Source organism: Aurantiacibacter sp. KMU-128, from assembly GCF_056933515.1.
Window position 1 is genome coordinate 2,982,573 of record NZ_JBXORT010000001.1, and the last position, 44,602, is coordinate 3,027,174.

A 44,602-nucleotide genomic window follows, 5' to 3' on the forward strand; every position below is an offset into this window, starting at 1 on the left:
GCGCGCGGGCAAGGATAATCACAACGCCAATGGTGATAGCAGCATCGGCGACGTTGAAAATAAGGAAGGGGCGGAAGTCCCCGATATGGAAATCGGCATAGTCGACCACGTATCCGAAGCGATATCGGTCAACGATATTGCCGAGCGCGCCGCCGAGGATGAGGCTCAATGCGATGATGTCGCCCAGCAGCTTCTCGCGCATCATCCACACCGCCACGACCAGCGCGATCAGCGCGGTGACGCCGACGAGGATCCAGCGCATTTCCATGCTCGTCGCCTCGAACATACCGAGCGAGACGCCGTAATTGTTGGTGCGGGTGAAGTCGAAAAAGGGCAGCAGCGGGTAGTTCTCGCCCATCTGGTCGAGCCCCAGCGTGTTGACCACAAAGTGCTTCATCCACTGGTCAGCAACAAAGATCACCGCCGCAATGGCGAGGCCGATGGCGCGAAATTTGCCGATCTGGGTCATGATGCAGCATCCATTGCGGTTACGACCGTTTCGCAGCGATGACACAGATCGCCGTCTTCGCCAACTTCGGGCAGCAAGCGCCAACAGCGGCCGCATTTGGCATCGGAGGATTTGGTGACACTCACGCTCTCCCCATCGCCCAGCGTCACTGTGCCGGTGATGAACAGCTCGGCGAGATCACTCGTGGAGAAGCCTTCGGGCACGGCGCTGGCGGGCACAGTGACTTCGGCTTCGAGGCCGGAGCGGATGGTCTTTTCGCGCCGCAGCGGTTCGATGGCTTCGGTGACCCGCTCGCGCAGGGCGCGCAGTGCATCCCAGCGAGCGGTGTCCGCATTCCCAGCAGGCACTTCAGGCCACTCCAGCAAATGCACGCTTCCCGCATCGGGATAGCGCGTCCCCCACACTTCCTCGCTCGTGAACACCAGCACCGGCGCGGCGTAGCGGATCAGGGCGTGGAACAGCGTGTCGAGCACAGTGCGGTAGGCGCGGCGCTCCAGCCCCATGGGCGCGTCGCAATAGAGCCGGTCTTTGCGGATATCGAAGAAGAAGGCCGAGAGGTCTTCATTGGCGAAATCGGTCAGCGCGCGGGTGTAGGCGTTGAAATCGAACGCATCGACCGCGGCGCGCAGCTTGCCGTCCAGTTCGCCCAGCAGGCCGAGCATATACCGCTCCAGCTCGGGCATCTCCCCCACATCCACCCGCTCCGCATCGGTAAAGCCGTCGAGCGCGCCCAAGAGATAGCGGAAGGTATTGCGCAGCTTGCGGTATTGGTCGGCCACGCCTTTGAGGATTTCCGGCCCGATGCGGTGATCCTCGGTGTAATCGACGCTCAGCGCCCACAGGCGGATGATGTCGGCACCGTATTCCTCCATCACTTTCAGCGGATCGACCGTATTGCCCAAGGATTTGGACATTTTGCGCCCGTCTGCCGCCATCGTGAAGCCGTGGGTCAGCACCGCTTTATACGGCGCGCGGCCCCGTGTGGCGCAGCTTTCGAGCAGGCTCGACTGGAACCAGCCGCGATGCTGGTCACTGCCTTCCAAGTAGAGATCGGCCGGGCTTTGCAGATCGGGCCAAACCCCGCTTTCGAGCACGAAGGCGTGGGTGGAGCCGCTGTCGAACCACACGTCGAGAATGTCGGTGACCATCTCGTAATCGTCGGGATTGCGACCTTCCCCTAGAAAATGCGCGGCATTTTCTTCCGACCAGCCATCGACGCCGTCGGCTTTCACTGCGGCGACGATGCGCGCGTTGACTTCCGGGTCGACCAGATATTCGCCGCTCTTGCGATCGACAAACAAAGTAATCGGCACGCCCCATGCGCGCTGGCGGGAAAGCACCCAGTCGGGGCGGCCTTCGACCATCGAGCGGATGCGGTTCTGGCCCTTTTCGGGCACGAAGCGGGTTTCCGCGATGGCGGTGAGGGCGGTTTCGCGCAAGGTTGCGGTGTCCGCTGCCTGCACGCCCAGCGCAATCGCGCCGCCGATGCCGCCCAGTGGGGCCACATCGAAATCGAACGCACCGATGGGACTATCCATCGGCACAAACCATTGCGGGGTGCAGCGAAAGATGACCTTCGCCTTGCTCCGCCAGCTATGCGGATAGGAGTGCTGGTAATCCGCCGAAGCGCTCAGCAACGCGCCTGCCGCGCGCAGGTCTGTGCAGATCGACCCGTCCGGCGCGTTGAACTTGGGGTTGATGACCGAACCCTGCCCGCCGAGCCAGCCCCAATCCTCGCGGTAACGCCCGTCGGCATCGACCACGAATTTCGGATTGATGCCGTGCGCCTTGCACAGATCGAAATCGTCCTCGCCATGATCGGGCGCCATATGGACGAGGCCGGTGCCGCTGTCGGTGGTGACGAAATCGCCGGGAAGCATGGGTCGGGGCTCGGCAAAGAACCCGCCGAGATGGTGCATCGGGTGGCGGACTACTGAGCCTTCCAGATCCGACCCTTTGAACGCGACCAGCGGCTGACCATCGGGATCTTCGTTCTCAAGGCCTGTGCGCCGTTCGAACTCGGCAACGAGATCGGTGGCGAGGATGACCTGAATGGTCCGCTCTTCGCCCCGCATTATGTAGCGGCCGTATTCAATGTCGGGCCCAAAAGACAGGGCTTGGTTTACCGGGATTGTCCAGGGCGTCGTTGTCCAAATTACCGCGAAACTCCCGATCAAGTCGGGGGCATTTGGCGCTTCGGTGATGGCGAACGCCACATCGATCTGCGTCGAGGTGATGTCCTCATACTCGACCTCCGCCTCGGCCAGCGCGGTCTTCTCCACGGGCGACCACATCACCGGCTTCGCGCCGCGATAGAGTTGGCCGCTCTCGGCAAACTTCAGCAATTCGGCGACAATGCCCGCCTCGGCCTCGGGGGCCATCGTCAGGTACGGCTTGTCCCATTGGCCGGTGATACCGAGCCGCTTAAACTGCTCGCGCTGCACATCCACCCATTCGGCGGCATACTGGCGGCATTCGGCGCGGAATTCGCGCGGCGGAACCTCGTCCTTATTCTGTTTCTTCTTGCGGTAGGCTTCTTCCACCTTCCATTCGATCGGCAGGCCGTGGCAGTCCCAGCCGGGAACATAGGGCGCATCCTTGCCGAGCAGGCTCTGCGTGCGCACAACCGCATCCTTCAGCACCTTGTTGAGCGCGTGGCCGATATGGATATTGCCATTGGCGTAGGGCGGGCCATCGTGCAGCACGAATTTCTCGCGCCCCTCACGCGCGGCGCGCAGCCGGCCGTAAACATCCTCGGCTTCCCACCGCGCCAGAATGCCCGGCTCCTTCTGCGGGAGCCCGGCCTTCATGGGGAAATCGGTCTTCGGCAGGAAGACGGTGTCTCGGTAGTCGCGCTTTTCGCTCATAGGTTGCGCGCCTTAGCGGCGGCGTGGGCTTTGGGCAATTTCGTTTATTGTTATGCGGGGTGGGGGCGGGGGCGAGAGGGAAGTTTTCACACGAAGACAGGAAGCCACGAAGAGGGCAGCGCACAATCGCGCCGCAGGCGTCTCGTAATTTTCCCGCGCAGAGAACGCAGAGGGCGCAGAGAATGGAGCGCAACCTCTCCGTGTCCTCTGCGCTCTCTGCGCGCATTCAACCGGGATGCCCGGCTGCGCCGCGAAAGGGTTTCCCTTCACCCGTCCAGCAACGCAAGCGCTGCGTCGCAATCGCGTTCCATCTGCGCGGTGAGATCGTCGAGGCTGTCGAACTTCGCTTCGGGCCGCAGGAAGTGGTGGAAGGCCACGTCCAGCTCTTCGCCATATAGATCGCCAGCAAAGTCGAAAAAGAACGGCTCCAGCAATTCCTTGGGCGGATCGAATTGCGGGCGGATGCCGAGATTGGCCGCGCCTTTGAGCATTTGCCCGGTGGAAAGCACGCGCCCCGTCACCGCGTAAATGCCGAAGCGCGGGCGGATATAGGCGCCCATGTCGATATTCGCCGTCGGATAGCCCAGCTCGCGCCCGCGCTTGTCGCCATGGATAACGGTGCCGCGCACGGTGAAGGGGCGGGAGAGCAGCGCGGCGGCGGTCTGCGGCTCGCCCGCCTTCAGCGCATCGCGGATGCGGCTAGAGGAGATCACCTGCCCCGCATCGCCCACCGGACTGATAGCGCGCGCGGCAATCCCGCAGGTCAAGCCGACCTCGCGCAGCACTTCGACATTGCCGCCGCGCGCTTTGCCAAAAGTGAAATCCTCGCCCGTCACGACGCCGCCCGCGCCGATATGGTGGCCGAGCAGATCGCGCACGAAGCTCTCCGCCTCCATCGCCGCCAGTTCGTCGCCAAAGTCGAAGACGAGCATCGCATCGGCCCCTGCGGCGGTGAACAGCTCCTCGCGCTGGTCGAGGCTGGTGAGGCGGAAGGGCGGGACGTGCGGCGCGAAATGGCGGACGGGGTGCGGATCGAAAGTGGCGACGATGGCGGGGCGGCCCTGCGCCCTGGCCCAGTTCACCGCCTCGGCCACAACGTGCTGGTGGCCGCGATGGAAGCCGTCAAAATTGCCGAGCGCGACAATCGCGCCGCGCAGCGCCTCTGGCACGGACTCGCGGTGGCTAAGCCTCACGCGCCTTGCTCCATAGGCGCAATCCCTTGGCGCAGCACGCGCAGCGCATTCAGCCCCATGATCGCGCGGATCTCGTCCTCGGAGAAACCGTCATCCAGCAGCGCCTGCGTAATCTGCACCAGATGCGCAGTATCAAACCCGACTTCGACCGAGCCGTCATAATCGCTGCCCAGCGCAACGTGCTCCACCCCCACCAGATCGGCGATATGCCGCATCGCCGCGACAATCTGCGCGGGCGACGTGCCGCACACCGCGCCGTCAAAATAGCCGACGCCAATCACTCCGCCGGTCGCCGCGACGCCGCGAATCTCGTCGTCGGAAAGGTTACGGTTGGTGGCGCAGGTCGCCTGCACCCCGCCATGGCTGGAGACGACCGGACGGCGCGCCAGCGCCAGCACTTCGGCGACGCATTGATGGCTGCAATGGGCGATATCGACCACGATACCCAGCCGCTCCATCTCCCCCACGATTTCGCGCCCGAACGGGGTGAGGCCGCCCTTGGCCTCGCCATGCATCGATCCGGCAAGCTCGTTATCGAAGAAATGCACCAGCCCCGCCATGCGCAGCCCGGCATCATACAGGCGCTGGAGATTGTCGCCGTCGCCCTCCAGATTGTGCAACCCCTCGACCGAAAACAGCCCGCCGATGGGCCGCCCGGTCGCGTCACGCTCTGCCAGCATGGCGTCAATATCCGCAGGCGTGCGGATCAGGCGCAGCGCATCGGGCGCGCGGGCGGCGGCATCGTCCAGCCGCGCGGCGTGATACATCGATCGCTGGAACGGCGAGAACCACGTCTCGTATGGCTGCAACTGGCCGATGGCGAGCAGCGTGATATTGTCGCGCGCATCGGCGGAATTGCGATCAAAATTGAGCCCGGCAGGCGATTTGGTGACGCTGGAGAAGACTTGCAGCGCCACATTGCCGTCGATCAGCCGCGGCAGATCCATATGCCCGCGTCCGGCGCGTGCGATCGGGTCGCGCTTCCACATCAGCGTGTCCGAATGCAGATCGACAATGGTGAGCGTAGCGTGCAGCGCGCGCGCTTCCTCCGAGATTTCGGGCAGCGGCGCGTCGGCGATCTCGTTCATGCTGCGCTCGGCAATGCCGGGAGCAAAGGCGAAGAAACCCGCCAACGCGACGACGAGGAACATCGCGGTGAATTTGAGGATTTTGCCGATCACGCGCGCCTCCGGTAGCTGACGAAGTGGAAGGCGGGATGGGTGTCGCTGCCCTCATGCGGGACGCGGGCGATCTCTTCCCACGCGGGATCATCGGCGGGGGAGCGCATGAAGGTGTCACCCTCGATATCGCCAAGCACTTCGGTCAGCTCGAAATGCGTGCCATGCTGCCAGAACAGGTCGAACACCTCCGCACCGCCAATCACCGCGACATCCTCCTCGCCCGCCAGCGCCAGCGCATCCGCGACCGAATGCACCACTTCCGCGCCCTCGGCCTGCCAATCCTTCTGCCGTGTCAGCACGATATGGCGGCGTCCGGGCAGCAGGCCGGGCAGACTCTCGAAAGTCTTGCGGCCCATCACCATCGGCTTGCCCATGGTGAGCTTCTTGAAGCGTTTCAGATCTTCGGAAATCGCCCAGGGCAGCGTGCCGTCGCGGCCAATCACGCCATTGCGCGCCCGCGCGACGATCAGGAGCATTTCGCGCATCGCTCAGCCAACCCGCGTGATATGGCCCATCTTGCGCCCGTCGCGCGCCTCGGCCTTGCCGTAGAGATGCAGATGCGCGCGCGGATCGGCGAGGTGGCGGTCGGTGCGCAAGGCGACATCGCCGATGAGGTTCTCCATCACAATCCGCTCCGCCGTGCTGGACGTATCGCCCAGCGGCAGGCCCGCCACCGCGCGGATATGGTTTTCGAACTGGCTGGTGACCGCGCCCTCGATGGTCCAATGGCCCGAATTGTGCACGCGCGGGGCCATTTCGTTGAAGACGGGGCCGTTGGCGGTGGCGAAGAATTCGCAGGTCAGCACGCCGACATAGCCGAGCTTTTCCGCGATCCGGCTGGCAAGGCTGCGCGCCGCCTCCACCTGCGCGCCGACAATCGCCGGAGCGGGCAGCACGCTGGTCGCCAGAATGCCGCCTGTATGCGTGTTGTGGGTCGAATCCCAGAACCGCACCGCGCCATCCCGCCCGCGCACCAGAATGACCGAAAACTCGGCCTCGAAACGCACCATGCCTTCATAGACGCAGCCGCTCGCCGGGATGCGGATGCCCAGCGCATCATGCGCGCTGTCGATGCGCCACTGGCCCTTGCCGTCATAGCCGTCACGGCGGGTTTTGAGGATGCCGGGCGTGCCGACCTGCTCCACCGCATCGGCCAGATCAGCGTCATAATCGACCTGCGCGAAAGGCGCGGGGCGCCCGCCGAGGCTTTCGACAAAGCGTTTCTCGCTTATGCGGTCCTGCGCCACTTCGAGCGCACTGGTGCCCGGCGCAAGCAAGCCTGCGGGCAGCGCGGCGAGCGGTTCGACCGGCACATTCTCGAATTCATAGGTGATCGCATCGCAGCCTTGCGCGAAAGTGGCGAGCGCATCGCGATCATGCCACGCGGCGTTGGTGAACTGCGCGGAAACCTCGGCGGCAACGCTGTCGGCTTCGGGCGCGAAGATATGGCAGCGAAAGCCTAGCTGCGCGGCAGACATGGCGAGCATCCGGCCCAGCTGGCCGCCACCGAGAATGCCGATTGTCGATCCGGGAGCTAGCAAAGAAACCCCGCTCATCCTGAGCCTGTCGAAGGATCGCCCTTCCACTTCTGCGTCCGCTATAAGAAAAAGCGATGCTTCGACAAGCTCAGCATGAGCGGTAAGTGGGGAAGCTCAGGACGAACGGGGGTGGCGATTAGTCTGTAGGCTGCTCTGCCACCTTGTCGGTTTGTGCCTTACGCCATGCCACGAGCCGCTTACCCAGTTCCGCATCCCCCAGCGCCAGAATACTCGCCGCCAGCAGCCCCGCATTGGTCGCGCCCGCTTCGCCAATCGCCAGCGTTCCGGTGGGAATACCGGCGGGCATTTGCACGATGGAGAGCAGGCTATCCATGCCGTTCAGCGCCTTCGACTTCACCGGCACGCCGAGCACCGGCAGATGCGTCAGCGCGGCGATCATGCCGGGCAGATGCGCCGCGCCGCCCGCGCCCGCGATCACGACTTTGAAGCCTTCCTCCGCCGCGCCCTTGCCGAAGGCGTGCAGCCGGTCGGGCGTGCGGTGGGCGGAGACGATGCGCGCTTCGTAGGATACGCCCAGCGCATCGAGCACATCGGCGGCGCATTGCATCGTCGGCCAGTCGGACTGGCTGCCCATTACGATTGCAACATCGGCCATTAGCTGTCCTTCAGATAGTAGCGTTCACCCGGCACCATATTGGCATCGAAATCGTAAACAATCGGCTGGCCGGTTGGGATTTCGAGGCCAGTGATTTCGTCATCCGAAATGCCCGAGAGGTGCTTCACCAGCGCGCGCAAGGAATTGCCATGCGCGGAAATGATCACCGTCTCGCCCTTGGCGAGCTCGGGCAGGATGGTGCTTTCCCAATAGGGCAGAACGCGCTCGATCGTGAGCTTGAGGCTCTCGGTCTGCGGTACGTCGATCCCGGCGTAACGCGGATCGCCGGAGAGATCGAACTCGTTGCCCTTTTCCAGCGGCGGCGGGGGCACGTCAAAGCTGCGGCGCCAGATCTGCACCTGTTCTTCCCCATGCAGCTCGCGCATTTCGTCCTTGTTGAGGCCGGTCAGCCCGCCATAATGCCGCTCGTTCAGCCGCCAGTCCTTGGTTTCGGGAATCCACAGCCGCCCGCATTCCTCCAGCGCCAGATGCAGCGTCATGATGGCCCGCTTCTGCACGCTGGTGAAAGCGAGTGTGGGCAGCACGCCTTTTTCTTTCAGCAGCCGACCGGCAGCGCGTGCTTCCTCCACGCCCTTTTCGGTCACATCGACATCCCACCAGCCGGTGAAGCGGTTGGCGAGATTCCACTCGGACTGGCCATGGCGGACGAGTATCAGCTTGGGCACGTGTCGGTTTCCCCGTTATTGAACCAATTATGCGGCGGGTTAGCCGCCTCAATCGGGCTTGGCCAGAGACGATTTGGGTGGCGATTCCGGCGGTGATTCGTCGCGCATCGCCTTCGCCTGCGCTTTGCGGCGCTTCAGGTTTTCGCGCAATTTGGCTGCCAGACGCTCTTCCCGCGACAGATTTTTGCGTGTGTCTTCACTCATGCGCAAGGCAATGGCGCTATCGCAGGAAAGGTTCAAGCATCGCTTGACAATCGCCGCCTTCGCAACGATAGGCGCGCGTCTTGATCGGCGCCGCGGTAGCTCAGTGGTAGAGCGCACCCTTGGTAAGGGTGAGGTCGAGAGTTCAATCCTCTCTCGTGGCACCATTCTTGTTTTTCGAAAGCGCCTCCGCGCTTTCGTCCTCGGCGCTATTCCCTCCATTCCGGCTACGCCTCCATTGCGGGGCACCTGCGGGTCGCGCCGTGCGCTCGGTCGCTCGTTTCACTCGCGACTGACCCACGCTGCCTTGTGCAAGTATCGGCTGCGACCAGCAGCCGACCTAGGGCGACTGCCCGCCCGCAGCGGGCGCGTAGCGTAGCGGAGCGCGTCTAGCGAGGACGCGCCCGCGGATGCGGGTGCGCAAACAAAATTCCTTTAATCGCGCTGTATTGTCCTTATAACGCACCTATGGACGATACGCTTCCCGATGCAGAGCCGCTTACCCAGCTTGATCCCAGCTACACCACCGTCATGCGGATCGAGGGGCTGATCTTTACAATCCCCTTCGTCATCGGCGCGACTGTGCTGTCAGTGGCTGAAATTGTCCCGCCATGGGTTCCCGCCATTCCGGTGCTGATTCTTGCGGCGATCTTCATCTTGGTGCTGCCGATGAAGCGGTATCGCTCGCGCGGCTATCATATGGCGATTGACCGGCTGCGGGTTGTGAAGGGCGTGATGTTCCATTCGGACACTGTCGTCCCGTTCAGCCGCGTCCAGCATCTCGATGTCGAGCAGGGGCCGCTCGAACGGCTGTTCGGCATTTCGCGGCTGATCCTGCACACGGCGGGCACGCACAATGCCTCGGTGACCTTGCCGGGGCTCGCCTATGATGATGCCAGCGCCATGCGCGAGGAAATCCGCCAGCACGTGAAGCGGGAATCGATGTGACCGGCGACGCGGACGGAATCGCCGAAGCGGGCGAGGCCATCGAAATCGGTGAATGGCGGCGCCTCAGCGGGCTGTCGGTCGCGGTGCAGGCGGTTCGCACGCTTGGCCAGGCGGTGATCCCGGCCGCCTTCCTGCTGTTCGGCGCGAGCCGCAGCGATGACGGGATCGGCTTGGTCGCGCCCTATGCGGTGCCGATCATTGCGCTGATCATCGCGATTAACCTCGTCCCGGCATGGCTCGGCTGGTATCGCCTGAAATACCGCATCGGCGCGAGCGATGTGCGGCTGGAGCAGGGCATTGTCAGCCGCGCGGCGCGCTCTGTCCCGTATGACCGCATCCAGGATGTCAGCCTCGAACAAAAGCTGATCCCGCGCTTGCTCGGCCTGGTCGAAGTAAAGTTCGAAACCGGCGCGGGTGGCAAGGACGAGCTGAAGCTGGCCTATGTCAGCGAAGCGGAGGGCGAGCGGCTGCGCGAAACGGTGCGCGCGCTGGTGGAAGGTGTGGACGAAGCCGAAAGCGCGCCAGACATCGTACAAGGGCAGGGCGAGGATGATGCGATAGCCGCCCAAGGCTTTGCCGCCCCTGCGCAAATGCTGTTCGCCATGCCGCCCGGACGGCTGTTCACCTACGGCCTGTTCAGCTTCTCGCTGGTGATTTTCGCGGTGATTATCGGCGCGATCCAGCAGTTCGAATTCCTGCTGCCTTTCGACGTGTGGGACTATGCCGAACAATATGTGCGCGACGAAGGCTATTTCGAAGCGGGCAAATATATCGACGGGATGGACATGACCGCGCGCATTCTCGGCGTGCTGTATATCCTTATCACGGTGATCGGCGTCGGGGTGCTGTCGGGCATCGCCAAGACCTTTGTGCGCGATTGGGATTTCCGGTTGGAGCGCACGCCCAAGGGCTTCCGTCGCCGCCGCGGACTGCTCACCAAAACCGATGTGGTAATGCCCGTCCACCGCGTACAGGCGCTGGTGGTATCAACCGGCATCATCCGCCGCCGTTTCGGCTGGCACGGCCTGTCCTTCATCAGTCTGGCGCAGGATTCGGGCAGCGCGAACCACGAGGTCGCACCCTTTGCCACCATGGCCGAAATCGCGCCGATTGCCGCCGAAGCGGGGTTCGTCTTGCCCGACGAGGCGGAGGATTGGCGGCGGCCAAGCCCGAATTACCGCTTCGACAAGGCTATTATCAGCGCGGGTGCCTGCATAATCGGCGCGTTCGGCTTTCTGGCTGCCGACATCGCTTTCGGCCCCGATGCGGTGGGACTGACCTTCGGCTTCTATCTGATGCTCGCCCTCGCAATATTCTTTACCGCGCAGCAGATCTTCCTGTGGCGTTACGACCGCCACGCGCTCGATCCGGCGCAGGTGATTTCGCGGCGCGGCTGGCTCGCTCCGCGCACGCAGATTGCCAACCGGGTGAAGCTGCATTCGGTCGAGATTGCGCAAGGGCCGATTGCCCGCTGGCGCGGCTATTGTGATCTGGTGTTCGGCATGGCGGGCGGCAATTTCGCCTTTGAAGGCCTCGCACTGGAAGATGCGAAAAAGCTGCGCGCTGCGGTGCTCGAAAGCATCGCCTCGGTCGATTTCGCAAGGCTGCCCAAATAGGCGCGCCTAACGCGCGCGCACATCTGCCCATTCAGGGTGCTTCTTGAATTGCACCGCCACATAGGGGCAGGTCGGCAGAACGCTAAAACCCTGCTCGCGGGCATCGGCCACCAGCGCCTCGACCAGTTTTAGCGCGATACCCTTGCCGCGCGCTTCGGGCGGGGTGAAAGTGTGATCGGCCACGCGCACATCGCCTTTGGCACGCCAGGTGAGCTCTGCCTTGACGTCCGTCCCCTCGACATCGGCGTAATAGGCGCCCTTGCCGCCATCATCGTTGCGGGTGATTTCGGGCTCGGCCATGCACATTCTCCTTCTTGCGAACCGGCCTGCGAACGGGCAGTGCGGTGCGCGATGCAGTTCCTTTCAGATAATGCGGCACCCGTCCATCCCAAGCTGTGGGAAGCCATGCGCGCTGCCGACGCGGTGGACACGCCCTACGACACCGACGCGCTGAGCCGCGAGCTGGACGCGCGGTTTACGGCGCTGTTCGGGCGCGAATGTGCGGGCTTGTGGGTGGCGACGGGGACAGCGGCGAACTGCCTTGCGCTCGCCACCATGGTGCAGCCGCATGGCGGAGTGATCTGTCACGAAGAAGCGCATATCGAAATGGACGAATGCGGCGCGCCCGGCTTTTATCTGCACGGTGCCAAGCTGCTGCTGGCCGAGGGCGAGGGCGCGAAGCTTACCCCGCAGAGCATTACAGCGGTACTCGACGGCATTACGCGCGGCGTGCATCAGGTGCCCGCGCACGCGATATCGATCACGCAGGCGAGCGAATACGGGCTCGTCTATACGCCGCAAGAACTCGCCGCGATTGGCGCTTTGGCGGGCGAGCGGAAACTCGGCCTGCATATGGACGGGGCGCGCTTTGCCAATGCGGTGGCGCATCTCGGCTGCGCGCCTGCCGAGGCGGTGGGGCCGTGCGAAGCGCTCAGCTTCGGCTTCGTCAAGAATGGCGGCATGGGGGCAGAGGCGATTGTCTTCTTCGACACCGAACAGGCCGATCTGGTACGGTGGCGGCGCAAGCGGGCGGGGCATCTGCAAAGCAAGGGACGTTTCCTCGCCGCGCAGATTCTGGCGATGCTGGAAGATGACCTCTGGCTCGCCAATGCCCGCGCTTCGAATGCGGCAGCGGCGATTGTCGCCGAGATGATCCCCGACCGGCTGGTGCATCCGGCGCAGATCAACGAGCTGTTCGTCCGCGCCAATGCCGCCGAACGCGCCGCTTTGCGCACAGTCGGTTTCGCTTTCTACGATTGGGACGAGACGTGCATCCGCCTCGTCACCCATTGGGCCAGCGATCCCGACCATTCGCACGCGCTGGGCAAGGCCATCGCAGCGCTATGAGCACCGATCAGGCGACTATGCTGAGCTGGCGGGTGCTGGTGCCGTTTCTGCTGACCGGCACCATCTGGGGCAGCACCTGGTATGTCATCACCGGCCAGATCGACGGCGTGCCCGCCGCGTGGTCGGTGTTCTACCGCTTTGCGCTGGCGACCCCCGCGCTGTTCCTTGTCGCATGGCTGATGAAGCGGCGGCTGCGGCTCACCCGCAAGGAACAGATGCTCGCCGCTTTGGTGGGCCTGTTCCAGTTTTCAGGCAATTTCCTCTTCGTCTATCACGCCGAGCTTTACGTCACTTCCGGCATCGTCGCGATGATGTTCGCGCTGCTGATGGTGCCCAATGCGCTGTTTGCGCGGGTGTTTCTGGGCGAGAAAGTGCAGGGCGGCTTTATCCTCGGCAGCGCGGTGGCGATTGTCGGGGTGAGTTTCCTGTTGTGGCACGAATGGCAGGCTAACCCCGATGCGGGCGTGATTGGCGGCAATGTCGGGCTGGGGATCGGCCTCGCGCTGCTGGGCATTCTCGCCGCGTCTTTCGCCAATGTCGTGCAGGCCAACCCCACCGGGCGCGGCGTGCCGATGGTGAGCCTGCTCGCATGGGCGATGCTTTACGGAACGCTGTTCGACGGGGCCTTCGCTCTTTCGACGACGGGCGCGCCGCCGGTGCCGACATCGGCCAATTATTGGGGCGGGATCGTCTATCTCGCGCTGATCGGATCGGTGGTGACCTTCCCGCTGCACTATAATCTCGTGCGCGAAATCGGCGCGGGGCGCACCGCGTATAATTCCATCGTGACGATTTCGGTGGCGATGCTGATTTCGACGCTGCTGGAGGGATATGCGTGGACGCCGCTCACCCTGCTGGGAATGGCGCTGGCGGTGGTCGGGATGCTGCTGGCATTGAAGGCACGGCGGCAGAAAGTGGTGCAGGTGCAGCAATCAGGCGGATTGCGGCATTAGAGCAGGCTGCGCAGCCCCTCGCGATAGGTCGGATAGCCCGGCACCCATCCCAGCACCCGTTTCGGCTTGCCATTCGCGACGCGGCGGTTCTCGGCGTAGAAGCCGCGCGCCATGGGGGAGAGGCCTGCTTCGTCGATCGTCTGCAAGGGCGGCGGCTCCACGCCGAGCAGGCGGCAGGCTTCCTCGATCACGAGGTTCTGGCTGCACGGCAGATCATCGCCGAGATTGTAGGCCCCCGCCGGAGCATCGCTCGAAATCGCCGCCCACACGCCGCTCGCAATGTCCTCGACATGGATACGGCTGAAGACTTGTCCCGGCAGATCGATGCGGTGCGCCTTGCCCTCTCGCACGCGGTCGAGCGGGGAGCGGCCGGGGCCGTAGATGCCGGGAAGGCGGAAGACGTGCGCGCCCTTGGCGAGCCACGCTGCATCTGCATCCGCGCGTGCAGTGCGGCGGCCTGTGCCGGTGGGCGAACCTTCGTCGACCCATGCGCCGCCCGCATCGCCATAGACGCCGGTCGAAGACAAATATCCGAGCCGCAGTCCGCCGAGCTGTTCGCCATAGGTCTCCAGCACCGGATCGCCACCGCTTTCGCGGCTGGGTGGCACGGAAGACATAACGTAGTCGGCTTTGGCCAGACCAGCTCGCACCGCGTCGCGGTCGGCAAAATCGACATCGCCATCCGATCCGGTCGCCACAACGCTCCACCCTGCCGCTTCGGCGCGGGCCTTGATGTGTTTCGCGGTGTAGCCGAGGCCGAAAATGAACAGATTGGACATGGCAGGGCACATAGCCTCTCGACACGCCGCCAATAAACACCCAATTTCGCCGCATGGATATTCCCCGCAGCCCCGCCGCTCCTGAAAACAACGCCGAAATGGCCGACGCCGCGCCCGAACCCAAAGCGCCGGTGACGATCCGCCGCGAGGATTATACGCCGTTTCCGTGGCTGGTGCCCGAAGTGCATCTCGATTTCGATCTCGGCCTCGATGCGACGCGCGTGGTGGCGAAGCTCACCGTATTGCGCAACGCCAAGGCCGATCCCTCGCCCGCGATCCGCCTCAATGGTGACGATATCCAGCCGCTCAGCGTCGCGGTCGATGGCGAACCGGTGGCAAACTGGTCGATGGATGGCTCGGACTTGCTGATTCCGCTGTCCGCCGAAGCGCATGAAATCAGCATCGCCACGCAAATCGACCCCGGCGCGAACACGCAGCTGATGGGGCTCTATGCCTCGGAAGGAATGCTCTGCACGCAGTGCGAGGCGGAGGGCTTCCGCCGCATTACTTTCTTCCCCGACCGGCCCGATGTGCTGTCGGTCTACACCGTACGGATGCGCGGGGATTTTCCCGTGCTGCTGTCGAACGGCAATCTGGTGGCGGAAGGCAGAGACGAGGACGGCACGCCCTGGGCCGAGTGGCACGACCCGTGGCCCAAACCGTCCTACCTCTTCGCGCTGGTCGCGGGCGATCTGGTCGCCAATTCGGACAGCTTCACGACCATGTCGGGCCGCGAAGTCGCGCTCAATATCTATGTCCGCGATGGCGATTTGCCGCGCACCGGGCACGCGATGGAATCGCTCAAACAATCGATGCGCTGGGACGAGGAAGTGTTCGGCCGCGAATATGATCTCGACCTGTTCAACATCGTCGCGGTGAGCGATTTCAACATGGGGGCGATGGAGAACAAGGGTCTCAACGTCTTCAACACCAAATATGTGCTCGCCGACCCCGAAACCGCCACCGATGCCGATTATGACGGGATCGAAGGCGTGATCGCGCATGAATATTTCCACAACTGGTCGGGCAACCGCGTCACCTGCCGCGACTGGTTCCAGTTGTCGCTGAAAGAGGGCTTCACCGTGCTGCGCGACCAGCTGTTCAGCCAGGATATGGGCAGCGCGCCGGTGAAACGGATTGCCGATGTGCGCGTGCTGCGCGGGGCGCAATTCCCCGAGGATTCCGGCCCGCTCGCGCACCCGATCCGGCCCGACAGCTATCAGGAGATCAGCAACTTCTACACGGCCACCGTCTATAACAAGGGCGCCGAAGTCATCCGCATGATGCGCACGATGTGCGGCGAAGAGCGGTTCCGTGCGGGCACCGATCTCTATTTCGAGCGCCACGATGGCGAGGCGGCGACCTGCGAGGATTTCGTCAAGGCGATGGAGGACGGCGCGGGGCTCGACCTGTCGCAATTCCGCCTGTGGTACAGCCAAGCCGGCACGCCCAAAGTCTCTGTCCGGCTTGAGCATTCGGGCGACACCGCCACTTTGCGCCTGTCGCAGGACGTGCCCGCAACCCCCGGCCAGCCCGACAAGCAGCCCATGGTCATCCCGCTGGCGATTGCGCTGTATGATGCGGAGAGCGCGAACCATAGTGGTGAACAGCTGGTTACGCTCACCGAAGCTCAAGCAAGCTTCAGCTTTTCTGGATATTCCAAACGTCCGATACTATCGATCAATCGCGGTTTTTCCGCGCCGGTGATTGTCGAGCGTGACGTGTCGCAGGACGAGCTGGTCTTCCTCGCCGCGCATGATGACGATCCCTTCGCCCGTTACGAGGCCTTGCAAGACCTCGTTGTCGGGCATTTGAAAGACGCGGTGAACGGAGCGCTGGATGATACGGCGCGCGCTGCGGGTGAAGCGGCGATTGCAAAGGCGATTGGTGCGGTGCTGACCGACAATGCGCTCGACGATCTGATGCGCGGCGAGCTGCTCGTGCTGCCGAGCGAGAGCTATCTGGCGGAAACCATGCCGGTTGCCGATCCGGGCGCAATCCATGCCGAACGCGAGGCGCTGAAGGCCTATCTGGGCCGCACTTTGGCGAGCGAATTCCACGCGCTCTATGATCGCGCGGAGCAAGTGCCGTTCAGCCTCGATGCCGAAGCGCGGGGCGCGCGCAAGGTTAAGTCGCTGGTGCTCGCCTATGCCGCCGCAAGCGATTCCGAAAAGGCCGCCGAGCTGGCGGCTCACCAATATGCCAAAGCCGACAATATGACCGACCGGCAAGGCGCGCTGATGGTGCTGTGCGGGCTCGAAAGCGATGCGCGCGAGGCGGCGCTGAAGGATTTCTACGCTCGCTTCACCGGCAATGCGCTGGTGATCGACAAATGGTTCGCTTTGCAGGCGAGCTCGCTGCACCCGCGCGTGCTCGATCATGTCGAGGCGCTGGCAAAGCATCCCGATTTCACGATGAAAAACCCCAACCGCGTGCGCTCTTTGCACATGGCGATGGCATACAACCCGCACGCTTTCCACGATGCGAGCGGGCGCGGATACCGGATGATCGCCGATCTCATCATCGCGCTCGATCCGGTCAATCCGCAGACCGCGAGCCGCTTTGTCGGCCAGCTGGGCCGCTGGCGGCGGATCGAGCCGGTGCGCTCTGCCATGATGCGCGCCGAGCTGGAGCGGATCGCGGCGGTGGCCAATCTATCCCGCGACACGCGCGAGCAGGTGGACAAGAGCCTTGGCTGATACGCGCGATATGGAGCGGGCCGGTGTGCTGCAAGGCATTCCGCACGGCTTCCTGACCGGCGTCGGGCGTGAAGGAGAGCCCGATCCTGCCTGCATTCTCGCGGGCGCGCAACTCGTCCTCGTCAAGCAAGTCCATTCGCCGCTCGCGCTGGCGGTCGATGCGCCCTTCGCACCCGATGCCCGGCCCGAAGCCGATGCAATGGCAACCGCGACGCCCGGCCTCGTGCTCGGCATTGTCACCGCCGATTGCGCGCCGGTGCTGTTTGCCGACCGCGAGGCAGGCGTGATCGGCGCGGCCCATGCCGGATGGCGCGGCGCGCATTTCGGCGTGCTCGAAGCCACCGTGCGGCGGATGGAAGAGCTGGGCGCAAGCCGCGCCAATATCAGCGCCGCCATCGGCCCGACCATCGCGCAGGCCAATTACGAAGTCGGCTGGGACTTTGTCGAACAGTTCGAGGAACGCCACCAGACCTTCTTCACCCGTAGCCGCCCGGGCAAATGGCAATTCGATCTGCCCGCCTATATTGTTTGGCGGCTACGCTCGCTTAAAATCGGGGCGGTCGAAGACCTGGCAATTGATACCTATTCGCAAGAAGACCGTTTCCACTCCTACCGGCGCGCGACTCATCGTGCGGAAGCAACGGACAAACGCCAGTATTCGCTGATCGCTTTGCCCGCCTGATTCGTAGCAAAACGCATTTTCCTCAGACGCTTACAGGCGCATTGACCGCTCCAAAAGACCTATAGCCAAAAGGCGGGTTGGCAGGGCGCGATTGCTCGTCTATCAGCCGCGCCAAGCTGTCGGCCTGCGTCCCGTTTTTCGGGACAGTTTTTGCATCCGGCACAGAAAGTATTCGAGTGACGGCCGGACGCGTCCGATGCGGCGCATAGCGGCCAAACAGGCAAGGCAAGGGTATGTCAGAAGAAAACGGCACTGCTCCGGAAGTCAGCAAGGAAGAAGGCGTGCGTCGCCGCGACTTTATCACGGTCGCTGCAACGTCGGCTGCGGCTGTTGGTGGCGGCGTGATGGTCTATCCGCTGGTCAGCCAGATGGCTCCCTCGGCAGACGTGCTCGCCGAAAGCACGACCGAGCTGGATATCGGCGCGCTGGAAACCGGACAGGCGATCAAGGCGGTGTTCCGCAAGCAGCCGGTGTTCATCCGCCGCCTTACGCAGGCCGAGATCGATGAAGCCAACGCGGTCGATGTTGATTCGCTGCGCGATGCACAGACTCTGGCCGAGCGCACGCAAGAGGGCCATGAAGACGTATTGGTGGTGATGGGGGTCTGCACCCATCTCGGCTGCGTGCCGCTGGGCGCTGCCGAAGGCGAGAACAAGGGCGAATATAACGGCTATTTCTGCCCCTGCCACGGTTCGCACTACGACACCGCCGCACGCATCCGCAAGGGCCCCGCGCCAAGCAACCTGCTGGTGCCCGAATACACCATCGCCGGCACGACCCTCGTGATCGGCTAAGCCGAAGAAGAAGAGAGAGACCATGAGCTTTCCCTGGGCCAAGGAATATCAGCCGGCCAACGGCTTCACCAAGTTCCTCGACGAGAAGCTGCCGCTGCCGCGCCTCGTCTACAACGCTGTCGGCGCGGGCTATCCGGTACCGCGCAACCTTTCCTATTTCTGGAATTTCGGCGTGCTGGCGGGTTTCTGCCTCATGCTGCAGATCGTCACCGGCGTGGTGCTGGCGATGCACTACACCGCCAATGCCGATGGTGCGTTCTCCTCGGTCGAGCACATCATGCGCGACGTCAATTGGGGCTGGCTGATGCGCTATGCGCACGCCAATGGTGCCAGCTTCTTCTTCATGGTCATCTACATCCATATTTTCCGTGGCTTCTTCTACGCATCGTACAAGCCGCCGCGCGAAATGATTTGGTTGCTGGGTGTCACCATCTTCCTGCTGATGATGGCGACTGCCTTCATGGGCTATGTCTTGCCCTGGGGCCAGATGAGCTTCTGGGGTGCCAAGGTCATCACCGGCCTGTTCGGCGCGATCCCGCTGGTGGGCGAGCCGCTGCAGATCTGGTTGCTGGGCGGTTACGCACCTGACGCGGCGGCACTGAACCGCTTCTTCAGCCTGCACTATCTGCTGCCCTTCGTGATCGCGGGCTGTGTGATCCTGCACATCTGGGCGCTGCACATTCCCGGCTCGTCCAACCCGACCGGCGTGGAAGTGAAGCAGGAATCGGACACGGTGCCGTTCCACCCCTATTACACCGCGAAAGACGGGTTCGGCCTGGGCGTGTTCCTGCTGCTGTTCTTCGCCTTCGTGTTCTTCATGCCGAACGTGCTGGGCCACCCGGATAACTACATCCCGGCCAACCCGCTTTCGACGCCTGCGCACATCGTGCCCGAGTGGTATTTCTACCCGTTCTACGCGATCCTGCGCGCGTTCACCTTCGACTTCATTCTCCCGGCCAAGCTGTGGGGCGTGCTGGCGATGTTCGCGGCGATCCTCGTGTGGTTCTTCCTCCCCTGGCTGGACAAGGGCCCGGTGCGCAGCGGCCATTACCGTCCGCTCTTCCGCAAGTTCTTCTGGTTCGGCCTGATCCCCTGTATGGCGGGTCTGTTCTATCTCGGCGGCGCTCCGGCTGAAGAGCCCTATGTGATGCTGAGCCAGATCTTCACCGCCTATTACTTCCTGCACTTCCTGGTCATCCTGCCGATCATCAGCTCGATCGAGCGTCCCGACCCGCTGCCTTACTCGATCACCGAGGCAGTGCTGGGAAGCGACGACAAGGCTGCGCTGGGCGATAGCGCCAAGCCGGCAACTGCCTGACCCCGCGACGGTTTAGAGGAAAGACAGATATTATGATCCGCCTAGTTGGTATCCTCATCGGTCTCGGCTTCACTCTCGTGGTGCTCGTGTCCTTCGGCGTCGGCGCCTATACTGCGGCCACCGAGCCTGCGGAAAAGCCCGCCTACTATCCCTTCGTGCTGGAGCCCGAAGCACCGGAAGGCGGCTTCTCCTTCGAGGGCCCGCTGGGTCGCTGGGACCAGGCGCAGCTGCAGCGCGGCTATCAGGTGTACAAGGAAGTGTGTGCTGCTTGCCACTCATTGAACTACGTCGCATTCCGCAATCTCGAAGATATCGGTTTCTCCGAAGCGCAGGTGCGGGCAGAGGCGGCCACGTGGCAGGTGCCGGGCATCAATCCCGACACTGGTGAAAGCGTGATGCGTCCGGCGCTGCCGACCGATAATTTCCCCTCGCCCTATCCGAATGCGATTGCGGCCGCAGCGGCGAACAACAACGCGATCCCGCCGGACCTCTCGCTGATGACGAAGGCGCGCCATGACGGCACGAATTACGTCTATTCGCTGCTGTCGGGCTATGCCGATCCCAACACCTACACCAATGCCGACGGGCTTGTGTTCTCCGAAACCGCGCCTGATTACATGCCGGCAACGGGACTGAACTTTAACCCGTACTTCCCCAACATCAATCTGGCGATGGCGCCGCCGCTGGTGGTTGACGGGCAGGTTACCTACACCGCCGAAGGCTCGCCCGAACCGACGGTTGCGCAGATGTCGGCAGACGTTGCCGCCTTCCTGACCTGGACGGCCGAGCCCAAGCTGATCGAGCGCCAGAAGACCGGCTGGTGGGTGATTGCCTTCACGCTGTTCGCGACCATCCTTGCCTGGCTTGCCAAGAAGCAGGTCTGGGCCGATCTGAAGCGCAAGAAAGACTAACGGGAATTAGCGGCTCCGATGGCGATTGCCGACGAATTGGAGCCGCTGATCCGCACTGTGCCGGACTTTCCCAAGTCCGGCATCCAGTTCCGCGATATCACGACATTGCTGGCCAGCGGACCGGGCCTCGCCCGCACCGTTGATGCCTTGGCCGATCACGCGCGGCAAGCACCGGTCGATGCGGTCGCCGGAATGGAAGCGCGCGGATTTATCTTCGGCACTGCACTCGCCATTGCGCTCGGCGTGGGCTTCATCCCGTTGCGCAAGGCGGGCAAGCTGCCTGTCGAAACGATTGGCGAAGACTACGCGCTCGAATACGGCACTGCGCGGCTCGAACTTGATCCTACGCTGATTACACCCGGAATGCGGGTGCTGATGGCGGACGATCTGCTCGCCACTGGCGGCACCGCCGCTGCGGGGGCAAAGCTGCTGCGCCGTGCGGGTGCTGAAGTCGACCGCGCGCTGTTCGTTATCGATCTGCCCGATCTCGGCGGCAGCGATGTGCTGGCCGCAGCGGGCGTCTCATCGACGGCGCTGGTTTCCTATTCCGGTCATTGACGGGGCCGATAGGCGGCCCTTCCCGCTGCGCCGCGGACTTTCTCGGAAAAATCCCCCGTCTCGTGCGTTCTGTTGCCGGGGGACGTTAATCCCGAAGGAGGATCATGGACTCGCAGGCGCTGCAAATTGCCCTTGTCGGGGTGCTCGGCATAGGTGCACAATGGCTCGCCTGGCGCACCGGTTGGCCCGCGATCGTGTTGATGCTGGCGGCCGGCTTCATCGCGGGACCGCTGCTTGGCTATTTTGGCTACCGCGTTCTCGACCCCGCAGCGGCCTTTGGCGATCTGCTTTCCCCCATGGTCGCAATCGGCGTAGCGCTGATCCTGTTCGAGGGCGGGCTGAGCCTGAATTTCCGCGAGCTCAAGAAGTATGGCAGCGGCATCTGGCGGCTGGTGCTGCTGGGCGTGCCGCTGGGTTGGCTGTTCGGAACACTGGCAGCCTACGTCATCGGTGGGATCGTTCTCCCGGTGGCAATCCTGTTCGCAGGCATTTTGGTGGTGACCGGCCCCACAGTGGTGATGCCTTTGCTGCGCCAGTCATCGGTGCAGCAACGCCCCGCCGCGCTGCTCAAATGGGAAGCCATCGTCAATGACCCCATCGGCGCGCTGTGCGCGGTGGTGGCCTATGAATATTTTCGCGCGACGCGTGAAGGCTCCGCCGCCATCGAAGTTCTCCCCGAAATCGCTCTCGCGGCCGTCGCATCAGGCGTCATCGGCTTCGCCGCCGCATGGGTGATCGCATGGAGCTTCCCGCGCGGATATGTGCCCGAGTTCCTCAAAGTGCCTGTCCTGCTGGTGGCCGTCGTCGGGACCTTCGTCGCCTGCAACATGATCGAACACGAGGCCGGGCTGGTCGCCGTGACGGTGATGGGGATTGCGCTGGCCAATATGCACGTGGCCAGCCTGCGCAGCATCCACCCGTTCAAACAGAATGTGGCGGTGCTGCTGGTATCGGGCATTTTCATCCTGCTCTCGGCTTCGCTCGATCTGACCGAGCTGACCTATCTCAACCCGTTCGAGGCTGCGGGATTGCGTCTCTACCTGTTCCTTCTCGCGCTGCTGTTCCTTGTCCGCCCGGCCACGATCCTGCTGTCATTGCTCGGCAGTTCGGTGCCGTGGAACGAGCGCCTGTTCCTTGCATGGATCGCTCCGCGCGGCATCGTGCTGGTGGCAATCAGCGGCCTGTTCGCGCTGCGGATGGACGAGCTGGGCTATGGCGACGGCTCGATCCTGATCGGGCTCAGCTTTGCCGTGGTGGTGGCGACCGTTTTCGCGCACGGCTTCACGGTCGATATCGTCGCGCGCCTGCTGAAAATCAAAAGCGCCTCGCGGCCCGGCGTGCTGATTGCCGGTGCAACACCATGGTCGATAGCCCTTGCCGAAATCCTGCACAAAACGGATACGCCCGTGATGATCGTCGACGGATCGTGGCAGCGGCTCAAGCCGGCACGCACGCTCGGCCTGCCCACCTATCACGGCGAAATCCTCAACGAGGCAACCGAACACAATCTCGACCTGACGCCGTTCCAGTCGCTGGTCGCGGCGACCGATAACGAAGCCTATAATGCGCTGGTCTGCTCCGAATTCGCACCGGAGATCGGCACCGACAAGGTATACCAGCTTGGCGAAGATGCGGATGATGACGCGGATCACCGCGCATTGCCAGCGTCGCTGCGCGGGCGGGCCTTGTTCAAATCCGGACTTGGCGTCGACGACGTCCAGCAACGCCAACAGGAAGGCTGGGTGCTGCGCCGCACCACCCTGTCCGAACAGTTCAATTTCGAAGACGCACAGGAAAAGCTGCCCGATCAGGCGCATATGCTGCTGCTGATCAAGCCCGACGGCGAGCTGATGTTCTTCACCCACGCGGTTGCGCCGGAACCGCAGCCGGGCGACCAGATCATTTCCTTCTCCCCGCCCCGCGCGCCAAGCGAGGAGAAGGCCGCCCGCCGCGCCGGAAAGGCGGACAAGCAGGCGGCGCGCGAGAGCGCGAAAGCCGGCAACGGCAATACCGCCAGGCCCGGGTCCGCGTGATGACGAGGAAAGCCGCAATGCCAAACCCCCCGTACCGAAAAATCCGTATCGCACTGCTGCTTGTCGGCGGCGCCTTTGCTCTGGCTGCCTGCGAATTGCGCCGTGACGATGCCGCCGACACTCCGGCATCAGGCGCTGGCGAGGAGCAAGCAACAGCAACGCAGACGCCACCTGCGGCATCCGGAGAAACCGCTGCTGCCTCCATCATCCGCGACGAAAACGCGCCCCAAAACGACCTCGAACTGCCCGCAGAACCGGTCGAGCTGACCATCCCCTTCGCGGGTGGGGCGACCTTGAGTGCCGATGCCGAGCGGTTGCTGGCGGGCATTATGGAATCGCGGGCTATCGAAGAAGACTGGCCGGTCATTCTGGGCGGACACACCGATAGTGCGGGCAATGATGCCGCAAATCTGCGCACGTCGCGGGCGCAGGCCGAAGCCGTTGCCGCCTGGTTGATCGAGCGCGGCGTAGACGATGACCGGATACAGGTGATTGCCTTTGGCGAACAGAACCCCGCCATGCCCAATGCCTTGCCCGATGGCTCGCCCAATGCAGAAGGCCGCCGTGCCAACCGCCGGGTCGAATTGCGCATCGCTCCCCCGGCAAGCGCGGATGACACCCGTGACGGGGAGGCTGCGGAGCGGAACACGCCCAGCTCCCCGCCCAGCTCGCGTCCAAGTGCGATGCGGCGAAGCGGAGGCGAATGAACACTTGACGAAAGCGCCCTGCCGGTGGCAATCGCCGCTCCGCTCTCCGGAGCCGCTCTTGTGAGCCCAGGTGCGGGTATAGCATAGTGGTAATGCTCTAGCCTTCCAAGCTAGCTAGAGGGGTTCGATTCCCCTTACCCGCTCCACGCTTTTCTCCCATCCTCGTCGTAATTGCACCAGTAGGGCTTATGCCACACCCCGTGTGCCGGTGATTGAGCATATTAGGACTTTGCCGCTAGTATGGTCTCACCAACCCCAATCCGTGGCCGCTAATGCAAAACATACGCGAACAGCTTCGTGACCTACCACCCGAGCAGCAGGTGGAGATTTTGCTGCGCCGGCTCAAGCGGTCGGAAAACGCACGCGTCGACGCAGAAACCCTTCTGCAAAGCCGTGCGCGCGAATTGGATCGTGCAAACCGCGATTTGCGTGCGCGCGAGGAGGATCTGCGCGAAAAACTCGACATCAATATGCGCCAACTGCTCGCGGCGCAGCGCATGGCTGCGATTGCGACAGTCTATCGCGAACGCGGAGGAGAGGTTGCCTTCTCGCCAGAGTTCGCCAGACTGATCGGCCTGCCCCAAGGCGTGAAGCCGGACGCCGCGGGTCTTGCGCAAGTGGTGCACCCGCTCGACCAGAAACGCTTCGAAAAGGCGCAACAGCACTTTTTCGAATCCACCCGTGCTGGCGAAGAGCAAGTGCATGAGCACCGGATCATCCGGCAGAATGACGGCGAAACCCGCTGGCTGCGATGGACAGTGCAGCGCGATCTCGATGAAGCGGGACAGTTCGTCTCGCTTTCCGGCACGGTGCAAGACATTACCGAAACGCGGCAGACAACCCGTCGCGCGCGGGCGCTTGGCTTGCTGGCAGAGCGGCGGGTTTTCATGCTCAGCCGGCTCACCGCAGAGCTGGAAACCGCCACCTACGCGCAGCAGGAAGCGAACACTTTCCTGCAGGCAGTGCTCGATGCCGTTCCGCAAGGCATTGCCGTGTTTGACCGCGATCTCAAGCTGGCAGCGTGGAACGCGCCGCTTGTCAGCCTGACCGAGATCGAGCCCGAGGCGCTCAAGGTCGGTATGGCGTTCAAAAGTCCGCCGCCCTTGAAACCCGGCGCCATACCCGTGCCCAATTCCGGCAAGGTGAAACGCGATGCTGCAGGCAATGTTGTGAGCGAAACCTATGAACGCGAATTGTCCGATGGAAGGATCGTCAAAGTCGATGTGATCGGCCGCGATGATGGCAGCATGGTGCGCACCTATGCCGATGTGTCGCACTTCAAATCGGTCGAGGCTTCGCTGCGCAACCAGCGCGAAGAGCTTTCCGAGCGGGTTGACGAGCTGATCTCGCTCTCCTTCGAATTGCGGCAGGCCAAAGGCGAAGCGGAGCGCGCCAACCGTTCGAAATCACAATTCCTGGCGATGATGAGCCACGACATTCGCACACCGATGAACGGCGTGCTCGGCCTGCTGGACACGCTTGCCCTGAGTGAGCTTGACGCCGAACAGCGGCGCAAACTCGATCTCGCCCGCGAATCCGGGCGACAGCTCAATTTCCTGCTCAACGAAATTATCGAGATTGTCCGGGCCGAAAGCGGCAAAATCGACTTGCAGACCGAGGCGGTGGATATTGCGGCGACCTTACAAGGCGTCGTCGAGTTCTGGGCTCAGGCCAATGCCAATCCGCAGATCGTGCTGGTGCTTGACGAAATTGGCAGCCTGCCGCCGCGCGTGATGCTTGACCCGACGCGGTTCCGCCAATTGCTCGACAATTTCCTCTCAAACGCGCTCAAATACACCGAAGCGGGGCAGATCGGCGTGCGCGCTCTGGTTGCCGATGGACACATCCGCGTTGAGGTTAGCGATACGGGTCGCGGTATCTCTGCCGAGGACAAGAAGCTGCTTTTCGCCGACTTCTCGCGGCTGCGCGATATGCCTGCCACCACAGGCCAAAGCGCTGGATTGGGGCTCGCTATCTGCAAGCGTCTGGTCGCGGCAATGGAGGGTGCCATCGGTGTCGAAAGCGAAGTCGGCAAAGGCAGCACCTTCTGGTTCGCCGTTCCTTTGCAGGAGGCAGAGGCACCAGCGCAGGAGCACGCGACAGCCGGACCTGCCGCCAGCCTGCCCGAACTCGGCCTGCATATCCTCGTTGCCGAAGACGTCGAAACCAACTGCATCGTGCTCACCGCAATGCTCGATCAGCTCGGTTGCACATACCGCGTTGTTCCCGATGGCGCGCAGGCGCTTGCTGCGGCGTCTTCAGAAGCGTTCGATTGCGTGCTGATGGATGTGAATATGCCCGAGATGGACGGGCGCGAGGCGACATTGGCGATCCGCACTTTGCCCGCGCCGCATGGCACAGTGCGTATTATTGGTGTCACCGCACACGTGCTGCCTGATACGCAGGACGATTTGCTCGCCAGCGGCATGGACGCGCTGCTGCCCAAGCCCATCGCGCTTGATCGTCTGGCAGATATTCTGGCCGAGGCGGGCGAGAGTACCGCGCCGTTGATCGACACGGGTGCGACCGCCATGCTGTTCGCGGCGCTCGCACCCGAACAGGCGCAAAGGATCCTTGATCAGGCGATTGCGGATATCGAAGATCTCTCCGCAAGTTACCAATCGGCGCGCGCCACAGATGACGAAGAGGCTGCGAAGCGTGCTGCGCATAGTCTGAAAGGCGTTGCGGCGAATATCGGCGCGGCGGCATTGGCTGACCTGGTGGCTATGAAGCCCCTTCCGGCCGGCGAAGACGTTGCAGCGCTTGCGGCGGAGACGGTACGTCGCCTCCGCCAGCCAGATCAATAAGCGCCGCGTCCGGTCAGCACTGCTGGTATGGTGCGGGCGAGCAAGCTCACATCGCGCAAGGGGCCGTGGCGTTCGACATAGTCGATGTCCATTTCCACCTGCTCGGCAAAGGGAATTTCGGCACGGCCTGACACTTGCCAGATGCACGTGATGCCGGGCTTGGCGTCGAGCCGTTGCATTGCCCGGTCCCAATAGGCAGCGACTTCCTGCGGCAAAGCGGGGCGCGGGCCCACCAGCGACATCTCCCCGCTAAGCACATTGAACAATTGCGGCAATTCATCAAGCGACGTGCGGCGCAGCAGCGCACCGATGCGGGTAATGCGTGGATCGCGGCGCATTTTGAAGCACACGCCATCGCGTTCGGAATGCGCTTCCAGTTCTTTGCGCACCCGTTCGGCATCGGTCACCATACTGCGGAATTTCCACACACGGAACGGTTTCCCGCCTGCGCCGATGCGGGTTTGCGAGAAGAAAACGGGTCCGCCATCCTCCAGCTTGATAGCCAGAGCGATGGCGGCGAAGACCGGTGCGAGGATCAGGAGACCCAGCAGCACCGCCAGAAAATCGCCCGCGCGCTTGATCGAAGCCACAGGATTCCACCTGCTGCGCTGCGTGAAGGCGTGCGCGGCGGCGCGGGCCAGAAACACCGCATTGCCCAGCACATAACGCCGCGCGAGCCGTTTCGGCTCCTGCGCCAGGCGCCACACCCACTCGCAGCCCATTGCGCGGATATTTTCGGGCGCGCGCGGAATGCGGCCCGAATAATAGTCGAACAACCCGCCCACGGCGAGCTGGACGGGCGTATCGAGGCTCGCCCCGTGATCGGCCAGCCAGCATTCCTGCAAAGGCACGCCGAAGCCGACAAACAGCATATCCGCGCCGCTCGCATTGATGTCGCGCAGCACGCGCGCGGTATCTTGCCGCTCGAAATAGCCATGCTGCGCGCCAACGATCTGCAGGCCCGGATAGCGGCGCATCATGTTCAGCCCGGCTTTGGTCGCGACGCCCGGAGCTCCACCGAGCAGATAGAGCTTGGCACCCTTGCGCGCGGCCTGCTCGCAGATCAGCGGGAAGAGATCGGTACCATTGAGATTGTCGCCAAAATCCGTACCCGCCATCCGCGCCGCTGCGCGCAGGCCCGATCCATCGGGCAGCAGCAGATCGGCGCCCGACAGTGCGCGGCGATAGGCGCGGTCATTGGCGGCGGTGTTGATGCAATGGGCATTGATGAAGGCCACCTGTGTGCGGCGGGCATGGATTGCCCGGCCAACCAGTTCCTCTGCCATATCCTGCCGGCTTGCTTTGACGATATCGAGCCCGAACAGGCGCGTCGTGGCCATGCGCATCGGCTCCCACGCGGGAAGGGCGCGCACGGACTTGGACATGAAATCATGGGCGATGGCGGGGTTGAAAGACTGGTACATGGCACATTCTCCAAATTATGGAGAGAGCATTGGCATTTTGCGTGCCAGATTCAGAAAATGACGCACTATCAATGATATGCGGCGAGCGAAGAAACCGCGGCGAAGGCCGAATTGGGCCAGATTCGCATTTTGCCAAGCGAAATGCGCCGAATTGTGTTGCAAAACGCGAATCTGGGCACTCTTTTCGACTCGCCGCTCCCTTTCACACTGTTTTTAACCGATAAAATTATCTGGCACGGCCCTTGAATTGTGGTGGGTACCGCAAAACAGGAATTCTGCCGTGCCCATCATTTCCCGCCTTGAAGGCCTGATCCCCGCTAGCCTGCGACCGGTTGTCGCCGGGCTGGCAGCTTACGGCGTGGCGGAAGTCGGCACGCGGCTTCTGCGCATCCTTGCCATCATCGTCATCGCCCGCCAGATCGCGCCCGCCCAGATCGGCGTGGCAGCGCTCGCGATTGCTCTGTTCGAACTGGTGCGGGTATTGGCGAATAGCGGCATCGGCCAGCGCATCATCGCGGCTAGCGATGAAGAACTGCCCGCAATCTGCAACGCTGCGCGGCGCTTGTTCGTGCTGTGGTGTGCAACGGTGGCGCTAATCCAACTCGCGGTTGCCGCCGTGCTTTTAGCCGTGTTCGATATGGCAGAGATTGCTGCGATGCTTGCCGTGATGAGCGGCGTCTATGCCTTCATGCCGCCCGGCCTGGTGCAGGTGTTCCTGCTGATGCGCGAAGGGCGCATGGCGGCGACCGCGCGGATTGCCGCGAGCCAGACTGCGGCTGACCATGTGCTGTCGATCATCCTCGCGCTGCTTTGGCCGAGCGCCTGGGCGATTGTCCTCCCCAAATTGCTGACCTCGCCGCTCTGGCTGGTGCTGGTGCGCCGCGCGCGCCACTGGTCGCCCGTGCCCGGAATAGCGCCCGCGCCCTTTGCCGAATTCCGCACATTCAGCCTTGGCGTATTGGGCAGCGAGATACTCGTGGCCGCACGCACGCAACTCGACAAGGTCATTATCGGTGCTTTGCTCGGCACCGAGGCGCTGGGCTTGTATTTCTTCGCCTTCAATGCCGGGCTGGGCATCACCACCAGCTTCATTGCGGCGCTCGGCATCGTTCTTTTCCCGCATCTGTGTGCCGCCAGTGACCAGCGTGAGCGGCGCGAGCGGCTGCTGCAGGCAGGCGCGCTTTCGCTGGCCATTTTCGTTCCTGTGATCGCGGCGCAAATGCTGTTCGCCGACTGGTACGTTCCGCTGCTGTTTGGCGCGCAATGGACGCAAATGGCACCCTTGGTGGCGATCCTGTGTCTCGGCGGTGTTCCGGCGATTTTCGGCAGCCTGCTGACCGCTTGGCTGCGCGCCAATGGCAGGCCGCAACACGATGCCGCTGTCTCGCTGGTGGTGAGCTTTGCCGCCCTTGCCAGCCTCGCATCGGGTGCCGGTTTCGGCCTCGAAGCTGCCGCCTGGTCATTCGTTGCCGCGCTCTGGCTCACCCAGATTCCCGCCGCCCTCGCGCTCGTCAGAATGCGCGAGCCTGTTTCCCCCGCTGCTACCTTGAAAGGAGCATGATCATGTCCAGCCCCGCCTTCTCCGTCATTGTGCCGGTTTACAATGCCTCGGCCACCATTGCCGAAACCATCGCATCGATCCGCGCGCAGAGCTGTGACGATTTCGAGCTGATCCTTGTCGACGACGGATCTAGCGATGACAGCCTTTTCGTCATGCTGCGCGAGGCAGGGCGCGATGATCGCATCCGCCTCGTCAGCCAACACAATGCGGGCGTTTCCGCCACGCGCAATCGCGGTGTAGAGCTGGTGCGCGGATGGTTGATTGCCTTCTGCGATGCCGACGATCTGTGGCACGAGGACAAGCTCGCCGCGCATCTGGCGATGCATGACACCGACCCGGCCCTGGATGCGAGCTTCGCCCAGATCGCCTTTGTTGACCCGAACGCATCCAAACGCATTCAAACGCTTTCCACCGTGCCTTCAGGCGCTTTGACGCTGCCGCAGATTATCGGCGAGAACCCGGTGTGCACCACGTCCAATCTGGTGGTTACCCGCACCGCCTTTGAGCGGTTCGGCGGTTTCGATCCGGCGATGCGCTATGCCGAGGACCAGGAATGGCTCGCCCGCGCCATCGGGCAGGGCGCAGCCATCGAGGGAATTGACGAGCTGCTCGTTGCCTACCGCCTCTCGCCTTCCGGGCTCTCGGTAAACCTCGACGCCATGTATGATGGCTGGCGCACGCTGGTGTCGCGCCATGCCGCGCATCTGGATGTGAGCGAGGCAGAGGCTCTATTCTGTCGTTACCTCGCCCGCCGCGCCCTGCGCAGCGGCAATGCACCCGCCGAGGCGCGTGGCTTTGCCATGCGCGGCCTTGCCATCAACCACCATGCTTTCCTGTCCGACTTGCGACGCGCGATCCCGACCCTGCTCGGCGCGCTCACCGCCCCTGCCATCCCCGTCAGCCTGCGCCAGCGGCTGTTCGCCTGAGTCTTTTCCAAGGAGAATTCCGATGCATACACCCAGCCTCATTTCGGTTGTCATGCCCGTCTACAATGTCGCGCCCTATGTCGGCGAGGCGATCCGCTCTGTGCTTGCGCAGACGCATGAACATTTCGAGCTGATCATTGTCGATGATGGCGGAACCGATGCCAGTATGGAGATCGTGCGCGGCTTTGCCGACGAGCGTATTCGCATTATCAGCCAGCCCAATCGCGGCCTTGCCGGTGCGCGCAATACCGGCATTGCCCATGCACGCGGCCCTTATATCGCGCTGCTCGACTCAGACGATCGCTGGCATCCTGACAAGCTGATGCTGCACGCGATCCATCTGCGCAAGAACCCGCATATCGATGTGAGCTATTCGGGCTCGCGCCTGATCGATGCCGATGGCAGGCCGCTCGCCGTGGCGATGCGCCCGCGCCTAAGCGGAGTGACCGCTGCACATATTCTGAAGCGTAATCCGGTGGGTAATGGCTCTGCGCCGGTGATCCGTCGCACCGCGCTCGATCTCGCCGTTTTCCCGCATCCCGACGAGCCCGATCGCGCCTGCTGGTTCGACGAAAGCTTCCGTCAGTCGGAAGATATCGAAATGTGGCTGCGCATGGCCGCAAAGCACGGCTGCCAGTTTGAAGGGATTGACGGGCTGTTGACCGATTACCGCATTATCGGTGGCGGGCTGTCGGCCAATATCGTGCGCCAGTATGAAAGCTGGCAACGCGCAATCAACAAGGCAGAGGCCTATGCTCCTGTGCTGCTGCAGCGGCACCGGGCGGCTGCAGAAGCCTATCAGCTGCGTTACCTCGCGCGGCGGGCGATCCAGCTGGGCGATTATGCCTTTGCCCGCTCGCTTACGCTGCAGGCTTTGCGCCGTTATCCGCTGATGCTGCTGCAAGAGCCGCGCAAATCGTTCGTCACCGCCGCTGCCGCAATTGCCAGCGCCATATTACCGGCACCCATGCTCGGCCAGATCGCGCAGCGCCAGCTGGGCAAGGCAGGTGCGGCATGAAGCCCTTGCGCTGCATCCATCTCAACACCGATTTCGCCTTGGGCGGCGTCACCAAGGCGCTTGGCCTGTTCGAACATCCGATGTTGCAGATCCACGCCAAGAGCCGCGTCGTGCCCGTCATTATGGCGGTGGTTCCCGCGCCCAAGCTCGATGCCGATGTCGTGATCAACCACGCGACGCCCAATTGGGCTTCGCTGCCTTTCCTGTGCCTGCTCCGCCTGCGCAACAGGGCAAGCTGGATGGTGCATATCGAGCATTCCTACACGCGCGCCTGGGAAGCGGCGAATGTGTCCGAGAAGGGCCGGTTCCGCACCATGCTCAAACTCGCCTACGCCAATTTTGACGAGATCGTCGCGGTCTCAGCGGCGCAGCGCGACTGGATGGTGGAAGCGGGCGTGGTGCGCGCGAACAAGGTGCGGGTGATCCATCCGTGGAGCGGCGGCGACGCGCTGGCGAGCGTTCCTGCGCCTGAATTCTGTCCGCACCGCCCGCTGCGCCTCGGTGCGATGGGGCGGTTCGATCCGGCGAAGAATTTCGACACGCTGATCCGTGCTATGCAACTGCTCTCACCCATGGATGCAGAGCTGGTGATCGGCGGCTTCGGCCCCGGTCAGGCAGAGCTGCATCATCTGGCGCGCGGCTGCCCGCATATCCGCTTTGCCGGACGCATTACCGAACCGGCGGATTTCTACGCGCAATGCGACGCGATCATCGTGCCTTCACGTTATGAAGCGTTCGGCCTTGTCGTTGCCGAAGCGAAGCAGGCCGGCCGTCCGGTGCTCGTCGCCGATACGGACGGCTTGCCCGAACAGGTCGAAGGCTGCGGACTGGTGGCCGATTGCTCCAATCCGGCCAAGCTCGCCGAGGCGATCACCCGCTTCACCACCGCCCCGCTCGAGCACATGGGCAAGGCGGCACGCCGCTCCATGGCCGGCGCGCAGGCCGAGCGGCTGAAAGGCTGGGCGCAGCTGTTTAGCAATGCCCGCGCCAAACTTGCCGCCGGGCCAACCCCTCCTCCCGAAGCCGAGTTCGACGAACGGCTGGCGTGATCCATGCGACCCTTCGGGCGCAAGCAGGGCGGGCCCCGGACTGTCAATAAGGCAGCCGGGGCCTTCTTGTATGTGCTTGAGAGGTGCTGGCCGCGTATGCGGTGAAGGTCGTCAAGCGAGGCGCTGCGCAACCGCGTGCCGGGCAGCTACACCGATCAGCACCAGCGCGGGCCAGTAGAGATAGGCGAGCATCTCCAGATTTTCGCCAAAGCTGTAAAGCAGCATCACCAGCACCATCGCAAAGCCGACGCGGCCCATGGGCTGCACCAGCGCAAGGCGCGCCGTGCCGAGCGCGGCGACCGCCAGCGGGATCGCCAAAGCGAGCAATCCGGTCATGCCTTTGACAAACAGCAGGCCGTACCAGCTGTGGTGGCTGCCGATGGGCATATATTCGACGATATGCGGCCCGGCCTCGACAATGCCGTGGCCAAACCACGGCGCTTCATTCTGCCACCGCTCTATGGCTATGCGCCCCAGCGTGGCGCGCACGCGGCTGCTCTCGGCGCGGGCGCTGGAGAAATCATTGGCGAGCTGGCTCGCCATGTCGATCAGCATGGGGGCGAGCAAAGCGAAAGCCAGCACCGCGGGCGCCGCCGCCCACCAGATCCACGCCTTGCCGAGCCGCGAGACGCCAAAGGCAAAGGGCCAGATCACCAGCAGCGCGACCAGCGCAAGGCGCGACTGGGAAAGGAGTGCGATGGCCAAGGCCGCCGCCAGTCCGCAGAGCTTCCAGCCGCGATGCTTCTCCTCCGCCGCGCAGATCGCATAGACCACCGCGACCAATCCCGCCGCGGGCGACCATGGGGCAAAGAATTGCCAGCGCGGCGTGCCCGCGCCCGGCTCGATCGTATAGAGCGTTACTGCGAAATATTCCGGCCCGCTGCCACCGATGACCTTGAGCGGCGATACCCACAGCGTTTCCGGCAGGCCGATATAGGGCGCAGCGATGAAAAGCGGGATCAGCACCAGCGTCTGCGCGCCCAGCCTGCACACGGCGCGGTAAATCACTTCGGCGCGGATGTTGAGCACGGCTCCGGCAAAGGGGAAGAGCGCGATCAGCGCCCAGCCCTTGGCCCAGCCGATCGAGGACTTGATAGTCTGCCCAACGCCAAAGCCGTTTGTGGCATGGCCCACCAGGAGGATGATCTGCATCGCGCCCATGCCGATCAGGAATGCCCAGATGACAGGGCCAAGCGGTGCAGGTCGATGCTCTTCCGGCAGGTAAGGCGCGGCATAGAGTTTCCACGCTGCTAAGGCCGCCAGAATCCAGCCGAGCGCGGGGCCTGCAATATACAGGCCCCCCGTCAGCCACAGCAGCCAGGTGCCGCCGATGGTGAGGGCGATCAGCCTTTCGGCAGCAGCTTGGCAAGGATCGGTTGGCGCAGCCATGCAAGGGCAAATCCCACAAAGACGATAAGGCTCGCGGCGATGGCACCGGCAAGGGCAATCAGCAGCGAAGGCGAAGAGGGGCGGTCGGGCAGTGAGGGCGCTTCGAATGTCTGGACAAGCGGATAGGAGGCGAAGGGATCGGCCTTATTGGTATCCAGCCGCGCCAGTGCCGAAGAGAAGACCGCCTCTGCAACGCGGTGTTCGCGCAGCAGATCAGCCAGCTCGCCCGCTTGTTCGGCCAGCGCGGCGCTGTTGCTGCCCTGCTGGCCGATCTGGCGGCGGATTTCGGCGAGCATGGCCTGCGAACCGGCATTCATGCCTTCGGCGGCAATCAGCGCTTCGAACATCCGCTCGCGGCCGTCGGTTACCGAGATATCGGCGAATCCCAGCAAAGCGCGTTCGGACAGGCCGCTGAGTTCTCCGCCGCGGGCGACGATTTCGCGGCGCAGGCTGGAACGTTCGGCTTCCAGTTCCTCGCGCGTGGCGTGCGCCTCGCCCAGCGTGCCCGCCGCTTCGGTCGCATCGGTGTTTACTTCGGCATAGCGATCAAGCAGCGACTGGAACACCGGATCGGCCTTGAGGCGCAAGGCGCGGCGGACATTGGCGGGCGAGATGTCGAGCACGGAGGACAGGCGCGAGCGGACCGCGGCATCGCGCGCACCGCCTGCGCGGGCATCGCGTTCGCGGGCACGCAGATCGTCTATCGTGCCGAGGCGGGCGTTGAACTGTTCCAGACTGGCAAGCCCGGTGCGGCCCTGGAATTCGAGCAGAGCGGCCTGCGTTTCGGCGACTTTCGCTTCCAGTTCGACCAGTCGCTCCGCTTCAGCGGATTCGCGCGCGGTTGCTTCGTCTTCGCGCAATTCTTCCAGCGTGGCGAGAAAGGCGCTGCGCAAGGCCTCGCCGCGTGCCTGCGCGTGCTCGGGGCTGTCGCCGGTCATGGTGATCTCGATCAAATTGGTCTGGTCGACCAGCGTGATGCTCGGCTCGGGGAAATCGCCAGGCGCTTCGCCCAACTCGGCAGCGGCGCGCGCCAGCGTCGATTGCGCCATTAGCAGCCGCTTGTAATTCTCGGTCGGGCTCAAAGTCGTGCTCGAGAAAGCGGATGAGGTGACCGTTGTCGCCTGCCCCACATCGTTGAGATTGAGCGATCCGCCCACGCCCGAACCGGGCAGGATCAGCGCAGTCTCGCTGGCATAGCGGGTCGGCGCGAAAGCGAGGAAGGCGCCGGTCACGCCCCAGATCAACAGCAGCGCAGGCGCAATCGCCAGCACATAGCGGCGATAACGGCCGAGCGGCGGCAGACCGTCGCGGATAACCCGCCCAAGGCGGACAAGGCGGCGTGGAGGAAGTGCCTCTTCCATCAGTTTGCCACCGTGTCTTGTAACAGGATGGCAGGCGTCAGCGCGCCCGCCGCGCCGGTCACCATGCCGATGGCATCGGACAGGTTCATCCAGCGGCTGTCATAACACGCCAGCGCGTCGCCCGGCATCAGATAGGGATCAAAGGCGTCGCGATTGGCGTGGCGCACCAGCTCTTCGACTTCGCGCTCGACCACCACCGATTGTCCGGTCATCGGGTTGCGGCTGATCAGCACCGCGCGGCGGCCCGAATTCATCGCCGAACCGCCTACGCAGTTCATCGCCACCAGCCCCTGCAGAAAGCGCGTGCCATAAGGCAGGCTGCCCGTCCGCTCGCCGATACCGGCACCGGCATTGTTGTTGGCGGGGCGGGTGAGGTTCGACATATGCACGCGGATCCCCGGCTGGGTGACGAGCGAGGGGCGCACGAGATAGGGGTCGAAGCATCCGGTCGAAGGCACGATCAGCCGGTCGCCCGGTGCCAGCAGCACGTCGCCAGTGGCCGTGCCGTCATGGCTGGGGCGCAGATCGATCACCATCATCCGGTCGTGGCGGACCAGCCCGATCTGCTGGATATTGGCATCGGGACGCACGCCGCCCGCTGCGCGCAAGGCTGTGGTGACGCTCCGCGCCGCGTTGGCATCGCCATTGGCTGCGCCTTCGCTCTGGCCGACCCGGTCTTCGGGCGCGCGGTCACCGGCGCGCACTGTGCCGGGATTGAACACCGCCCCGCTCACCGCGACCGATACGCCGCTGCTTTCGAGAACTGAGAACCGCACCGCATTGGCGAGCGGCTGGACGATACGCTGCGCGACGAGCATTTGCCGCAATTGCGCTTCGACATCGGCTTGCGAGAGCCCGACCGCGCGAATGCTGCCGAGCGAAGGCAGGCGCAAATGCCCGTCATCGCCGATCACATAGGTGCCGCTGATCCGGTCAGCATCGCCCAGCACGTCAATCCGCACGCGGTCGCCGGGCGCGAGCAGCAGACCAACCGGCGCGGACAAATGCGCAGTCGGGATATCGGGCAGAGCAGTGGGCGCACGCGAACACGCGCCGGGTGTTGCGGCATATTGCTGTTCGGGCATCCAGGCCGCACCGGCATAATTGACCGGCTGATGGCCTGCAGCGCAGCCGCCCAGCAAGGCAGCGGCAGACAGGGTGAGCAATGTGCAACGCATTTGGCATCTCCAATTCGAGTTGCCCCTCACGTTTCAAGCATCGTGCCAATTGCGCCCCCCTGCATAATGCACCTTGCACCCCACATCTTCTTGCATTTCGCAACACTTTCTTGGCATAATGCAAATAAAGCTTCGCAAAATGCGTTGCCGGGCGGTGATGGAAATTGCGTTTTGCAATATCTTAACCGTAAATGGCTTTGGCACGTTCCGTGCTTGCAGAATGCAAAGCCCGCAGGGCGCAAAGCGGAGAATGCCGGAATGAAAGGTGTCATCTTCACCGAACTGGTGGGGTTTATGGAGGAGATCGCAGGCGTGGTCTTTACCGATCAGGTGCTGATGGCGGCGGACTTGCCGCATGGCGGTGCCTACAGCGCGGTCGGCTCCTACCCTTCCGCCGAAGCTCTCAGCCTCGTCACAATCGCGTCAGAGAAGTCAGGCATCCCGGCTGCCGAGCTGTGCGACCAGTATGGCCGCTATCTGTTTGACCGCTTCAACGTGCTGTTTCCCGATATCATGAAGCTTTACGCGACGGTCGATGCGCTGCTCGATCACGTGGGGCCGCATATCCATGAAGAAGTGCGCGTGCTGTATCCCGGCGCGCAGCCGCCAAGCGTCACGACGCAGCATGATGGCGATGTGATGACCGTCACTTACGAATCGCACCGTCCCATGGCGCATATCGCGCATGGGCTGATTGCGCGCAGCATCGAGCATTACGGCGATCCGCGCAGGCTGGAATGGGAAGCCAATGACAGCGGCACCCGCGCCACGTTCACTTTGCGGCATCCGGCATGAGCAAATCCGCCGCCCGCATCCTGATTATCGAGGACTCGCCTTCAATCGCGCAGACCTATGCCGCGATCCTTGAAGGGGCAGGCCATTCGGTGACGTTGGCGGGAACTGGGGCGGATGGCGATGCAGCGATGGCCGATGCGGCCAAACCCTTCGATATCCTGCTGCTCGACCTGCAATTGCCCGATTATGACGGGCTCGAATGGCTCGAAGCGCGCCCCGCGATTGCCAGCCAATCGGCCGTGATCGTCATTACCGGTGACGGTTCGATCAACCGCGCGATCAATGCCATGCGGCTGGGTGCCTATGACTTCCTCGTGAAGCCGGTCGCGCCGCCACGCCTGCTCACGACGGTGCGCAATGCCTATGAGCGGCAGGATCTGGCGCAGAAGGCGGAAACCGCACAGAAGCTGGCGGGGCGCGAGAGCTTTCAGGGATTTATCGGCAAATCGGCACCGATGCAGGCGGTCTACCGCGAGATCGAGAATGTCGCTGCTTCCAAGGCGACAGTGTTCATCACTGGCGAAAGCGGCACGGGCAAGGAGGTCGCCGCCGAAGCGATCCACAAGGCTGGCGGGCGCGCGGGCAAACGGTTTGTGGCGATCAATTGCGGCGCAATTCCGGAAAACCTGCTCGAATCCGAATTGTTCGGCCATATGAAAGGCAGCTTCACCGGCGCGATTGCCGACCGCAAAGGCGCCGCGCGCGAAGCCGATGGCGGAACGCTGTTTCTCGACGAGATTTGCGAGATGGATCTGGCCCTACAGGTCAAGCTGCTGCGCTTCCTGCAAACTGGCATGGTGCAGCCGGTCGGCTCCAGCCGGCCCGAAGCGGTCGATGTGCGCGTGATCTGCGCCACCAATCGCGATCCGGCGCGCGAAGTCGCCGAAGGGCGTTTCCGCGAAGACCTGTTCTACCGGCTCAACGTCATTCCGCTCGATTTGCCTCCGCTGCGCCAGCGGCCGGGCGACGTCGGACTGATTGCGCAGGCCTTCCTCGAACGCTTTGCCAATGAAGAAGGCAAGAGCTTCGATCCGCTATCGCCCGAATTGCTGCAAGAACTCAATGCGCGCCGCTGGCCGGGCAATGTGCGAGAACTGCAAAACACCATGCGCCGCGTGGTGGTGATGACACAAGGCCCGCTGCTGGCTTCGAGCGATTTTCCCACCGAACGCGTGGTTATTCCGGGCGAAGCCACGGGCAACGCCTTTGCCTCTGCTACATCGCCCATCCCTTCGCCCGCAGCGCAGCAGGCTGATGATGGCTTCGGCGCGCCGATGACGCTGGCAGAGATCGAGCGGCGCGCAGTCGAAGCGGCGATTGTCCGCGCCGGCGGCAGCGTCCCCAAAGCCGCGCGCGAACTCGATGTCAGCCCCTCGACAATTTACCGGATGCAGGCGCGCTGGGAAAAGGCGGACGGGTTGAGCTAGGCCACGGCTACGTTGTCGATGAGGCGCGTCCCGCCAATCTTCGCCGCCACAAACAGGCGTGCATTACCATTGTCGGCAGCCAAGACTTCAAGCGAGTCCGCGTCGCGCAGGTCAAAATAGTCGATGCTTGAAAAGCCGCTGCCCAGCAGCGCGGCTTCCGCCGCCGCGCGGATTTCCGCCCATGGTTTGCCTTCGCCGAGCATCGCTTTCGCCATTGCGAGCGTCTTCGGAACCGCTCGCGCCTGCTCCCGCTGCTCGGCTGACAAATACGCATTCCGGCTGCTCATCGCCAAACCGTCTGCCTCGCGCACGGTCGGCACGCCGTGGATCGCCTCGACACGCGGCAGCACCAGATCGAGATCGCGCGCCATGCGGCGGATGACGGCGAGTTGCTGCCAGTCCTTCTCGCCGAAAAACGCCATATCGGGGCGCACCTGATTGAACAGCTTGCACACCACCGTCGCCACACCGTCGAAATGGCCGGGCCGGTCGCCGCCGCATAGCCCGCCGGACACACCCGCCACGCTGATATTGGTCGCGTAGCCTGCCGGATACATCGCCTCCACCGTGGGTGCCCATAGCAGCGCGACGCCTTCGCTTTCCAGCTTGGCCGAATCCTCGGCCAATTGGCGCGGATAGGCGTCCAGATCCTCGTTCGGGCCGAATTGCCGCGGATTGACGAAGATCGACGCGATGACATGGTCGGCGTGCTTCGCCGCCTCGCGCATCAGCGTCAGATGGCCTTCGTGCAAAGCGCCCATGGTCGGCACAAATGCGATTGTCGCACCGTCGCCGCGCAGTTCATCCACAGCCAAACGCAGTGCGGCAAGGGTTGTAACAGTTTCCAAGAGTCCACGCCTCCGATAGTATGCCCTGCCATAGCTAACGTCCGATCAACCACAGAGAAAGCCCGCATATGAGCCATCCGCACCGGATCGTCTTCGCCAACGAGAAAGGCGGCACGGGCAAATCGACCACCGCCGTGCACGTGGCCGTGGCGCTGGCGTTCCAGGGGGCGAAAGTCGCAGCGCTCGATCTCGACACGCGGCAGGCGACCTTCTTCCGCTATTGCGAGAACCGTGTCGCCACGCAGGAACGGCGCGGGGTCACGCTGGCCGGGCCGGTGTTCGACAAATGCCGTGGCGACAGTGTCGAAGCGCTGGAGGAAGAGGCCGCGCGGATCAGCGAAGGCGCGGATTTCCTGCTGTTCGATACGCCCGGGCGCGACGATCCCTTCGCCCGCCACGTCGCCGCGAGTGCCGATACTCTGGTGACGCCGATGAATGACAGCTTCGTCGATTTCGACCTGATCGGGCAAGTCGATGCGGAAACGTTCAATGTGCGCAAGCTCAGCTTCTATGCCGAGCTGATCTGGGAAGCGCGGATCAAGCGCAGCCGCGCGCAGCTGGCGGAAAACAAGCGCGAGATGGACTGGGTGGTGGTGCGCAACCGCACCGGCTTTACCGATGCGCGCAACCAGCGGCGAATCGATCAGGCGCTGACCGAGCTGTCCAAGCGCGTCGGTTTCCGCGCGGTGCAGGGCCTGTCAGAGCGTGTGGTCTATCGCGAGCTGTTCCCGAGCGGGCTGACGCTGCTCGACAAGGGGCAATTGGGCGAACTCGGCACCAGCCATCTCGTCGCGCGGCAGGAATTGCGCAATCTGGTGCAGCATCTGCGCCTCCCCGTGCCCCCGCGCCCCGAAGCGGAGGTCAAGCCCGCGCAGCCGCTGCCGACGCGGCAGCCCAAAGTGCTCGCCTGATATGCTCAAATTCGCTGTCATCGCGGCCGCGCTCCTGCTGCTCTTCCGCTGGACGATGGGCCGCTGGCCGTGGGAGCCGAAAGTCTCCACCCGCAACCAGGCGCTGTTCCGGGCGCGCCGCCTGCTAGGCGTGGAGGCGAATGCCAGCCGCGCTGACATCATCGCGGCACACAAGCGGCTTATCGCCATGGTGCATCCGGATCGCGGCGGCTCCAACGATCAGGTGCACGAAGCCAATGCCGCGCGCGATCTGTTGCTCGACGAGTTGCCCCGCGAAGTGCGCTAAGCTACCGCAGGGCCAAAGAAAGGTCCTGTCCGATGAAGCACAATTTCCACTCTACCACCCTTCGCGAATACGATATTCGCGGGATTATCGGCGAAACGCTCGGCCCCGATGATGCGCGGGCGATCGGGCGCGGTTTCGGCACGCTGCTGCGCCGCGATCTGGGCGAGGATGCAAAGCCGCTGGTGGCGGTGGGATATGACGGGCGCGTCAGCTCCCCCATGCTCGAACACGCGCTGATCGAAGGGCTGACATCGAGCGGCTGCAACGTCCGCGCCATCGGCATGGGAGCGACCCCGATGCTCTATTACGCCGAAGCCTCAGCCGAAGAGGTGGATGGCGGCATTCAGATAACTGGCAGCCACAATCCCGCCAATTACAACGGCTTCAAAATGGTATTTCGCGGCCGGCCGTTCTTTGGCGAGGACATCCAGACGCTGGGGCGCATGGCTGCGGCGGGTGACTGGAGCGACGGTTCGGGCGAGGTCGAGCGGGTCGATGTCATGGACGCCTATATCGACCGGATGCTCGCCGCGCTGGACGGCATCGACACTGGCGCGATGGAGGGCCTGACGGTCGCCTGGGACGCGGGCAATGGCGCTGCCGGCCCCGCGCTCGAAAAGCTCACGGCCAGATTGCCCGGCACGCATCACCTGCTTTTCACCGAAGTGGACGGAAACTTCCCAAACCATCACCCTGATCCCACTGTCGAGGCGAACCTTGCCGACCTGAAGGCCGTGGTCGCCGCAAAGTCCTGCGACTTCGGAATTGCCTTTGACGGCGACGGCGACCGGATCGGCGCAATCGACGGCGAAGGCCGCGTCATCTGGGGTGATCAACTACTGATGATTTATGCCGAGGACCTATTAGGGAAACTCCCTAATTCGACCATTATCGCCGATGTGAAGGCCAGCCGCGCGCTGTTCGACCATGTCGAAAAGCACGGCGGACAGCCATTGATGTGGAAGACCGGCCACTCGCTGATTAAGTCCAAAATGAAGGAAGTTTCCTCACCATTGGCAGGCGAGATGAGCGGCCACGTGTTCTTTGCCGACGATTACTACGGCTTCGACGACGCGCTCTATGCCGGCGTGCGCCTGCTCGCCGCCTCGGCACGGCTGGGCAAATCGGTGAGCCAGCTGCGCGGCGAAATGCCCGCCATGCTCAACACCCCCGAACTGCGCTTCCAGGTCGACGAGTCCCGCAAATTCGCCGCGATTGACGAGATCAAGGCACGGATGAGCGGCGGTCTGCCCGAAGGTGTCGAGGTCAACGCGACCGACGGCGTGCGCGTGAACACGCCCGATGGCTGGTGGCTGCTGCGCGCATCGAACACGCAAGATGTGCTGGTGGCGCGCGCGGAAAGTGATACAAAAGAGGGGCTTGAACGCCTTCTCGGCTCGATTGACGAGCAGCTGGCACTAAGCGGCCTCGAACGCGGAGAAAGCGTGGGCCACTAAAGGGGGACCGATGATGAAGCGATTGCTGCTGGCTGCCACTGCCGCATGGGCACTGGCCGGATTGGCCGCGCCTGCCGCTGCGCAGGAAGAGGAAATCGACACAGCCGCAATGGCCGCGGAATATGCGAGCGAGTTCCAGGTCGAGCCGCTGACGCCCGAACAGGCCGCGCGCCTGCCGTTGGCGCGCGATATTCTCACCCGTGCACTGCCCGAAGGCAGCCTGCTGGAAGCGCTCGCGGTCTATTTCGAAGGCGCGTATCTTGACCCCGCCACGTTCGAAGGCGCTGCGCCCAATGATGCGTTGGCGCAGTCGCTCAACTGGATGATCGCGATCGAGCTGGAGCCGCGCAAGGCGGAAATGGCGCTGGCGATCATCGATCCGGTTTACCGCGAGCGGGAGGTCGCGCTCAACCGCGCCAGCTTTGAAGCCACCCGCACACGGATGATCGCGCTCGAACCGCTGATGCGCGAGGCGCTGGCAGAGGTTTACGCGATCTATTACGATGAAGCGCAATTGCGCGATATCGCCGCCTTCTTCGCCACCCCCACCGGCGGCCTGTTCGCCCGGCAACAATTGGAGGTGGCGTCCAATGAGCGGCTCTCGACGCGGATTTTCGCCTCGCCCATTTATTGGGAAGCGACAATGGCGTCCTACATGGCGGCGGACCCCGCCGAAGACTTCCCCGAACGCCGCCGCTTTGCCGATCTCACTGCGGCAGAGCGCGAACGCCTCGCCGGCTTGACAGGCCAAAGCCTCGGCGCTCTCGAAGCGGCGATGAACAATGACTGGCAGGCGCTGGAAGGCGCGGAGTAAGCGCGGCCGGCACATACCGGCCCCGATGGAGAAGATGTAATGAAGAAACTAATGCTTGCCGTGGCCGCCTTTGCCGGATTGGCCACCACCGCGCCTGCTGCGGCGCAAGAAGGCGCGTTTGATGAGGAATCCTTCGCCCAAATGCAGGCAATGCTGGGTGAGACGTTTGCGCTTGAACCGCTGACGCCAGAGCAGGAGGCACGCCTGCCCCTCGCGCGCGAAATCATGGACACGGCAATGCCCGAAGGGGCGCTGCGTTCGGCGATGGACGGGATGCTGGGCGGAGTGTTCGGCAACATGGCACAGGAAGCCGTTATCGACCCGAACAGCACGCTGACGCAATCGCTCAACTATTACTTCTTCTTCGAACTCGAACCCGGCAAGGCCGAAGAAGCGCTGGCGATCATCGATCCCGAATGGCGTGCCCGCGAAGAAGCCGAACAGGCAGCCGAAATGGAAATCGCCCTCGCGATGATGGAAGCGATGGAGCCGCTTATGCGCGATGTGATGGCGGAGCTTTACGCCATCTATTTCACCGACGCACAGCTTGAAGATATCGCCGAATTCTACGCCACGCCGACCGGACAGGTGTTCGCCAGCCAGAGCTTTGCGATGTCGAGCGATCCGCGCATCTTGGCGCGTTTGCTGCGTTCGGAAGATTACTGGCTGGCTATGGCCGGTCTTATGGAAGATGCGGCCGTCATTGAAACGCCAGCGGGGCGGCGCGATTTTGCCGACCTCTCGCCCGAAGAACGCCGCCGTCTCTCGGCCCTGACCGGAGAAAGCATCGAGGACCTCGAATATGCGATGAACTTCGATCCGTCGACATGGGAAGATGCCGCCATGGAGGCCGAAGCGGCTATTGAAGGGGCGCTCGAGGACGCGCGGCCCACGCGGCCCAAGCGCGCCGCCAAGGCTGCCGAATAACGGGTGGTTGCGGGAGCTGCCATCGGCTGGCCGTGGTCGGCACTCGGTATTGCCCCCACGCCTGACAAGGATGCGATCCGCGCGGCCTATGATGCGGCGCGGGCGGGATTGGACGGCGGCGGGTCGATTTCGGCCTATGCCGATCTAACTGCGGCGCGCGAGAAGGCACTTTTCCTCGCTTCGGAATTGCAGCGGCAGGCCGAGCGCGAGGGGCGCGATTGGCGGACGGATGCGGTTGACATGCCTCCCCCACCGCCACAGCCCCCTGCCGAACCCGAACCCGAACCCGAACCCGAACCCGAACCCGAACCCGAACCCGAACCCGAAC

General features: G+C 63.4%; 41 protein-coding genes and 2 tRNA genes (1 of these 43 running past the window's edge). 27 read left to right on the forward strand and 16 right to left on the reverse strand.

Annotated features, from left to right (window positions below):
* The 9 genes from lspA to ACS0VV_RS14675 form a co-directional block, all read right to left on the reverse strand.
* Window positions 1-469, reverse strand: the 5' portion of a protein-coding gene (gene lspA / locus ACS0VV_RS14635) for a signal peptidase II (RefSeq protein ID WP_483533424.1). The gene continues 89 nt to the left of window position 1, outside the view; 469 of the gene's 558 nt are visible here — the first part of the coding sequence; it begins with the start codon at window positions 467-469; its stop codon lies beyond the left edge, outside the window.
* Complete coding sequence (gene ileS / locus ACS0VV_RS14640) at window positions 466-3,336, reverse strand: isoleucine--tRNA ligase (protein WP_483533425.1); 2,871 nt, start codon at window positions 3,334-3,336, stop codon at window positions 466-468. The genes lspA and ileS overlap by 4 nt, the downstream gene beginning before the upstream one ends.
* A 266-nt stretch (window positions 3,337-3,602) precedes the next feature.
* The gene (locus ACS0VV_RS14645; protein WP_483533426.1) at window positions 3,603-4,529 is read right to left on the reverse strand and encodes a bifunctional riboflavin kinase/FAD synthetase; all 927 of its coding nucleotides are present in this window, start codon (window positions 4,527-4,529) and stop codon (window positions 3,603-3,605) included.
* Window positions 4,526-5,707 carry a dipeptidase gene (locus ACS0VV_RS14650; protein ID WP_483533567.1) on the reverse strand — a complete coding sequence of 394 codons (1,182 nt, stop codon included), beginning with the start codon at window positions 5,705-5,707 and terminating at the stop codon, window positions 4,526-4,528. The genes ACS0VV_RS14645 and ACS0VV_RS14650 overlap by 4 nt, the downstream gene beginning before the upstream one ends.
* A complete protein-coding gene (locus ACS0VV_RS14655; RefSeq protein ID WP_483533427.1) occupies window positions 5,707-6,195 on the reverse strand; it encodes a dihydrofolate reductase in 489 nt (162 codons plus the stop codon). Before ACS0VV_RS14655 ends, ACS0VV_RS14650 begins: the two co-directional genes overlap by 1 nt.
* A 3-nt stretch (window positions 6,196-6,198) precedes the next feature.
* Window positions 6,199-7,251 carry a 5-(carboxyamino)imidazole ribonucleotide synthase gene (locus ACS0VV_RS14660; RefSeq protein ID WP_483533568.1) on the reverse strand — a complete coding sequence of 351 codons (1,053 nt, stop codon included), beginning with the start codon at window positions 7,249-7,251 and terminating at the stop codon, window positions 6,199-6,201.
* A gap of 133 nt (window positions 7,252-7,384) precedes the next feature.
* The gene (gene purE, locus ACS0VV_RS14665; protein WP_483533428.1) at window positions 7,385-7,864 is read right to left on the reverse strand and encodes a 5-(carboxyamino)imidazole ribonucleotide mutase; all 480 of its coding nucleotides are present in this window, start codon (window positions 7,862-7,864) and stop codon (window positions 7,385-7,387) included.
* Window positions 7,864-8,550, reverse strand: a complete 687-nt coding sequence (gpmA, locus tag ACS0VV_RS14670; protein WP_483533429.1) for a 2,3-diphosphoglycerate-dependent phosphoglycerate mutase — start codon at window positions 8,548-8,550, stop codon at window positions 7,864-7,866. Before gpmA ends, purE begins: the two co-directional genes overlap by 1 nt.
* 48 nt (window positions 8,551-8,598) lie before the next feature.
* The gene (locus tag ACS0VV_RS14675; protein WP_483533430.1) at window positions 8,599-8,754 is read right to left on the reverse strand and encodes a hypothetical protein; all 156 of its coding nucleotides are present in this window, start codon (window positions 8,752-8,754) and stop codon (window positions 8,599-8,601) included.
* A gap of 89 nt (window positions 8,755-8,843) precedes the next feature.
* Here ACS0VV_RS14675 and ACS0VV_RS14680 point away from each other — a divergent pair.
* The 3 genes from ACS0VV_RS14680 (at window position 8,844) to ACS0VV_RS14690 (ending at window position 11,315) form a co-directional block, all read left to right on the forward strand.
* A tRNA-Thr gene (locus tag ACS0VV_RS14680) sits at window positions 8,844-8,918 on the forward strand.
* 301 nt (window positions 8,919-9,219) lie between these two features.
* Window positions 9,220-9,699 carry a PH domain-containing protein gene (locus ACS0VV_RS14685; RefSeq protein ID WP_483533431.1) on the forward strand — a complete coding sequence of 160 codons (480 nt, stop codon included), beginning with the start codon at window positions 9,220-9,222 and terminating at the stop codon, window positions 9,697-9,699.
* Complete coding sequence (locus ACS0VV_RS14690) at window positions 9,696-11,315, forward strand: PH domain-containing protein (protein ID WP_483533432.1); 1,620 nt, start codon at window positions 9,696-9,698, stop codon at window positions 11,313-11,315. The genes ACS0VV_RS14685 and ACS0VV_RS14690 overlap by 4 nt, the downstream gene beginning before the upstream one ends.
* Window positions 11,316-11,321: 6 nt before the next feature.
* On the opposite strand, the gene ACS0VV_RS14695 is transcribed toward ACS0VV_RS14690, so the two are convergent.
* A complete protein-coding gene (locus ACS0VV_RS14695; protein ID WP_483533433.1) occupies window positions 11,322-11,615 on the reverse strand; it encodes a GNAT family N-acetyltransferase in 294 nt (97 codons plus the stop codon).
* Window positions 11,616-11,666: 51 nt separating this feature from the next.
* Between ACS0VV_RS14695 and ACS0VV_RS14700 the strand changes: the two genes are divergently transcribed.
* Both ACS0VV_RS14700 and ACS0VV_RS14705 read left to right on the forward strand, forming a co-directional pair.
* A complete protein-coding gene (locus tag ACS0VV_RS14700) occupies window positions 11,667-12,662 on the forward strand; it encodes a threonine aldolase family protein (RefSeq protein ID WP_483533434.1) in 996 nt (331 codons plus the stop codon).
* Window positions 12,659-13,615 carry a DMT family transporter gene (locus ACS0VV_RS14705; RefSeq protein ID WP_483533435.1) on the forward strand — a complete coding sequence of 319 codons (957 nt, stop codon included), beginning with the start codon at window positions 12,659-12,661 and terminating at the stop codon, window positions 13,613-13,615. The genes ACS0VV_RS14700 and ACS0VV_RS14705 overlap by 4 nt, the downstream gene beginning before the upstream one ends.
* Here ACS0VV_RS14705 and ACS0VV_RS14710 read toward each other — a convergent pair.
* The gene (locus ACS0VV_RS14710) at window positions 13,612-14,394 is read right to left on the reverse strand and encodes a Rossmann-fold NAD(P)-binding domain-containing protein (RefSeq protein WP_483533436.1); all 783 of its coding nucleotides are present in this window, start codon (window positions 14,392-14,394) and stop codon (window positions 13,612-13,614) included. The genes ACS0VV_RS14705 and ACS0VV_RS14710 overlap by 4 nt on opposite strands.
* A gap of 53 nt (window positions 14,395-14,447) precedes the next feature.
* On the opposite strand from ACS0VV_RS14710, the gene pepN reads away from it, so the two are divergent.
* The 10 genes from pepN to ACS0VV_RS14760 all read left to right on the forward strand — a co-directional run bounded on the left by pepN (window position 14,448) and on the right by ACS0VV_RS14760 (window position 26,903).
* Entirely contained in the window at window positions 14,448-17,093 is a 2,646-nt protein-coding gene (gene pepN, locus ACS0VV_RS14715; protein ID WP_483533437.1) for an aminopeptidase N, read from the forward strand.
* Window positions 17,086-17,775: a peptidoglycan editing factor PgeF gene (gene pgeF, locus ACS0VV_RS14720; RefSeq protein ID WP_483533438.1), complete on the forward strand. Its 690-nt coding sequence runs from the start codon at window positions 17,086-17,088 to the stop codon at window positions 17,773-17,775. The genes pepN and pgeF overlap by 8 nt, the downstream gene beginning before the upstream one ends.
* Window positions 17,776-18,008: 233 nt before the next feature.
* Complete coding sequence (petA, locus tag ACS0VV_RS14725) at window positions 18,009-18,569, forward strand: ubiquinol-cytochrome c reductase iron-sulfur subunit (RefSeq protein ID WP_483533439.1); 561 nt, start codon at window positions 18,009-18,011, stop codon at window positions 18,567-18,569.
* A 22-nt stretch (window positions 18,570-18,591) separates the two neighbouring features.
* A complete protein-coding gene (locus tag ACS0VV_RS14730; RefSeq protein WP_483533440.1) occupies window positions 18,592-19,887 on the forward strand; it encodes a cytochrome b in 1,296 nt (431 codons plus the stop codon).
* A gap of 32 nt (window positions 19,888-19,919) precedes the next feature.
* Window positions 19,920-20,798 (forward strand): cytochrome c1, encoded by an 879-nt coding sequence (locus ACS0VV_RS14735; RefSeq protein WP_483533441.1) that lies wholly within the window; start codon window positions 19,920-19,922, stop codon window positions 20,796-20,798.
* An 18-nt stretch (window positions 20,799-20,816) separates the two neighbouring features.
* Window positions 20,817-21,356 (forward strand): adenine phosphoribosyltransferase, encoded by a 540-nt coding sequence (locus ACS0VV_RS14740; RefSeq protein ID WP_483533442.1) that lies wholly within the window; start codon window positions 20,817-20,819, stop codon window positions 21,354-21,356.
* Window positions 21,357-21,460: 104 nt separating this feature from the next.
* Window positions 21,461-23,389, forward strand: coding sequence for a cation:proton antiporter (locus ACS0VV_RS14745; RefSeq protein WP_483533443.1), 1,929 nt, complete (start codon window positions 21,461-21,463; stop codon window positions 23,387-23,389).
* 17 nt (window positions 23,390-23,406) lie between these two features.
* A complete protein-coding gene (locus ACS0VV_RS14750; protein WP_483533444.1) occupies window positions 23,407-24,096 on the forward strand; it encodes an OmpA family protein in 690 nt (229 codons plus the stop codon).
* A gap of 72 nt (window positions 24,097-24,168) precedes the next feature.
* Window positions 24,169-24,242, forward strand: a tRNA-Gly gene (locus ACS0VV_RS14755).
* A 258-nt stretch (window positions 24,243-24,500) separates the two neighbouring features.
* Window positions 24,501-26,903: an ATP-binding protein gene (locus ACS0VV_RS14760; protein WP_483533445.1), complete on the forward strand. Its 2,403-nt coding sequence runs from the start codon at window positions 24,501-24,503 to the stop codon at window positions 26,901-26,903.
* On the opposite strand, the gene ACS0VV_RS14765 is transcribed toward ACS0VV_RS14760, so the two are convergent.
* A complete protein-coding gene (locus ACS0VV_RS14765; protein WP_483533446.1) occupies window positions 26,897-28,327 on the reverse strand; it encodes a WecB/TagA/CpsF family glycosyltransferase in 1,431 nt (476 codons plus the stop codon). The genes ACS0VV_RS14760 and ACS0VV_RS14765 overlap by 7 nt on opposite strands.
* Before the next feature lie 280 nt (window positions 28,328-28,607).
* Between ACS0VV_RS14765 and ACS0VV_RS14770 the strand changes: the two genes are divergently transcribed.
* The 4 genes from ACS0VV_RS14770 to ACS0VV_RS14785 are packed head-to-tail and all read left to right on the forward strand — an operon-like array spanning window position 28,608 to window position 32,881.
* Window positions 28,608-29,888, forward strand: a complete 1,281-nt coding sequence (locus ACS0VV_RS14770; protein WP_483533447.1) for an oligosaccharide flippase family protein — start codon at window positions 28,608-28,610, stop codon at window positions 29,886-29,888.
* Window positions 29,889-29,890: 2 nt separating this feature from the next.
* Window positions 29,891-30,814 (forward strand): glycosyltransferase family 2 protein, encoded by a 924-nt coding sequence (locus ACS0VV_RS14775; RefSeq protein ID WP_483533448.1) that lies wholly within the window; start codon window positions 29,891-29,893, stop codon window positions 30,812-30,814.
* Between the two features lie 22 nt (window positions 30,815-30,836).
* Window positions 30,837-31,832 carry a glycosyltransferase family 2 protein gene (locus ACS0VV_RS14780; RefSeq protein WP_483533449.1) on the forward strand — a complete coding sequence of 332 codons (996 nt, stop codon included), beginning with the start codon at window positions 30,837-30,839 and terminating at the stop codon, window positions 31,830-31,832.
* Window positions 31,829-32,881: a glycosyltransferase family 4 protein gene (locus ACS0VV_RS14785; protein ID WP_483533450.1), complete on the forward strand. Its 1,053-nt coding sequence runs from the start codon at window positions 31,829-31,831 to the stop codon at window positions 32,879-32,881. Before ACS0VV_RS14780 ends, ACS0VV_RS14785 begins: the two co-directional genes overlap by 4 nt.
* Before the next feature lie 111 nt (window positions 32,882-32,992).
* Here ACS0VV_RS14785 and ACS0VV_RS14790 read toward each other — a convergent pair whose 3' ends face one another.
* Genes ACS0VV_RS14790 through ACS0VV_RS14800 form a run of 3 tightly spaced genes read right to left on the reverse strand, consistent with a single transcriptional unit; the run spans window position 32,993 to window position 36,809 of the window.
* Window positions 32,993-34,270 carry an O-antigen ligase domain-containing protein gene (locus tag ACS0VV_RS14790; RefSeq protein ID WP_483533451.1) on the reverse strand — a complete coding sequence of 426 codons (1,278 nt, stop codon included), beginning with the start codon at window positions 34,268-34,270 and terminating at the stop codon, window positions 32,993-32,995.
* Window positions 34,225-35,631: a GumC family protein gene (locus ACS0VV_RS14795; RefSeq protein ID WP_483533452.1), complete on the reverse strand. Its 1,407-nt coding sequence runs from the start codon at window positions 35,629-35,631 to the stop codon at window positions 34,225-34,227. Before ACS0VV_RS14795 ends, ACS0VV_RS14790 begins: the two co-directional genes overlap by 46 nt.
* Complete coding sequence (locus ACS0VV_RS14800; RefSeq protein WP_483533453.1) at window positions 35,631-36,809, reverse strand: polysaccharide biosynthesis/export family protein; 1,179 nt, start codon at window positions 36,807-36,809, stop codon at window positions 35,631-35,633. The genes ACS0VV_RS14795 and ACS0VV_RS14800 overlap by 1 nt, the downstream gene beginning before the upstream one ends.
* Before the next feature lie 258 nt (window positions 36,810-37,067).
* On the opposite strand from ACS0VV_RS14800, the gene ACS0VV_RS14805 reads away from it, so the two are divergent.
* Together ACS0VV_RS14805 and ACS0VV_RS14810 are read left to right on the forward strand one after the other, a co-directional pair.
* The gene (locus tag ACS0VV_RS14805) at window positions 37,068-37,604 is read left to right on the forward strand and encodes a heme NO-binding domain-containing protein (RefSeq protein WP_483533454.1); all 537 of its coding nucleotides are present in this window, start codon (window positions 37,068-37,070) and stop codon (window positions 37,602-37,604) included.
* A complete protein-coding gene (locus ACS0VV_RS14810) occupies window positions 37,601-39,031 on the forward strand; it encodes a sigma-54-dependent transcriptional regulator (RefSeq protein WP_483533455.1) in 1,431 nt (476 codons plus the stop codon). The genes ACS0VV_RS14805 and ACS0VV_RS14810 overlap by 4 nt, the downstream gene beginning before the upstream one ends.
* Here the strand turns inward: ACS0VV_RS14810 and panC are convergent.
* The gene (gene panC, locus ACS0VV_RS14815; protein WP_483533456.1) at window positions 39,028-39,879 is read right to left on the reverse strand and encodes a pantoate--beta-alanine ligase; all 852 of its coding nucleotides are present in this window, start codon (window positions 39,877-39,879) and stop codon (window positions 39,028-39,030) included. The two genes, ACS0VV_RS14810 and panC, sit on opposite strands and share 4 nt — an antisense overlap.
* A gap of 68 nt (window positions 39,880-39,947) precedes the next feature.
* Here panC and ACS0VV_RS14820 point away from each other — a divergent pair, with 68 nt between their 5' ends.
* The 6 genes from ACS0VV_RS14820 to ACS0VV_RS14845 form a co-directional block, all read left to right on the forward strand.
* The gene (locus tag ACS0VV_RS14820; RefSeq protein WP_483533457.1) at window positions 39,948-40,790 is read left to right on the forward strand and encodes a division plane positioning ATPase MipZ; all 843 of its coding nucleotides are present in this window, start codon (window positions 39,948-39,950) and stop codon (window positions 40,788-40,790) included.
* 1 nt (window position 40,791) lies between these two features.
* Complete coding sequence (locus tag ACS0VV_RS14825) at window positions 40,792-41,076, forward strand: J domain-containing protein (protein WP_483533458.1); 285 nt, start codon at window positions 40,792-40,794, stop codon at window positions 41,074-41,076.
* A 32-nt stretch (window positions 41,077-41,108) separates the two neighbouring features.
* Window positions 41,109-42,533 carry a phosphoglucomutase/phosphomannomutase PgmG gene (pgmG, locus tag ACS0VV_RS14830; protein ID WP_483533459.1) on the forward strand — a complete coding sequence of 475 codons (1,425 nt, stop codon included), beginning with the start codon at window positions 41,109-41,111 and terminating at the stop codon, window positions 42,531-42,533.
* 10 nt (window positions 42,534-42,543) lie between these two features.
* Complete coding sequence (locus tag ACS0VV_RS14835; RefSeq protein WP_483533460.1) at window positions 42,544-43,347, forward strand: DUF2059 domain-containing protein; 804 nt, start codon at window positions 42,544-42,546, stop codon at window positions 43,345-43,347.
* A gap of 39 nt (window positions 43,348-43,386) precedes the next feature.
* Window positions 43,387-44,274, forward strand: coding sequence for a DUF2059 domain-containing protein (locus ACS0VV_RS14840; RefSeq protein ID WP_483533461.1), 888 nt, complete (start codon window positions 43,387-43,389; stop codon window positions 44,272-44,274).
* 3 nt (window positions 44,275-44,277) lie between these two features.
* On the forward strand, window positions 44,278-44,602 hold a 325-nt coding region (locus ACS0VV_RS14845; RefSeq protein WP_483533462.1), incomplete at its 3' end, for a hypothetical protein.

Bases quoted from the DNA above. Each gene is read 5' to 3' on its own strand.
- ACS0VV_RS14800 (WP_483533453.1), bottom strand. From the start codon at position 36,809: ATGCGTTGCACATTGCTCACCCTGTCTGCCGCTGCCTTGCTGGGCGGC.
- ACS0VV_RS14675 (WP_483533430.1), bottom strand. From the start codon at position 8,754: ATGAGTGAAGACACACGCAAAAATCTGTCGCGGGAAGAGCGTCTGGCA.
- ACS0VV_RS14655 (WP_483533427.1), bottom strand. From the start codon at position 6,195: ATGCGCGAAATGCTCCTGATCGTCGCGCGGGCGCGCAATGGCGTGATT.
- ACS0VV_RS14765 (WP_483533446.1), bottom strand. From the start codon at position 28,327: ATGTACCAGTCTTTCAACCCCGCCATCGCCCATGATTTCATGTCCAAG.
- ACS0VV_RS14685 (WP_483533431.1), top strand. From the start codon at position 9,220: ATGGACGATACGCTTCCCGATGCAGAGCCGCTTACCCAGCTTGATCCC.
- ACS0VV_RS14735 (WP_483533441.1), top strand. From the start codon at position 19,920: ATGATCCGCCTAGTTGGTATCCTCATCGGTCTCGGCTTCACTCTCGTG.
- ACS0VV_RS14820 (WP_483533457.1), top strand. From the start codon at position 39,948: ATGAGCCATCCGCACCGGATCGTCTTCGCCAACGAGAAAGGCGGCACG.
- ACS0VV_RS14795 (WP_483533452.1), bottom strand. From the start codon at position 35,631: ATGGAAGAGGCACTTCCTCCACGCCGCCTTGTCCGCCTTGGGCGGGTT.
- purE (WP_483533428.1), bottom strand. From the start codon at position 7,864: ATGGCCGATGTTGCAATCGTAATGGGCAGCCAGTCCGACTGGCCGACG.
- ACS0VV_RS14750 (WP_483533444.1), top strand. From the start codon at position 23,407: ATGCCAAACCCCCCGTACCGAAAAATCCGTATCGCACTGCTGCTTGTC.
- ACS0VV_RS14705 (WP_483533435.1), top strand. From the start codon at position 12,659: ATGAGCACCGATCAGGCGACTATGCTGAGCTGGCGGGTGCTGGTGCCG.
- ACS0VV_RS14780 (WP_483533449.1), top strand. From the start codon at position 30,837: ATGCATACACCCAGCCTCATTTCGGTTGTCATGCCCGTCTACAATGTC.
- ACS0VV_RS14805 (WP_483533454.1), top strand. From the start codon at position 37,068: ATGAAAGGTGTCATCTTCACCGAACTGGTGGGGTTTATGGAGGAGATC.
- petA (WP_483533439.1), top strand. From the start codon at position 18,009: ATGTCAGAAGAAAACGGCACTGCTCCGGAAGTCAGCAAGGAAGAAGGC.
- ACS0VV_RS14710 (WP_483533436.1), bottom strand. From the start codon at position 14,394: ATGTCCAATCTGTTCATTTTCGGCCTCGGCTACACCGCGAAACACATC.
- ACS0VV_RS14825 (WP_483533458.1), top strand. From the start codon at position 40,792: ATGCTCAAATTCGCTGTCATCGCGGCCGCGCTCCTGCTGCTCTTCCGC.
- ACS0VV_RS14835 (WP_483533460.1), top strand. From the start codon at position 42,544: ATGATGAAGCGATTGCTGCTGGCTGCCACTGCCGCATGGGCACTGGCC.
- ACS0VV_RS14840 (WP_483533461.1), top strand. From the start codon at position 43,387: ATGAAGAAACTAATGCTTGCCGTGGCCGCCTTTGCCGGATTGGCCACC.
- pepN (WP_483533437.1), top strand. From the start codon at position 14,448: ATGGATATTCCCCGCAGCCCCGCCGCTCCTGAAAACAACGCCGAAATG.
- ACS0VV_RS14730 (WP_483533440.1), top strand. From the start codon at position 18,592: ATGAGCTTTCCCTGGGCCAAGGAATATCAGCCGGCCAACGGCTTCACC.
- ileS (WP_483533425.1), bottom strand. From the start codon at position 3,336: ATGAGCGAAAAGCGCGACTACCGAGACACCGTCTTCCTGCCGAAGACC.
- ACS0VV_RS14790 (WP_483533451.1), bottom strand. From the start codon at position 34,270: ATGGCTGCGCCAACCGATCCTTGCCAAGCTGCTGCCGAAAGGCTGATC.
- ACS0VV_RS14775 (WP_483533448.1), top strand. From the start codon at position 29,891: ATGTCCAGCCCCGCCTTCTCCGTCATTGTGCCGGTTTACAATGCCTCG.
- ACS0VV_RS14740 (WP_483533442.1), top strand. From the start codon at position 20,817: ATGGCGATTGCCGACGAATTGGAGCCGCTGATCCGCACTGTGCCGGAC.
- ACS0VV_RS14700 (WP_483533434.1), top strand. From the start codon at position 11,667: ATGCAGTTCCTTTCAGATAATGCGGCACCCGTCCATCCCAAGCTGTGG.
- ACS0VV_RS14785 (WP_483533450.1), top strand. From the start codon at position 31,829: ATGAAGCCCTTGCGCTGCATCCATCTCAACACCGATTTCGCCTTGGGC.
- ACS0VV_RS14745 (WP_483533443.1), top strand. From the start codon at position 21,461: ATGGACTCGCAGGCGCTGCAAATTGCCCTTGTCGGGGTGCTCGGCATA.
- ACS0VV_RS14695 (WP_483533433.1), bottom strand. From the start codon at position 11,615: ATGGCCGAGCCCGAAATCACCCGCAACGATGATGGCGGCAAGGGCGCC.
- ACS0VV_RS14810 (WP_483533455.1), top strand. From the start codon at position 37,601: ATGAGCAAATCCGCCGCCCGCATCCTGATTATCGAGGACTCGCCTTCA.
- pgmG (WP_483533459.1), top strand. From the start codon at position 41,109: ATGAAGCACAATTTCCACTCTACCACCCTTCGCGAATACGATATTCGC.